Source organism: Pseudomonas sp. PDM14 (assembly GCF_014851905.1).
Taxonomy (GTDB): domain Bacteria; phylum Pseudomonadota; class Gammaproteobacteria; order Pseudomonadales; family Pseudomonadaceae; genus Aquipseudomonas.
The window spans coordinates 2,582,151-2,638,371 of the sequence record NZ_JACVAQ010000001.1 but is presented as its reverse complement, the minus strand read 5'-3'; the positions used below and the strand labels follow the sequence as shown (position 1 = coordinate 2,638,371).

Genomic DNA, 56,221 nt, shown 5'->3' with positions numbered 1-56,221 from the left:
GGCGCTGGAAGGCCAACAAGGCCTGCAGCGCCGCCTCGAACAGGGCGTCGGCGTTGTCGGCGTTCAGCACGTCCAGCCAGGTCTGCCGGCCCAGATCGTCGAGCAGCAGAAAGCCGCGCTCGAGGTCGGCAGCCAGAATCTGCGGCACATGCACGCCTGCGCCGGCGAGGATGCCGGCGATCTTGACGAAGGGCCGGCAGTCTTCCTGGGGTGGCGGTGCATCCATAACGATCAGGCTGCGAGCGGCGCCCTGCCAGCGAAAGTAACGGCGGAAACTGGCATCGCTGCTGGCCGGGCTGAGCGTCCCGGCCGGGACCTCGCCCCATCCACGGGCGGCAAACAATTCGGGCAGACGCTGGTCCAACCAGCCTTGCAGAAGGTCCAGGCGTACATCGTGATCAGGCATTACAAGGGTCTCCGACGGCGCTAGCCGTTGCGCGGGTCATGCTTTATTATCCAGCATCTTTTTCAGCCCATCGAGAGGCGTGCGGCCCCCGCGGGCCGATGGCGCGCAGGAAGCCCGGAAAAACAAGATGGCAGTAAAACTCCCAGTGTTCCGTAAAAAATTCCCGCTGCTGGTAACCGGCAGCCTGCTGGCCATGCAGCCTTTCGCCGCTTCCGTCGTGAGTGCCGCCGAGCAGTTCGACTGCCAGGCGTCTACCTCCGGTGGCTGGGCCTGCAGCCCGAACGCCAAGGCTAACACCCAGCTGCCACGTCCGCAGCACAGCGACTCCAGCGTCAGCTCCGTCGCCGGAACGCCAGCGCAGAGCGCCGACGGCAAGGTCGTTGCCGACAGCTCCGGCGCACCGGCACAAACGCTGGTGAACGAGAGCAAGGGCAAGGGCTTGAGCAGCCGCAGCGCCGACTACAGTCACCTCGACTGGGTACCGCGCGACAAGCTCAGCGCCGCGCAACTGGCCGAAGTCGGCCCGTATTGCGAAGGCTCGTACGTCGAACCCCTGCGCCCCGGCATGAGCGACGACACGCCGATGGACGAGGCGCCGATGTTCGTCTCCGCCAAGGCCTCGCGTTATGCCCAGGAAACCCAGACCGCGACCCTCGCCGGCAACGTGGTCCTACGCCAGTCCGGCATGCAGGTGGAGGCTGACGAAGCCAACCTGCACCAGACCGAGAACCGCGGCGAGCTGATCGGTAACGTACGCCTGCGCGACCAGGGCATGCTGGTCGTCGGTGATCGTGCCGAGATCCAGCTCGACAACGGCGAAGCCAAGGTCGAGAACGCCGAATACGTGCTGCACAAAGGCCACGTGCGCGGCAGCGCGCTGTACGCCAAGCGCGAAGACAGCGCGATCATCCGTCTCAAGGATGGCACCTACACCCGCTGCGAACCCGGCAGCAACGCCTGGCACCTGAAAGGCAACAACGTCAAACTGAACCCGGCCACCGGTTTCGGTACGGCGACCAACGTCACCCTGCGGGTCAAAGATATTCCGGTGTTCTATACCCCGTATATCTACTTCCCGATCGACGACCGTCGCCAGTCCGGCTTCCTCACGCCGAGCATCAGCTCGTCGAGCGACACCGGCTTCCTGCTGGCGACGCCGTACTACTTCAACCTGGCGCCGAACTACGACGCCACGCTCTACCCAACCATGATGACCAAGCGTGGCCTGCTGCTCGAAGGCGAGTTCCGCTACCTGACCAAGAGCAGCGAAGGCCAGGTCGGCGCCGCGTATCTGGACGACCAGGAAGACGAGCGCAAGCTGCAGTCCGCCTATGAAGACCAGCGCTGGATGTACAACTGGCAGCACCGTGGCGGCCTCGACTCGCGCCTGCTGGCCGAAGTCGACTACACCGACATCAGCGACCCGTACTATTTCCAGGATCTGGACACCGACCTCGATGTCGACAAACCGGACTTCCTCAACCAGCGCGGCACGCTCACCTACCGCGGCGACTCCTACACCGCGCGCCTGAACATGCACGCCTATGCGCAAACCAGCGTGATCGACGTGACGCCATATGAGCGCCTGCCTCAGCTGACTCTGGATGGGGAGCTGCCCTTCCAGCCGGCCGGGCTGAACTTCTTCTATGGCACAGAGCTCGTCCGCTTTGATCGCGATCTGCGTAGCGGTAATTTTGTCGACGAGAACGGTAACCCCGACCCCTGGTACGACAATTACGTACGCGGCCTGGCTCGCGCCAACGGTGATCGTATTCATGTCGAGCCCGGCGTGAGCCTGCCACTCGACTGGGCCTGGGGCTACGTCAAACCGACGCTCAAGTACGCCGTAACCCAGTACGACCTGAAACTCGACTCGATCGGCAAGGCTCAGGTCGGCGGCGACTACGACGACTCGCCTGATCGTAACGTACCGATCGCCAGCATCGACAGCGGCCTGTACTTCGATCGCAACACCCAATGGTTCGGCACCCAGTACCGCCAGACCCTTGAGCCGCGACTGTTCTACCTCTATGTTCCCGAGGAAGACCAGGATGAAATCCCGGTCTTCGATACCGGCGAGTACACCTTCAACTATTCGTCGCTGTTCCGCGACAACCGTTTCTCCGGCAAGGACCGCATCGGCGACGAAAATCGACTCTCGCTGGGCGTGACCAGTCGCTGGATCGAGGAAAACGGCTTCGAGCGTCAACGCTTCCGCATCGGTCAGGCAATCTACCTGGCCGACCGCAAGGTGCAGATGCCCGGCATCGACTATCGCACCCGCAGCGACGCGCAGTCGGATGTCTCGCCCTACGCGCTGGAATACATGTACCGCTTCAACCGCGACTGGAACGTCACCTCGGACTTCAACTGGGACCCGGACAGCCACACCACCCGCTCGGGTAGCGTGATGTTCCACTACCAGCCGGAAGACACCCCGAACAAGATCGTCAACGCTGGTTTCCGCTATCGCAACGAGACCATGCGCTACGACCAGGCTACCGGCCAGTGGGCCTACAGCAGCGACTTCGGCCAGGAAGGCAGTCCGAACTACATCAAGGATTACTACAAGGTCGAACAGCATGACATGTCGGTCATCTGGCCGGTGGTACCGCAGTGGAGCGTGATCGCTCGCTGGCAACATGACTACGCACGCAACCGTACGCTGGAGGCCTTCGGTGGCTTCGAGTACGACAGCTGCTGCTGGAAACTCCGCCTGATCAACCGCTACTGGGTCGATTACGACGAAACCAGCCTCAACCCGGATCAGAACGAAGAAGGCGACCGCGGGATCTTCCTGCAGATCGTCCTCAAAGGTCTGGGCGGTGTGGTTGGCAACAAAACGGAAAGTTTCCTCGACCAAGGCATCCAAGGTTATCGTCAACGTGAAGATCAAGCTTTCTGATTGCCTGCGCCCGCTGCTGTTGGGCGCAGTTTTTCTCGGCACTGCAGTACAGGCCGAAGTCCAGACCCTCAATCGTGTCGTCGCCATCGTCGATAACGATGTGCTCATGCAGAGCCAGCTGGATGCTCGCGTCCGTGAAGTGGTGCAGACCATCGCCAAGCGTGGCGCCGAGCTGCCACCGCAGGACGTGCTCAACCAGCAGGTTCTGGAGCGCCTGATCGTCGAAAACCTGCAGCTGCAGATCGGCGATCGCTCCGGCATCCGCATCACCGATGAAGAGCTGAACCAGGCCGTGGCCAGCATTGCCGAGCGCAATCGCCTGACCCCGGAGCAGTTCGGCGCGGCACTGGCCCGCGACGGCCTGTCCATTGACGATGCCCGCGAGCAGATTCGTCGCGAGATGATCATCAGCCGCGTGCGTCAGCGTCGCGTTGCCGAGCGCATTCAGGTTACCGATCAGGAAGTGCAGAACTTCCTGGCCTCCGACATGGGCAAGATGCAGCTCTCCGAGGAATACCACCTGGCCAGCATCCTGATCCCGGTTCCGGAGGGCTCGTCCCCGGAAGCGATCCAGGCCGCAGAGCGCCAGGTCAGCGACGTTTACAGCAAGCTGCAGGCGGGTGCCGACTTTGCCCAACTGGCGATTGCCCGTTCGGCGAGCGAGACCGCGCTGGAAGGTGGCGACATCGGCTGGCGCAAGGCAGCGCAACTGCCACCGCCCTTCGACGCCATGCTCGGCGCACTGTCGGTGGGTGAAACCACCGAGCCGATCCGCACTCCGGGCGGCTTCATGATCCTCAAGCTGCTGGAAAAGCGCGGTGGCGACACCCTGGTGCGTGACGAAGTGCATGTTCGCCACATCCTGATCAAGCCCAGCGAAATCCGCAGCGAAGACGAAACCCGTCGCCTGGCCGAGCGCCTGTACCAGCGCATCGTCGCTGGCGAGGACTTCGCCGAACTGGCGAAGAGCTTCTCCGAAGACCCGGGCTCGGCACTCAATGGTGGCGACCTGAACTGGATCGACCCCAACTCGCTGGTGCCTGAGTTCCGCGAAGTCATGGCCAAGACGCCGAGCGGCGAACTGTCCAAGCCGTTCCAGAGTCCTTACGGCTGGCACGTGCTGGAAGTCCTCGGTCGCCGCGCCACTGACAGCAGCGAACAGTACCGCGAGCAACAGGCCATGACCGTCCTGCGCAACCGCAAGTACGATGAAGAGCTGCAAGCCTGGTTGCGCCAGATCCGCGACGAGGCCTACGTCGAGATCAAGCTTTGATGCGCTAGAGCGCTGCACCCAAGAGCCCGGCCACTGCTGATGCACCGCCGGGCTTTTTTTCGCCAGCCGTATCCTCGGCGTAAACTCTCTTCACGCCCAGCTCCCGCGAGGTTCCCATGCGCACCGCCCCCCTTTTTGCCCTGACTCCCGGTGAGCCGGCAGGCATCGGCCCCGATCTCAGCCTGCTGCTCGCCCGGCATGCGCAGCCACACGCGCTGGTCGCGATCGCCAGCCGTCACTTGCTGGCCGAGCGCGCACAGCAGCTGCAACTGGATGTCACCCTGCTCGAGGTTGCGCCTGGCAGCTGGCCGACGCAGCCAGCGCCCGCCGGCAGCCTGTACGTCTGGGATACCCCGTTGCAGGCCCCGGTCATCGCTGGCCAGCTCGACCAGGCCAACGCCGCCTACGTGCTGCAGACCCTGATGCGTGCCGGCGAAGGCTGCGTCGCCGGTGATTTCGCCGGGATGATCACCGCCCCCGTGCACAAGGGCGTAATCAACGAGGCCGGGATTCCGTTCTCCGGCCACACCGAGTTCCTCGCCGAGCTCACCCACACCCCTCAAGTCGTGATGATGCTCGCCACCCGCGGTCTGCGCGTGGCGCTGGTGACCACCCACCTGCCGCTGAAGGATGTGGCCGCCGCGATAACACCCGATCGCCTGAGCCGCATCGCGCGCATTCTGCATGCGGACCTGCAGGACAAGTTCGGCATCGCCGCGCCACGTATTCTGGTCACGGGCCTCAACCCGCATGCCGGCGAAGGTGGCCACCTGGGTAACGAAGAGATCGACGTGATCGAGCCCACCCTGGAGCAGCTGCGCGGCGAAGGCCTGAACCTGGTCGGCCCGCTGCCGGCCGACACGCTGTTCACGCCCAAATACCTCGAGCATTGCGACGCCGTCCTGGCCATGTACCACGACCAGGGCCTGCCGGTGCTCAAGTACAAGGGCTTCGGCGCCGCGGTCAATGTCACCCTCGGCCTGCCGATCATCCGCACTTCGGTCGACCACGGCACGGCGCTCGATCTGGCCGGTAGCGGCAAGGTCGATACCGGCAGCCTGCAGGTCGCCCTGGAGACCGCCTACGAGATGGCCGCCAGCCGCGGCGCTTAGAGCTTCGGCCGTTCGCTGCTAGACTGCGCGCTCTTTGTATTTGCGCTTCAGGTCCCTCGCCTGAAGCCTGGAGCCTTGCCCTGATGTCCGAGACGTACCAACACCGCGCGCGCAAGCGCTTCGGCCAGAACTTCCTGCATGACGCTGGGGTGATCCACCGCATCCTGCGCGCCATTCATGCGCGCGAAGGCGAACACCTGCTGGAGATCGGTCCGGGCCAGGGCGCCCTGACCGAAGGCCTGCTGAGCAGCGGTGCGCAGCTCGACGTGATCGAGCTCGACCTCGACCTGATCCCGATCCTGCAAAGCAAATTCGGCCAGCAGAGCAACTTCCGCCTGAACCAGGGCGACGCGCTCAAATTCGACTTCAACCGTCTCGAAGCCGCGCCCAACAGCCTGCGCGTGGTCGGCAACCTGCCCTACAACATCTCCACGCCGCTGATCTTCCACCTGCTGGATAACGCCCCGCTGATCCGCGACATGCACTTTATGCTGCAGAAGGAAGTGGTCGAGCGCCTGGCCGCCGAGCCTGGCGGTGGTGACTGGGGCCGGCTGTCGATCATGGTGCAGTACCACTGCCGCGTGGAGCACCTGTTCAACGTTGGCCCCGGCGCTTTCAACCCGCCACCCAAGGTCGACTCGGCCATCGTCCGCCTGGCGCCGCACGACGTGCTGCCGTTCCCGGCCAAGGACCATCGCCTGCTCGAACGCGTGGTGCGCGAGGCCTTCAACCAGCGCCGCAAGACCCTGCGCAACACCCTCAAGGGCTTGCTCAGCGCGGCGGAAATCGAAGCCGCTGGCGTGGATGGCAGCCTGCGCCCCGAACAGCTCGACCTCGCCGCCTTCGTCCGCCTCGCCGATCAGCTGGCCATCCAGCCCAAGGTCGAGCCGCGCGACTAAACTGCACATCCAGCTTGCCGAGCCCACGCCATGTCCGATTCCCGCTATCAGGTCGACGTCAGCGTCGTCACCCGCTTTCTGCCGGAGCAATCCAACCCGGAGCAGAACCGCTATGCCTTCGCCTACACCGTGACCGTGCAGAACAACGGCAGCGTGGCGGCCAAGCTGGTCAGCCGCCACTGGATCATCACCGACGGTGACGGCCGGGTACAGGAAGTGCGCGGCTCCGGCGTGGTTGGCCAGCAGCCCCACCTGCAACCCGGCGAAAGCCACACCTACAGCAGCGGCACGGTGATGGCGACCAAGGTCGGCAACATGCACGGCAGTTACCAGATGCTCGGCGACGACGGCAAACGCTTCGACGCGCCCATCGCACCGTTCCGCCTCGCCGTACCGGGAGCCCTGCACTGATGGCAACGTATGCCGTAGGCGACCTGCAGGGCTGTCTCGAGCCGCTTCGCTGCCTGCTCGACAAGGTCGAGTTCGATCCAGCCCGCGACCGCCTGTGGCTGGTCGGCGACCTGGTCAATCGCGGCCCGCAATCGCTGGAGACGCTGCGCTTCCTGTTCTCGATCCGCGACGCCCTGACCTGCGTGCTGGGCAACCATGACCTGCACCTGCTAGCCGTGGCACACAACATCGAACGCCTGAAAAAGAGCGACACCCTGCAGGAAATCCTCCAGGCGCCGGACCGCAACGACCTGCTCGACTGGCTGCGCCTGCAGAAGCTGCTGCACTACGACGAGCAGCGTGACATCGCCCTGGTGCACGCCGGCATTCCACCGCAGTGGACGCTGGAGAAAGCCCTCAAGCGCGCCGCCGAAGTGGAAACCGTGCTCAAGGACGACGCCCGCCTGCCGCTGTTTCTCGATGGCATGTACGGCAACGAGCCAACCCTGTGGCATCGCGAGCTGCACGGCGTCACGCGCCTGCGGGTGATCACCAACTACTTCACGCGCATGCGCTTCTGCACCGCCGAGGGCGAGCTCGACCTGAAGAGCAAGGAAGGCCTGGACAGCGCGCCGCCCGGCTACGCACCATGGTTCAGCCACCCGCAACGCAAGACCCGTGGGCAGAAGATCATCTTCGGCCACTGGGCCGCCCTCGAAGGGCGCTGCGACGAACCCGGCCTGTTCGCCCTCGACAGCGGCTGCGTCTGGGGCGGCGCCATGACCCTGATGAACATCGACACCCGCGAGCGCCTGCAGTGCGCCTGCCAGGAGCCCACCCCATGAGCGACTTTAAACGCATCCCGCCCCAGCAAGCCCACGCGCTGCGCGAACAGGGCGCGGTGGTGGTCGACATCCGCGACCCACAGAGTTTCAGCAACGGCCACATCAGTGGCTCGCAGCACCTGGACAACCACTCGCTGCCCGACTTCATCGCCAAGGCCGACTTCGACCAGCCGCTGATCGTCACCTGCTATCACGGCAACTCCAGCCAGAACGCCGCGGCCTATCTGGCACACCAGGGCTTCGCCGAGGTGTACAGCCTGGACGGTGGCTTCGAACTCTGGCACCGCGAGTTTCCGCAGGACGTCAGCCGCGGCGACACCGAATAAAAATTCCCCGCGGCGCAATCCCGCGCCGCGCCTGCCCCTCAGCAATCTGCCGACGACCGGCAATATCCAGACACCCTTGCCACGCCCTTGAACTTGCCGAAAGCGGACTACTCTTAGGTTGAGGCCATCCAAAAGGGAGAGCCGGCACACCGGTTCCGGGCCATCGGTAGCGCTTTCAGGTGTTCTTGGGGGGATTCCATCGGCCGCCACGTCGGCTCCCACGCACCCGCCCGAATGACCCGTGCCGGCTCCATGCAGCGAGCGAGGTGCAGTCATGAGTATTTTCAGCCACTTCCAGCAACGCTTCGAAGCGACCCGCCAGGAGGAGTACTCGCTTCAGGAGTACCTCGACCTGTGCAAGGCGGATCGCAGCGCCTATGCCACGGCGGCCGAGCGCCTGCTGATGGCCATCGGCGAGCCGGAGCTCATCGACACGTCGAGCAACTCGCGCCTGTCGCGGATCTTTTCCAATAAAGTTATCCGTCGCTACCCGGCCTTTGCCGACTTCCACGGCATGGAAGAGTGCATCGACCAGATCGTCTCCTACTTCCGCCATGCGGCGCAGGGCCTGGAAGAGAAGAAGCAGATCCTCTACCTTCTCGGCCCGGTGGGCGGCGGCAAGTCCTCGCTGGCGGAGAAACTCAAACAGTTGATGGAGAAGGTGCCCTTCTACGCCATCAAGGGCTCGCCGGTTTTCGAGTCGCCGCTCGGCCTGTTCAATGCCGTCGAGGATGGCGCCATCCTCGAAGAGGACTACGGCATTCCGCTGCGCTACCTCAACAACATCATGTCGCCCTGGGCCAGCAAGCGCCTCAGCGAGTTCGGCGGCGACATCAGTCAGTTCCGCGTGGTCAAGCTCTACCCCTCGATCCTCAACCAGATCGCCGTGGCCAAGACCGAGCCGGGTGACGAGAACAACCAGGACATCTCCGCGCTGGTCGGCAAGGTGGATATCCGCAAGCTGGAAGAATTCCCGCAGAACGACGCCGACGCCTACAGCTACTCCGGCGCCCTGTGCCGCGCCAACCAGGGGCTGATGGAGTTCGTCGAGATGTTCAAGGCACCGATCAAGGTCCTGCACCCCTTGCTCACCGCGACCCAGGAAGGCAACTACAACAGCACCGAAGGCCTCGGCGCGATTCCCTACAGCGGCATCCTGCTCGCCCACTCCAACGAATCGGAATGGCACAGCTTCCGCAACAACAAGAACAACGAGGCGTTCATCGACCGCATCTACATCGTCAAGGTGCCGTACTGCCTGCGCGTGACCGACGAGATCAAGATCTACGACAAGCTGCTGATCAACAGCTCCCTGGCCAATGCCCACTGCGCGCCGGACACCCTGAAGATGCTCGCCCAGTTTTCCACCCTGTCGCGCCTGAAGGAGCCGGAAAACTCCAACATCTACTCGAAGATGCGCGTCTACGACGGCGAGAACCTCAAGGACACCGATCCCAAAGCCAAATCGATTCAGGAGTACCGCGACAGCGCGGGCGTGGACGAGGGCATGACCGGCCTGTCGACCCGCTTCGCCTTCAAGATCCTGTCCAAGGTGTTCAACTTCGACCCGCACGAGATCGCCGCCAACCCGGTGCACCTGCTCTACGTGCTGGAGCAGCAGATCGAACAGGAACAGTTCCCCGCCGAGGTACGTGAGCGCTACCTGCGCTTCATCAAGGAATACCTGGCACCGCGCTACATCGAGTTCATCGGCAAGGAAATCCAGACCGCCTACCTGGAGTCCTACAGCGAGTACGGACAGAACATCTTCGACCGCTACGTGCTGTACGCCGACTTCTGGATCCAGGACCAGGAATACCGCGACCCGGAAACCGGCGAAATCCTCAACCGCGTCGCCCTCAACGAGGAGCTGGAGAAGATCGAGAAGCCAGCCGGGATCAGCAACCCGAAGGATTTTCGCAACGAGATCGTCAACTTCGTCCTGCGTGCCCGCGCCAACAACAACGGCAAGAACCCGACCTGGCTCAGCTACGAGAAGCTGCGCGTGGTGATCGAGAAGAAGATGTTCTCCAATACCGAGGACCTGCTGCCGGTCATCAGCTTCAACGCCAAGGCGAGCAAGGAGGACCAACAGAAACACAACGACTTCGTCACTCGAATGGTCGAGCGTGGCTACACCGAGAAGCAGGTGCGCCTGCTGTCCGAGTGGTACCTGCGGGTTCGCAAGTCGCAGTAACCCGCCGTCGGCGCGCGCCGGCCGCCGCACGTCCGCGGGGACGTGCGTGCCATGAGCCGTCCCCTGGAGCTGCAGCCAGGGGGCGACTCTAAGGAGAAGTCATGAGCTATGTGATCGACCGACGCCTGAACGGCAAGAACAAGAGCACGGTGAACCGCCAGCGCTTCCTGCGGCGTTACCGTGACCACATCAAGAAGGCCGTGGAAGAGGCGGTCAGCCGGCGCTCCATCACCGACATGGAACACGGCGAGCAGATCAGCATTCCCGGCCGGGATATCGACGAACCGGTGCTGCACCACGGCCGTGGCGGCAAGCAGACGGTGGTCCACCCCGGCAACAAGGAATTCACCAGCGGCGAGCACATCCCGCGCCCCCAGGGTGGTAGCGGTGGCAAGGGCAGCGGCAAGGCGAGCAACTCCGGCGAAGGCATGGACGAGTTCGTCTTCCAGATCACCCAGGAGGAATTCCTCGACTTCATGTTCGAGGATCTGGAACTGCCCAACCTGGTGAAACGCCACCTGACCGGCAGCGACACCTTCAAGACCGTGCGCGCCGGCATCAGCAGCGAAGGCAACCCGTCACGCATCAACATCATTCGCACCCTGCGCTCGGCCCACGCGCGGCGTATCGCGCTGTCCGGCAGCAGCCGCGGCAAACTCAAGCTGGCGCTGATCGAACTCGAACGCCTCAAGCGCGAAGAGCCGGACAACTTCGGCGATATCCAGGAGTTGGAAGCGGAAATCAGCAAACTGCGCATCCGCATCAACCGCGTGCCGTTCCTCGACACCTTCGACCTCAAGTACAACCTGCTGACCAAGCAGCCCAATCCCAGCTCCAAGGCAGTGATGTTCTGCCTGATGGACGTGTCCGGCTCGATGACCCAGGCCACCAAGGACATCGCCAAGCGCTTCTTCATCCTCCTGTACCTGTTCCTCAAGCGGAACTACGACAAGATCGAGGTGGTGTTCATCCGCCACCACACCAGCGCCAAGGAGGTCGACGAGGAAGAGTTCTTCTACTCCCGCGAGACCGGCGGCACCATCGTCTCCAGCGCCCTGAAGCTGATGCAGGAAGTGATGGCCGAGCGCTACCCGATCAACGAATGGAACATCTACGCCGCCCAGGCTTCGGACGGTGACAACTGGAACGACGACTCGCCGATCTGCCGCGACATCCTGGTCAACCAGATCATGCCGTTCGTGCAGTACTTCACCTATGTCGAGATCACCCCGCGCGAGCACCAGGCACTCTGGTTCGAGTACGAGCAGGTCGGCGAAGCCTATGCCGACACCTTCGCCCAGCAGCAGCTGGTTTCCGCGGCGGACATCTACCCGGTGTTCCGCGAGCTGTTCCAGCGCCGGCTCGTGAATTGAGGGCATGCAGATGAGCGCCACCGAGAGAAAACGTCAGCCGATTTCCACCGGCTCGGAATGGACCTTCGAGCTGATCCGCAGCTACGACCGCGAGATCGCGCGCATCGCCGAACGCTATGCGCTCGACACCTACCCCAACCAGATCGAGGTGATAACCGCCGAACAGATGATGGATGCCTACGCCTCGGTCGGTATGCCGCTGGGCTATCACCACTGGTCCTATGGCAAACACTTCCTCAGCACCGAGAAGAACTACAGCCGCGGGCAGATGGGGCTGGCCTACGAGATCGTGATCAACTCCGACCCGTGCATCGCCTACCTGATGGAAGAGAACACCATGTGCATGCAGGCACTGGTGATCGCCCACGCCTGCTACGGTCACAACAGCTTCTTCAAGGGCAACTACCTGTTCCGCACCTGGACCGACGCCAGCTCGATCATCGATTACCTGGTGTTCGCCAAGCAGTACATCATGCAGTGCGAGGAGCGCCACGGCATCGACGCGGTGGAGGACCTGCTCGATTCCTGCCACGCCCTGATGAACTACGGCGTCGACCGCTACAAGCGCCCCTACCCGATCTCAGCCGAGGAGGAACGGCGTCGGCAGAAGGACCGCGAGGAGCACCTGCAGAAGCAGATCAACGACCTCTGGCGCACCATCCCGAAGAACGCCAGCAAGGGGGGCGAGCAGGACAACAAGCGCTGGCCCGCCGAGCCTCAGGAAAACATCCTGTATTTTCTCGAGAAGCACGCGCCGCTGCTTGAGCCCTGGCAGCGCGAGATCATCCGCATCGTGCGCAAGATCGCCCAGTACTTCTACCCGCAGCGCCAGACCCAGGTGATGAACGAAGGCTGGGCGACCTTCTGGCACTACACCCTGATGAACGACTTGTACGACGAGGGCCTGATCACCGACGGTTTCATGCTCGAATTCCTCCAGTCGCACACCAGCGTGATCTACCAGCCCGGCTTCGATAGCCCGTACTACAGCGGTATCAACCCCTACACACTGGGCTTCGCCATCTATTGCGACATCCGCCGCATCTGCGAAAAACCCACCGAGGAAGACCGCCACTGGTTCCCCGATATCGTCGGCAGTGATTGGCTGTCGACGCTCAAGTTCGCCATGCAGAACTTCAAGGACGAGAGCTTCATCCTGCAGTTCCTCTCGCCCAAGGTGATCCGCGACCTCAAGTTGTTCAGCGTGCTCGACGACGACCAGCAGGACGATCTGCTGGTCCCGGCGATCCACGACGAGCCCGGTTACCGCATCATCCGTGAGACCCTGGCCGCGCAGTACAACCTCGGCAACCGTGAACCCAACGTGCAGATCTTCAGTGTCGACCGCCGCGGCGACCGCTCGCTGACCCTGCGCCACCAGCAGCACGACCGCAAACCGCTGGGCGACTCCACCGACGAGGTGCTCAAGCACCTGCACCGCCTGTGGGGCTTCGACATCCACCTGGAAGTGCGCCAGGGCGAGCAGACCATCAGCGTGCAGCACGTGCCGCCGCGGGGCGAGCAGGACACGGAAAACGAGTACCCGCGACTGGACCTGGTGATCCCGCCGATCTGATTCGGAACCGTAGGCGCAAGCTAGCTTGCAACGCACTCAACCCACACGCTGCGCCAGCAGCGCTCACGCCTACACAGCCCGCCCACGGGCGTTTTCGCTTATCCTCCGCGACAACGGAGGGTTCATTCATGCAGATCTACAAAGTCGGCGGCGCTGTGCGCGACCGCCTGCTCGGCCTGCCGGTCAGCGACATCGACTGGGTCGTCGTCGGCGCCACCGCCGAAGCCATGCAGGCCAAGGGCTTCCGCCCGGTGGGCGAAGACTTCCCGGTATTCCTACACCCGCAGAGCGGCGAGGAGTACGCCCTTGCCCGCACCGAGCGAAAATCCGGCCAGGGCTATGGCGGTTTCACCTTCTACGCCAGTCCGGACGTGACCCTCGAAGACGACCTGATCCGCCGCGACCTGACCGTCAACGCCATGGCCGAGGACGAGCACGGCCAGGTCATCGACCCCTACGGCGGGCAACAGGACCTCGACGCGCGCCTGCTGCGCCACGTCTCACCCGCCTTCGCCGAAGACCCGTTGCGCGTATTGCGCGTGGCACGCTTCGCGGCGCGCTATGCGCCCCTGGGCTTTCGTGTCGCCGACGAAACCCTGGCCCTGATGCGCCAGCTGGCCGAGTCCGGCGAACTCAAGGCGCTCACCGCCGAACGCAGCTGGAAGGAAATCTCGCGCGCCCTGATGGAGCCGCGACCGGACGTTTTCATCCAGGTGCTGCGCGACTGCGGCGCACTGGCCGAACTGTTGCCGGAAGTGGACGCGCTGTTCGGCGTACCGCAGACCGCCACTCACCACCCCGAAGTCGATACCGGCGTGCACATGCAGATGGTGCTGCAGCAATGCGCGCAAGCGGCACAACCGCTGACGGTGCGCTGGGCTTGCCTGCTGCACGACCTGGGCAAGGGCACCACGCCGGAAGCCGAGTGGCCGCGGCATATTGCCCATGAAGCGCGCGGCCTGAAACTGATCCGCGCAGTCAACGTACGCTGCAAGGCGCCGAAGGATTGTCAGGAGCTGGCGCTGCTGGTCGGCGAGTACCACACCCATGGCCACCGAGCTCTGGAACTGAAAGCCTCGACCCTGCTGGAGCTGCTGCAGAGCTTCGACGTCTATCGCCGCCCGCAGCGCTTCGAGGAGTTCATCGCCGCCTGCGAGATGGACGCCCGCGGCCGCCTCGGCTTCGAGGACCGCGAATACCCGCAGGCGGACTACCTGCGCGGCGCCATGCAGGCCGCGCGCGCGGTGACGGTACAGCCGCTGCTGGAGAAGGGATTGCAGGGCGCGGAGCTGGGCGAAGCGCTCAAGCGCGAGCGACTGAATGCCTTGAAGGCGTACAAGGAAGGCGCGCAATCCACGTAACGAAACCCATGCCTGTTACACGGTAGTGCCGTCAAACGCAGGGCGGATGGCACTCTATTCATCCGCCAAAAGCCCACCCGGTGGATCGGTAAAGCGTGATCAACCCTACGCAGCCCTGCACAGGGTGCATGCACCATGCCTACCAGCACCACCGCGCAAGATGCTCGCCCTAAGGGGCGGGATAGGCCCGAATCAACTCGGCCGGCGTCAGCTCGACACCCCACCACTGAAAGCTGACCGGCCAGAGCTGTTGGTCGATCGTCGTCTCACGCCACAGCTCGGCCATGGACGTGCCTGCCTCCGGGTGTTGCACCTGCGGCGCGAGCAGCGCAAGCGGCCAGAGCACGAAGGCATTCCTGAGGATTTCCGCCCGCGGCAACACCAGGCCATCGAAGTTGCCGGCCAGCTCGCCATACAGCAGCACATCGATATCCAGCGGCAGGCCCTTGCGGTTCGGCGCGTAGCGGCCATTGTCGGCCTCGATGAACTTGAGGCGACGGTCCAGTTCGGTCAGCGGCAGGTCGGTGTACGCGCGCACCACCAGGTTGAAGAACGGCCCGCTCTTGATGCCCACCGGCTGGCTCTCGAAAACCGGCGAGCACTGCAGGTCGTGAAGGAAGCCGGCCAGGGCATCCAGACCGGCCTGCAGGTGCTGCTCGCGGTCGATGTTGCTACCGAGGCCAAGGAATATCGGGATCATGGGCGACTGCGCTCGATTTCCACACCCACGGCACGAGCGGCCGGGTTGGCGCCGGGTTTGGTCGCCTTGAGACGCAGCCAGGGCATGCCGAACTGCTCCAGCAGGCTCTGCGCCAGGCGCTCGGCGAACGTCTCCACCAACTGAAATTGCGCGGCAGCGGCGAAGGCCTGCACGTGGGTGTGCACCGCGGCGTAATCCAGCGCCAGCTGCAGGTCATCTCCCGCGGCGGCGGGCTGGATATCCCAGGCGAATGTCAGGTCCAGGCGCAGGCACTGGCGAATGCCGCGCTCCCAGTCGTACGCGCCGATCAGCGTGTCGACTTCCAGACCCTCGATGAAGACTTTGTCCACACTCGTTTCTCCACAACACGACAAGGAGTGGCTCCCGCCGCTAGAATCGGGGCTCCCTCGCCCCGGAATGGACACCATGTTCTGGCTGCTGGTCCTGCTCGCCTACCTGCTTGGCTCGCTGTCCTTCGCCATCCTGCTCAGTCGCCTGAGCGGCGGACCGGACCCGCGCGCCAGTGGCTCGGGCAATCCCGGCGCCACCAACATGCTGCGGGTGGCCGGCAAGAAGCTCGCCATCCTTACCCTGCTCGGCGACCTGTTCAAGGGCCTGCTGCCGATCCTGATCGCCAGCCTGCTCGGCTTCGGCATTCAGCAGCAGGCCTGGATCGGCCTGGCTGCGGTGATCGGTCACCTGTATCCGCTGTACTTCCGCTTCCAGGGTGGCAAGGGTGTCGCCACCGCCGCCGGCATGTTGCTCGGCGTCTATCCGCCGGCCGCGTTGCTCGCCGTTGCGGCCTGGGCACTGACCTTTCTGCTCACCCGCACCAGCTCGCTCGCCTCGCTGATCGCCACGCCGCTGACCCTGCCACTGCTGGCCTGGCAGCAACCGGAGGCGCTGCTGCCGATGTGCGTGCTCACCGGGCTGATCGTCTGGCGTCATCGGGGCAATTTACGCGACCTGTTCGCCGGGCGCGAACGGCATTTCTGAATGCTCAAGCTGAGCCGACCTCATACGGCCGGCAACTGCTCCATCGGCCAGCGCGCCTGGACTCCGATCGACGGGCCATCATGCTGCCCGGCCAGCAGGCGCTGGCAACCGGCGTAGGCGATCATCGCGCCGTTGTCGGTGCAGAAGCGCGGCCGTGCGTAGAACACCCGGCCCTTGAACTCGCCAAGCATCTTCTCCAGCGACTGGCGCAGCGACTGGTTGGCGCTGACGCCACCGGCGATCACCAGGCTGTTCAGCCCGGTCTGCTTCAACGCACGGCGGCACTTGATGGTCAGCGTCTCGACCACCGCCTGCTGAAACGCCAGCGCGACATCGGCGCGGGTCTGCTCGCTGGCATCGCCGGCGTCGCGGCACTGCGTCCAGGTATTGAGGGTGAAGGTCTTCAGGCCGCTGAAGCTGAAATCCAGCCCGGGGCGATCAGTCATCGGCCGCGGAAAGGTGAAGCGCCCCGGCGTGCCGAGCTCGGCCAGGCGGGCGATCTCGGGGCCGCCGGGATACGGCAGGCCCATCAGCTTGGCGGTCTTGTCGAATGCCTCGCCGGCGGCATCGTCCAGGGACTCGCCGAGCAGCTGATAACGGCCAATGCCATCGACGCGAACCAGCTGGGTATGCCCACCGGAAACCAACAAAGCGACGAACGGGAACGCCGGCGGCTGTTCTTCCAGCATCGGCGCCAGCAGGTGGCCTTCCATATGGTGCACACCGAGCGCCGGAATGCCCCAGGCGAACGCCAGCGCCTGGGCGCAGGAAGCGCCGACCAGCAACGCACCGACCAGGCCAGGACCCGCGGTATAGGCGATGCCCTCGATCTGCGCCGGGGCAACCTGGGCCTGGTCGAGCACCTCGCGAATCAGCGGCAGCATGCGTTTGACGTGGTCTCGCGAGGCCAGCTCCGGCACCACGCCGCCGAACACGCGATGTTGCTCGATCTGACTGAACAGTGCATCGGCCAGCAGGCCGCGCTCGCTGTCGTAGAGCGCGACACCGGTTTCATCGCAGGAGGTTTCCAAGCCCAGCACCAGCATGGGTTCGCGCCTTTAGAACGGGGGAAATTCGAAGGCGCGCATAATAATCGCCACCCCGCGGGCCGACCAGTGCTTTTCGATCAGAGGCTTTGCATTCTGCGGCACTTGGCGTTAATATCCGCAGCCCTTGAAAACCGACGTATTCCCGTGCCCTTGCCGGATCGCGTCGTCCATTCGGTAAAACAGTGAAGGTACGACCTGGATGCCAGCCGTCAAAGTTAAAGAGAACGAACCCTTCGACGTAGCTCTGCGTCGCTTCAAGCGCTCCTGCGAAAAGGCCGGTGTATTGGCCGAAGTGCGCAGCCGCGAGTTCTATGAGAAGCCCACTACCGAGCGCAAGCGCAAAGCAGCAGCCGCTGTTAAGCGTCATGCCAAGAAAGTGCAGCGCGAACAGCGCCGCCGCGAGCGCCTGTACTGAGTTAGTCAGTCACGCCGCAGAGGTTTCCGCTTAGCCCGGCTCACGCCGGGCTTTGCATTTTCAGAGCCTGTAACTCCGCTTTCGCGCACCGCGAATGATCGGAGTTTTTTCGTTTATGCTCCCGCTTCGCTAACCGCACGCTGACGAGTCCATGGCCGGCCTGATTCCGCAATCCTTCATCGACGACCTGCTCAACCGCACCGACATTGTCGAAGTGGTGAGTTCGCGCATCCAGATGAAGAAGGCGGGCAAGAACTACACGGCCTGCTGCCCGTTTCACAACGAGAAGACGCCCTCGTTCAGCGTCAGCCCGGACAAGCAGTTCTACTACTGCTTCGGCTGCGGCGCCGGCGGCAACGCACTTGGCTTCATCATGGACCACGACAACCTGGACTTCCCCCAGGCCGTCGAGGAGCTGGCCAAGCGCGCCGGCATGGACATCCCGCGCGAGGAAGGCGGCCGCGGCAAGCCACGGCAACCGACCGACTCGCCGCTCTATCCGCTGCTCACCGCAGCCAGCGACTACTACCGCCAGGCCCTGAAGAGCCACCCGACACGCAAGGCCGCGGTGGACTACCTCAAGGGCCGCGGCCTGTCCGGCGAGATCGCCCGTGACTTCGGCCTGGGCTTCGCCCCGCCCGGCTGGGACAACCTGTTCAAGCATTTCGGCGGCGACACCCTGCAGCAGAAGGCAATGATCGACGCGGGCCTGCTGATCGAGAACGCCGAGAGCGGCAAGCGCTACGACCGCTTCCGCGACCGCGTGATGTTCCCGATCCGCGACAGCCGCGGCCGGGTCATCGCCTTCGGCGGCCGCGTCCTCGGAGACGACAAGCCGAAGTACCTGAACTCGCCGGAAACACCGGTCTTCCATAAAGGCCAGGAACTCTACGGACTGTACGAAGCACGCAAGAGCAACCGTGATCTCGATGAAATCATGGTGGTCGAAGGCTACATGGACGTCATCGCTCTGGCCCAGCAAGGCCTGCGCAATGCTGTGGCGACCCTCGGCACGGCCACCAGCGAGGAACACCTCAAGCGCCTGTTCCGTCTGGTGCCCAGCGTGCTGTTCTGCTTCGACGGCGACGCCGCCGGGCGCAAGGCCGCCTGGCGTGCACTGGAGTCGACGCTGCCGAGCCTGCAGGATGGCCGCCGCGCGCGCTTCCTGTTCCTGCCCGAGGGCGAGGACCCGGACAGCCTGGTGCGCGCCGAGGGCACCGACGCCTTTCGCGCACGCATCAACCAGCACGCCCAACCGCTGGCCGACTACTTCTTCCAGCAACTCTGCGAAGAGGCCGACCCGCGCTCCCTGGAAGGCAAGGCGCACCTCGCCACCCTGGCCGCACCGCTGATCGACAAGATCCCTGGCGCCAACCTCGGCGCCCTGATGCGCCAGCGCCTCGGCGAGATCACCGGCCTGAACAGCGAAACCCTGGGCAACATGGCGCGCAGCGCACCGACGCCCGCCGCCGAAACCGGCGACTATGGCAACGACAGCTACTACGATGCCCAGCCCGACTACGGCGATGTCGCCGACTACGCCAACCATATCGAGCCGCCCGCCGCCGAGCCCTTCGACAAGAAGCCGTGGAAGAAAGGCGACGGCAAGGGCTGGAGCAAGGACAAGAACGGCAAGCGCGACGGCCAGCCGCGCACACCACGCAAGCCGGTGAGCGTCGAATCCCCCACACTGACCGCGCTGCGCACACTCCTGCACCACCCGACGCTGGCGCAGAAGGTCGAGGACGTCAGCCACTTCGCCGCCGAAGACGACACCTACGCCCAACTGCTGGTCGCCCTGCTTGGCGCCCTGCAGAAGAATCCGGGGATGCGCTCGCTGCAACTGATCGCGCGCTGGCACGGCACCGAGCAGGGCCGCCTGCTCAAGGCCCTGGCGGAAAAGGAATGGCTGATTTCGGCCGACAACCTTGAACAACAGTTTTTCGACACTATAACTAGCCTTGTAGCCCGCCAACGCGAGCGCAGCCTTGAGCAGTTGCTGCGCAAAGCCCGCCAGAGTGAACTCAGCGCAGAGGAAAAAGAGCAGCTGCGAAACCTGCTAAATCGCAATACCTCGCCCGTCTCTCCCACCTCAACTGGCGCCTGAGGCCCGGAACCGGGTATAATCCTCGGCTTGTTTTTTGCCCGCCAAGACCTTCAGTGGATAGGGTGTTATGTCCGGAAAAGCGCAACAGCAGTCTCGTTTGAAAGAGTTGATCGCCCGCGGTCGTGAGCAGGGTTACCTGACTTACGCGGAGGTCAACGACCACCTGCCCGAGGATATTTCAGATCCGGAGCAGGTAGAAGACATCATCCGCATGATCAATGACATGGGGATCAACGTATTCGAGAGTGCTCCGGATGCGGATGCCCTGTTGTTGGCCGAAGCCGACACCGACGAAGCTGCCGCTGAAGAAGCTGCAGCGGCGCTGGCCGCAGTGGAAACCGACATCGGCCGCACCACCGACCCGGTGCGCATGTACATGCGCGAAATGGGGACCGTGGAGCTGCTGACCCGCGAAGGCGAAATCGAAATCGCCAAGCGCATCGAGGAAGGCATCCGTGAAGTCATGGGCGCCATCGCTCACTTCCCGGGCACCGTCGACAGCATTCTCGCCGAGTACCAGCGCGTCACCACCGAAGGTGGTCGCCTGTCCGACGTTCTCAGCGGCTACATCGACCCGGATGACGGCAGCGTGCCGGCCGAAGAAGTACCGGTCGACCTGAAGACCGCCACGCCTGCAGCCGAAGCGGCTGAAGACGAGGAAGAGGCCGACGGCGACAGCGAAGACGAAGAAGAAGGTGACGGCGGACCGGACCCGGAAGAGGCCCTGCGCCGCTTCACCGCGGTTTCCGATCAGCTGGAAAAAGCCCGCAAGGCACTGAAGAAGCATGGCCGCAGCAGCAAACAGGCCATCGCCGAACTGCTCGCCCTGGCCGAGCTGTTCATGCCGATCAAGCTGATTCCGAAGCAGTTCGATGCGCTGGTCGAGCGTGTTCGCGGCTCCCTGGAGCAAGTGCGCGCCCAGGAACGCGCAATCATGCAGCTGTGCGTGCGTGACGCGCGCATGCCGCGTGCCGACTTCCTCAAGCTGTTCCCCGGCAACGAAGTCGACGAAGCCTGGGCCGCCGGCCTGGCCAAGGGCAAGGCCAAGTACGCCGAAGCCCTCAGCGGCGTGCTGCCGGACATCCAGCGTTGCCAGCAGAAGCTCGCCGCCCTGGAAGCCGATACCAGCCTGACCATCGCCGAGATCAAGGACATCAACCGTCGCATGTCGATCGGCGAGGCCAAGGCCCGTCGCGCGAAGAAAGAGATGGTTGAAGCGAACCTGCGCCTGGTGATCTCGATCGCCAAAAAGTACACCAACCGTGGCCTGCAGTTCCTCGACCTGATCCAGGAAGGCAACATCGGCCTGATGAAGGCGGTGGACAAGTTCGAATACCGTCGCGGCTACAAGTTCTCGACCTACGCCACCTGGTGGATTCGCCAGGCGATCACTCGCTCCATTGCCGACCAGGCGCGGACCATCCGTATCCCGGTGCACATGATCGAGACGATCAACAAGCTCAACCGCATCTCCCGTCAGATGCTGCAGGAGATGGGCCGCGAGCCGACTCCGGAAGAGCTGGGCGAGCGCATGGAAATGCCCGAGGACAAGATCCGCAAGGTATTGAAGATCGCCAAAGAGCCGATCTCCATGGAAACCCCCATCGGCGACGACGAAGACTCGCACCTGGGCGACTTCATCGAGGACAGCACCATGCAGTCCCCGATCGACGTAGCCACGGTGGAAAGCCTCAAGGAAGCCACGCGCGAAGTCCTGGCCGGCCTCACTGCCCGTGAAGCCAAGGTCCTGCGCATGCGTTTCGGCATCGACATGAATACCGACCACACCCTCGAGGAAGTCGGCAAGCAGTTCGATGTAACCCGCGAACGTATCCGTCAGATCGAAGCCAAGGCGCTGCGCAAGCTGCGCCACCCGACGCGGAGCGAGCATCTGCGCTCATTCCTCGACGAGTGATCCAACGAACCCCCGGCCGCAAGCCGGGGGTTTTGTTTATAAGGGCTCTTCGCGCAGCTACACTTGCTCACCACAACCCCCAGCTCGGAAGCCGCCCGCATGCTGCGTTTGCTGGCCATTCTCCTGCCGTGCCTGGCGCTCTGGGCAAATCCGGCGCTGGCGCTTCAACTGAGCGCCGACGAACAAGCCTGGCTGGCCGATCATCCGACCATCCGCCTGGGCGTCGACGCCTCCTGGCCACCCTTCGAATTGCGCAACGCCCAGGGCGAGTATCAGGGCCTGAGCGCCAGCTACGCGGCGCTGATCGAGCAACGCCTGAACATCCACCTGGAAATCGTCGAGCCCGCCACCTGGAGCGAAGCACTGGGTGATGCCAAGGCCGGCAAACTCGACCTGTTGCCAGGCGCGATGTCCACCCCGGAACGCCTGAAGAACCTGACCTTCACCCGCCCCTACCTCGACTTCCCCATCGTCATCCTCGCTCACCCGGACGGCCCGCAACCGCGCCAGCTGCAGGAGCTGTACGGCCTGAAAGTCGCGGTGGTGAAGGACTACGCACCGCACGAACTACTGCGCAGCCAGCACCCCGATCTCAACCTGCTGCCCCTGCCCAGCGTCAAGGCGGCCCTGCAGGCCGTCGCCAGCGGCCAGGCCGATGCCCTGGTCGGTGACCTCGCCTCCAGCGCCTGGACCATGCGCGAGCTGAAGATCGAAGGCCTCTACATCAGCGGCGAAACGCCCTACCGCTACCAGCTGGCGATGGCCGCACCGCACAGCAATGCCACGCTGATCCACATCCTCGACAAACTGTTCGCTGAACTCAGCGCGGAAGAAATCAGCGAGCTGCAGGCACCGTGGATCGCTGGCGTGCTGGATCACCGGCAAACCTGGAAGGACATGCTGCTTTACGGCCTGCCCGCCGTGCTGGCGGTGGTCCTGGTGCTGGTCGCGGTGCTGCGCATCAACCGCCGCCTGAGCCAGGAAATCCGCAACCGCAAGGCCCTGGAGCGCCAGCTGCGCAATAGCGCGCAGCACTACCGCGGGCTGATCGAAAGCCTCTCGGCGATCGCCTGGGAAGCCGACGCCGCCGCGTGCCGCTTCACCTATGTCTCACCGCATGCGGAGAAGCTGCTCGGCTACCCGCTGGCGCAGTGGCTCGAACTGGGCTTCTGGGATCGCCTGGTGCACCCGGACGACCTCGCCGCCGAAACCGCGCGCTGTGTCGAGAACTGCAAGGCTCGCCGCGACCACAGCATCGATTACCGCGTGGTCGACAGCCAGGGCCGCGTACTCTGGGTCCGCGACATCGTCACCCTGATCGAACAGGATGACCAACTGATCATGCGCGGCCTGATGATCGACATCAGCGAAACCAAGCAGGCCGAAGAATCCCGCCGCCTCTCCGAACAGAAGTTCGCCTCGGTGTTCCACAACTGCCCGGACATCCTGGTTATCGCCCGGCGCAAGGACGGCATCCTCCTCGCTCTCAACCAGACCTTCGAGCAGCAGCTCGGCATCAGCGCCAGCGAGGCACTGGGCAAGACCGCCAGCGAGCTGGACATCTGGGTCCACCCCGAACAGGCGCCCGAGCTGCTCGAGCGCATGCAGGGCGAGGCGCTGAACAACCTCGAACTGGTGTTCCGCCGGCGCAACGGCGAACGCTTCACCGGGCTGATCTCGGCCCAGCCGGTCACCCTCGAAGGCGTCGCCGCACTGGTCGTCTCGGTGCGCGACATCACCGAACTCAAGCGCACGCAGCACCAGCTGCAACTATCCGAAGAAAAATTCGCCAAGTCGTTCCACGCCTCGCCCGACGGCCTGCTGATCACCCGCCTGGCCGACGGTCGCCTGCTGGAGGCCAACGAGGGCTTCTGCCTGATCACCGGCTACGAACTGCACGAAGTGCTCGGCCGCACCACCAGCGAGATTGGCCTGTGGGCCGAGCTGGCCGATCGCAACCGCATCGTCGAACTGGTTCTGACAGAAGGCATGGCCCGCGACTTCCGCGCCTGGATTCGCACCAAGCAGAACACCCTGCGCCTGGCTGAACTGTCGGCCCAGCCGATCATGATCAACGACGAACCCTGCATGCTCACCATCGCCCGCGACATCACCGAGCGCGACCAGATGCAGGAGCGCCTGCACCAGGCTGCCACCGTCTTCGAGAGCACCGCCGAAGGCGTGATGATCACCGACACCCGCCAACGCATCACCGCGGTCAACCGCGCGTTCAGCGAAATCACCGGCTACAGCGAAGCGGAAGCCATCGGCCAGTCGCCACGCCTGCTCGCCTCCGGCCAGCACGACAGCGCCTTCTACGCCGGCATGTGGCACCAGCTGTCACTCGACGGCCACTGGCAGGGCGAGATCTGGAACCGGCGTAAGAATGGCGAGCTGTACCCCGAATGGCTGACCATCAGCGCCGTGCGCAACCCGGCGGCGACCATCACCCATTTCGTCGGCGTGTTCGCCGACATCAGCACGCTCAAACAGGCCCAGGCGCGTCTCGACCACCAGGCCCACCACGATCCGCTGACCGGCCTGCCCAACCGCCTGCTGTTCGAAAGCCGGCTCAACAGCTGCCTGGCCGACAGCCTCGCCGAGCAGCGTCAGGGCGCCGTGCTGTTCCTCGACCTCGACCGCTTCAAGCACATCAACGACAGCCTCGGTCATCCGGTTGGCGACCTGCTGCTGCAAGCCATCGCCCTGCGCCTGCGCGAGCAGCTGCGCGACATCGACACCGTGGCCCGCCTCGGCGGCGACGAGTTCATCGTCCTACTCCCCGGCCTACACCGCAGCGTCGACGCCGAACGCGTGGCGACCAAGCTGCTGACCTGCTTCGGCGCGCCGTTCCAGGTCGATGGCCACGAGTTCTTCATCAGCTCCAGCATCGGCATCAGCCTGTTCCCCGAGGATGGCAACGACGTCGCCACCCTGGTCAAGAACGCCGACGCGGCGATGTACAGTTCCAAGGCCAAGGGCCGCAACCGCATCGAGTTCTACACCCGCAGCCTGACCTTCCAGGCCACCGAACGCATGACCCTGGAACACGAGCTGCGCCGCGCCCTCGAACGCGGCGAGATGAGCCTCTACTACCAGCCCAAGCAATGCCTCACCAGCAAGGCTCTGGTCGGCGCCGAAGCGCTGCTGCGCTGGCACCACCCAGTGTTCGGCGAGATCCCGCCGGACCGCTTCATTCCGCTGGCTGAAGACAACGGCATGATCATCCAGCTCGGCGACTGGGTGCTGCAGGAAGCCTGCCGGCAGATGCGCGAATGGCAGGATCGCCACGCGCCGTTCGGCCCGCTGTCGATCAACCTGTCTGGCAACCAGCTGCGCCAGCCGCACCTGGCCAAGCGCATCGCCAGCACCCTCGCCGACTTCGGCCTCGACGCAAGTCGCCTGCAGCTGGAGATCACCGAGAACTTCATCATGAGCCAGGCGGAGGAAGCCCTGAGCATCCTCCACGAACTCAAGGCCCTGAACCTGCAACTGGCCATCGACGACTTCGGCACCGGCTACTCCTCGCTCAGCTACCTCAAGCGCCTGCCACTGGACATCCTGAAGATCGACAAATCCTTCATCCTCGGCCTGCCCGCCGATGCCGACGACGCCGCGATCACCCGCGCCATCATCGCCCTGGGCCGCAGCCTGCAACTCACGGTGATCGCCGAAGGCGTGGAAACCAAAGCCCAGGAACTGTTCCTCGCCGCCGAGGGCTGCCAGCAGATCCAGGGCTACGTGGTCAGCCGCCCGCTCTCGGCGGAATCCTTCGCCAGCAACTTCCTCGGCCCATTAGCGATTGGCAGCGCGGAAATCGCGCCGGTATAATCCGCCCGCCTTCTGGGGGCCTATAGCTCAGTTGGTTAGAGCAGAGGACTCATAATCCTTTGGTCCACGGTTCGAGTCCGTGTGGGCCCACCATATGAAACAACGACTTAGGTCAGCCATCGTGCTGGCCTTTTGTCGTTAATGGGCCGAATAAAAAATTTGCGTACCGTTTTGCGTACCGCTTCCTTTCTACAGCGCTAGGCATCGCGAGATCCGCAGCTCGCAGATTGACACTCAGGTAGCTCTCCAATAGGTTTGTGCTCCCCCAAAGGGGAACGGGATTGGCGTCCCGACATCTGAGATGGGGCTAGTTGGTATCTAGCCCCAAGCATGGCTGTGCCGTTATGGGCGGGCCGTGCGGGGCATCTTCGGATGCGCCGGCCCTCAGACCGGTACGCCAACCCGTGCGGCCTGCTCACCCGATTGGCGTCGGGTGGCAGAACATCCGTTCTGAGGATCACATCATGCCCACTCACACTACTTCGCCCACCGAGGTCAGCTCCGACCTCTCAGCTAGCACCAGCGCTCAACAACTCTTTGCGGCACTTGATAGCTCTGATCCCAGCGGCTTGCTCGGCTACCGATGCAACGCCACACCATTTGAGCTGCTCGATGCAGCCACTTACCGGCAGAACGCGATGATCGGGGTATTGCATGCACTCAGTGACTCACCTCGGTTGAACGAGCTGAGCAGCGGCATCATCAACCAATGCATCGAAGCCCTTCTTATCCTCAGTACCGACGCAAGAGCGCTACAAGCCAAAGCCCATGAAACGTTGCTGCGAAGTGCAATGTTGGACCAGTAGCTCGGAAGTAGCCTGCAGCCTCAAAGGGCTGCAGGCTTCGCCGCTGTGAGCTCAGCTTCGTAGCGCTGAACAAAGGTCACGAGGTCCAGGTTCAGCACTTGGCAGATGTCACGCAACTGGATCAGATCAAGCCTGCGCAAACCGCGTTCAATGTCACTAGCGTATGACTGAGGGCGCTCAAGCGCCTGGGCGAACTGAGCCTGGGTTAGCCCTGCCTCAACCCGGCATTGCTTCAGCAGCCTGAGCAATACCAGATTCTCATCTCGATAGACCGATTTTTCCACGCAACAGGTTCCACTGAAGGCTTGACAGTCCAGCAATCTATATCTAACTTACAGATATCTGCATTACCGATATTCAGATTATTGCAAGGACTACCTTATGCAGCACATGCCGACGTCTCCCGCTCTATCCAAGCCTGGCTTCACAATCCAGATCGATCCCAAAACGCTTGAGATGAAAGTGCAGTTGAAATCGCTTCTCGCCTTTTACCGCACACCACCAGCTCACGAGCAGACTGTCCTTGCCACATGGAACAGCGACCGCCAGGCCGCAGGTGCTTCACACCAAACTGCCGATGATTTTCTCACCGTACCGCAGGCTTCCGAGTTCTTTGCTCACCTCATTAGCCTCGTGACGCCAGGAGGACGGTACTGCGATATGCCCCTCACACATGCAGCACACAGTGAGTGACGCTCATATGAGTTCAAACACACCGGGTACTTTGGAAGTGCTACTAGCCATCGCTAACTGCTGCAGCCAGCCACTACCGCTAGAGCATCAAGTAGCATTCATGGCAGAGATCGAGGCACGTCTAGCCTCTGAGATCGGACTGAGATCTTCGACCAGCACAGAACTCACTCCAGAATATCTGCTTGGGCTGATGTGCTCCTGGTTCATCGAACCAACCAAAATCTCAGCTGAGCGAAGGTTTGAAATGCTCTGCGAACGCTACGTGCTAACCATCGGTACTGGTTGTATCGAGGCCACCCCAGCTGATGTGGCGGTTTTGACCAACGCACTAGTACAGACGCGCGCGCAAGGTAAGAGCAGCCAATATGGCCGCCGGGGACCGAGCTCCCGGAAGGAGCATTAGCCCAATGCGACTTCAAGACGTAACCGGCCTGCTGCTGGATCCGGGAGTCCCAATGATGGGTAGCGAACTGAGTGACGACGAGGCGCTCGCATACGCCCGTAAGCGCTTTTCTATGGCGACCTTTTGTCTAGTCCGCGATTGGATATGGATCGAATTCGACGCCCCGGAGGCTCTGAAAGCGGCCCTCGCACAGACTAGGCGACAACCATCGCTGATCTACGCGCATACCGTGATCTTTGATAGTGACCGCCGGTGGGATGTCGGTGACTTCGTACGCACTTCGCTGCTGCATGAGTTCTGCGAAGGTTTTCACTTCAAGACGCTTAATTCTGTGTACCTGCTCCTCGGACCGGGTACACGTAAGCTCGTCCCAGCTGAAGCCGTGACCAGCATCTACTAGTGCCTGAGACCTATGAGCTTGTCCCCTCCCGAGCAGATAGATCCCGAGGCTAGCGTCACTCATGACATGCAGGCTTTGAGCGTAGCCATGGCCATCTGCTTCAGCAGCCCCGTGACCGGCTACCTCACTCAGGCTCAAATTTCGGTAAACCATGGATATGGCTTCGTCTATAAGCATGTGATGTCTGACCCAAGCGTTACCCGCTTTATGGACGGAAACCTCATCCATACATCGCAGATAAAATGGGTCAGGCGTGAGCACGGTTTTTGGGTGCTACGCACCTTCAATGGCTTCTACGTAATCGTCAGCTTTCATAAATACGGGGGTTTCGACTCGCTGGTCGACCACCTGAGTACTCGGGCTTGGATTCGCCGCATCGCCCCTATTACACGGCAATGATGCTCGCACGCAGAGCATCTCTAGATAAGGTGGCGGCTGTAGGCGACTTCGTTTGCACTTCTCCACGGCTCAACCTCAGCCGTGGCCAGCCACTACCAACGCTCGATACCACGCACCTTTGGCTGGCCCCCTCGTATCGCTGAACGCGGCTCAAGGTTGGCGTCCACAATCTGCGACACGGTCGCCGTGTCGTAGGAGACGGTACGACACACGCCGAGTGTCGCACGTAGAAAATGCCATACCCTGGGACTGTCGCAAGCGCATCCTGCGGCACTCAGGTTGTATCGCATGCCTCTTCTGCGACATACCAGGCATGTCGCATAGCGCTCCTGCGACATGCAAAACGTGCCGAAAACGGCACCAGCAGTGCCCAAACGGACATCTCAGGTGCCATTAAAGGCTGTGACCGTGCCAAAAATGGCACTGATTTTTAGCGCCTATGTCGACCATAAAATCATATATTTCAATTACTTACCTTATTTTTGAATAACCAAAGTCCACGGCTCTGGCAAGCATTTTTGAATTCGCTTTTCCTGTGGTGCACGCAGAGCCCAACCCGCACTGCTGCGCTCGCCCCTTCAGCGCCCTAGGCGCTGGCTGCATTTTGATTTTGATGACAAACCGCTTGCGCGCGCTTTTGCTCCACGCGCACGCTGAATGTAGATGAAGTGTGTCGCGTGAGTGAGAGCGCGCTGACCTTACTCGCGGCGCGAGTAAGGGGGCGTTGGGGCAGATCGAACGGAACGAGAAAAAACGGAGCGAAGGCGGAGTGTTTCAGTGCAGTTCGAGCTGACACAACGCCATTCGCGAAGCGGCTTAGCTTTGTCATCAAACAAAAGAAGAGACGAGCTATGCACCCCACTACCCTGCAAAAAACCCAAACACGCACCAGCAACTTCTATCGGACTCGCTGCGGCGAGAACGATCCATCTTCGGCGCAGATCTGCGCGGCTTTGCTCGCATGCGCCCCGGATCTCCGGCCGAATGCGTTCAGCACGTTGAAGAGCCAGATCGTGTCCGACCAGCTAGCCCGCGGCCATATCGAAGCCGCTGCGGACATTCGACAGCTGACCAACCCGGTCACAGCGCCAGGCTCGAAAGTCGCGCGCAAGCCCAAGCCTCGAACGATTAAGAAGGTGCCGAAAGAAGATGCAGAGCTGCTTTTCAAGCACCTGCGCAAGCACGGTCATGATGACGAAGCCGCAGCTCTGGTCCTAGCCTACTTCCTCGCTGTGCGACCTTGTGAAATGCCGACAATCCAGGTTGAGGGAAATGAGGTCCGGATCATCGGAGGCAAGAAGAGCGCGACCCTGCATCGTGGTGCCGACCGAACGCTGGTAATCGGCATTCCAAAAATTCTGAAAGCGATCACCTGGGCAGCGAAAAGGCTGGCTCAAAGTGAACGCACCGGTGCCGCAATCAGGGATCGTTTTCGTAAGGAATGTCGTGCGCTATGGCCCAGACGGAAAAAGCACCCGACGCTAAAGAGCTTCCGCCACAACTTCTGCGCTGCCCAGAAGGCAGCAGGAGTCGGCAGCGAAACAGCCGCCTACGTTATGGGGCATCAGTCGACAGCATCGCAGGAAGTTTACGGTGACCCCAGGTCTGGCGATTCCAGCCAGATTCATGTCAAACCGGCGGCAGGCGCCGATCTGTCGAAGATACGCAAGTCGAAGAGCTCACCCAGGTATGGTGCAGGCCGAGTACTGGAGAGGATCGAGATACCTGCGACACGCAAGTACTGGGGTCAAACTGAGAACCGGGTAGGCAAAGGGCAGGAGACATAACGACACAAGATCGCGGGTTACAGCTCAAGGTTCTGCGTCATGAATGTCACAAGCGCGAGCGGGCTTTTACTCTCTACAACTTTAAAAATCATCTCGCGCTTACTTCGGGGTAGAAGCTTCACGCAGCGCTTGGCTGTGGCTCTCACAGCAGCGTCGGTGCCATGGATCCGAGCAGCCAGGAATAGCGCGAGAGTGGCGTCGATTAAAGTCATCAGTGTGTCTCGGAGAAGGCACACGGCTGCAGCCCTGCCACGGGCTGCACCGGCCTTAGCCTTCATTTAGCGATAGATGCAATCATCGAGGAGCTTGAGGTCAAGACACCTCGGCAATGACGTCCAGTATCCGCTTCTTACCTTTGGCGCTCAGAGCGCTGAACTGGCGGAGCAGTTCAGCCTCCTCATCCTGGACGGCATAGAAGTACGCCGCTGGCAGGCCGAGCACTTCAGCAATCCGCTCGACCAGGTCCAGGTCTGGACTCCGTTTTCCTAGCTCGTAGCGGTTCATTCGCGTGCTTGCAGAAGCAGGTTCAAGCCCGATCTGCAGGCCGAGTTGCTCTTGGGACAAGCCTGCGCGCAACCGCGCTTCTTTGAGTCTCTTCGACAGAGTGGACATGGCCGTTCTTTGGTGTCGTCAAAGAACGAGATCGTCCGGCGTTCGTGCATATCAAATACTACCGTTTCGGTAGTATTTGGATGTAACCTAGATATCGAAGGCATCGCCCTAACGCGCAGCCGCTCAAGAGCTATTCAGCACACCATTAGCAGTAGAGGGATCAATGAAAGCAGCACGGAAAACTCTGACCTTTGGCCTGTTTTCAGCCATCGCCACCCTGGTCGGCTGCGGCGGCAGCGAACCAACCAAGGACGAAGTACAGGCGATGTTCGACAAAGAAGCTCAGTCCATCGCCCAGGCCGCCGGCGCTGCGGGCAGCAAGATGGCGCCCAAAATGAGCGTGAACGAGATCAAAGGTTGCGAGCATGTACGCGACAGCGTGTATCGCTGCACCCTGGATGTCACCACGACCATGCTCGGCCGGGAGATTAATAAGGTGGCTGCGATCCAGATGACTCAGAGTGATGACGGCGACTGGGTCGTCGTGAAGTAGGTCTTGCGCTCAACGCCTGCCCCACCAGTGTGCAGGCGCTCCTCGCCAGCCCCGACCACGACACGATCCCACCATCTGCGAGCGCCCTATGAAGTTTGATAGGAACACCCCGGATCACACGCCAACTGTGGTCATCTACGACGTGGTGCAGGTTAAAGAACACCAGCACGCCTATACCAACGTCCATAGCTCCCGAACGATGGCAGGCAACCCTACCATCCAAAGCTCTCATCATCTGTCCAACACATGCCGACTGTGGCTACGTGATCCGGCAACTGAGCTCGAAACCACTTTTGAGGGAGCTGGCCCTGGCCAGTATCGTGAGGGTCATAAAATTGCCCTAGCGCACTACGCGAACGCAGTGGTCGCCCACCAAAATCTCAACACGGGCGTGTACGTCACCATCCAGAAGCAGGCCCCTCAGAAGCTGAGCCACTATCCGCTCATTCTTTTCATGAGCTGGCTGGCAGCAGCCCTTTCTTTTGTCTTCTTCTTTGTCGGCCTGAGCAATTGGAACAGGGGACGCCAGGGGATCGACGTAGTAACGGCCAACCCTCACCACTTTGTTCCTTGGCCCGGCGGAGCTCATTACACGTCCTTGAATGGCAAGACCCAAATGATGATTTTGGGTCCAATCGCGGTTATCACGTTCTCAGGCGTACCTATCGCGCTAAAAGCCGCAGCCATCTTCTGGGGAGGCATGGCTCTTTCCCTTGTGGCCTACCAGATCATCAAAGCTGCCTACCGCAACCGTATCGACTTCCAAGCCCACGTCCTGGAAACCGTAAAGACCAAAACTGCAGCGTGCATTGCCATTAAAGCGGCCTGACCGGTAGGTGAGCGGCATGCGAAAGCGCAGAACCTCGTCACCGCGGTAAGCCTGCGCTGACGCCGGATCGAGGGACAAGGTGATGGAGCAAAGAGCGGGTGAACGCTGTGACCTCTGTGAATGCTTCGCCAATGACGGGCAGCTTGGTGTGCTGCACGCCAACTGGGAGCATGGCTCACGGCATGCTGGTGAACGCTATCGAGTGCAGTTATGCGAAGGCTGCTTCTTCCAATCCCTGAGCTACATCCGGCAAGAGCGAGAGATACAGCATCTCTTCAGTGATGAGCCGCTCGATGAGCGCGAATTTGGGCTGATAGGCACTGAAGGAAACTTGGGCGCGGATAGATCGATCCAGCTAGATATTCCGAACGCAGATGCGGAAGCCCTACTGCGCTTTGTGAAGCAGGCAAACGCTCGTGAACTGTGCTCGTCTGACCCGTGGGAATCGTCCCGATTGGAATCCGCACTGGAGGCGTTAGCGGAAGCTCTAGAGGCGAGTTTGAAGTGATCCCTCAAGCATTGCTCTAGTCGCCGACAGCTGCTTGCAATCAACGTCTTCTTCCGGCCAAAAGCAGTCGTTGAGAACTATCTTCCGAAGATAAATCCAGCGTCTCACATGCTCGCATTAGTTGATGAAGGCATCACGCAAACAGCGTTTTCAGCGCGCGCTCTTCTGGCGCGATCTGAAGGCAGTTCATACAAACATGATCTTGCGTGATCTTTCATCTGGCGGGAAAAGCAAAGGACGCCTTAGCGGCCTTTGCTTTTTGCCTCGCAGATCAGAAGACGTACTGCGCGCGCATCACAACGCCGTCACCACTGTCATCTCCAGCTTCATTGTTGATGTTGTCGGTGCTCGCTTTGACGTAATTTGCGCTGATCTTCACTGCTTCGTTTGCATACCAGTTGACGCCTATGGTGTGAGACTTGCCCTCGGTATCGCCAACCTGGCGAACGGCAGTGCTGGTGGTGAAGTTACCGTCGTCAACTGTGAAAGAGTCATAGCGGTAAAACACTTCCCATGCACCCAGTTGCTTGTTGGCGGGCTTGATGGTGTCGAATTTTGCGCCTTCCAGTTTGTAGGTACGAGGTTCGCCGGTCAGGGTGTAAGCGACCTGCCCGTAGTAGCCCGTTACGTCGACATCTTCTGCGGCGGCATCAGCGGTGATGGTGCGACGCATATATTCGCCTTGCACCGATAGTGCGTCCATGGCCCAGGCGCCTTCCACGCCCCAGACCGCATCGTCTTCCCATAGTCCTTGGGTGGCCGAGGCACCGCCGAAGACGGAACGCGTGCCATTGGTGCCAGCGCTGTTGCCGCCGGTGGTCTCCACACCACGGATGCCCATTCGCGAGCGAATGCGTGTGTCGACTGCACTGTCCTGAAGGTCGCGGTAGGCATATTGCAGACCGAGGTGCAGCACATTGCCTGGCTCGTTCAGAGGTGCGAATACACCGCGTACGTTGTAGCGCTTAACGCTGTCTCCATCGGTATCGTTGTTGTTTTCGCTGAACAAGCTACCCGAGAGGAATACTGCGTTGCCGACGACGGAGGAAGCCTGAAGACCCATACCCGAGTTGTCATTGACCCACTCGGCGGTATCGTAGGCGAGGTTACGTTCGAACGCGGTTACCCACTTCGAGCTAGTTGCCTTTTCCAAACCGAAATCAGTGTAGAAACGGCCGATTTTCAGGTTGACCGGGCTAAAGCCCGTGTAGGTAATGCTGGCTTCATCGAAGTAGCCCGCGCTATCACTTCCGGTGTTGCGCGACATGTCGTAGTTGATCTGGTACTTCCAGTCTTTGTAGGCGGTGCCGCCCAGTTCCAGGAAAGCTCGACGGATGTACGCAGCGTCCGCCGAGTTGCCATTGCGGGTGTAGTAGCCGTCAAACATGCCGTAGTCGGCTTGCAGGCGACCACCGAGCTTGAAGCTGAACGCCTTGTCAGTAGTGGCTACCTCTAGACCGCCCTTGGTCTTGATCACCAGATCTGCGCCATCTGTGGTAACTGTTCCTGCGTTCGCCGCAACCGCAGCCCCGCTAAGCAGAATGGCTGCAGTGATCTGGTTGAGTCCTTTGAAACTGGAAATCGGGGTGAGCATGAACTTCTCCTCATTGCCGCTTGGTTTTGGTTGGCGTAGGGAGGTTCTAAGTGCCGCGTGACGGTTTTTGTGGATTTACATGACGAATATGTTTCGTCGGCTGTGGGGCGCGCTGCAGGGTACGTAAACAGGGGCTTTAGCCGATTTTTCGGCGTTCTGGGGAGTATTTCAGAAAGATTACGGATTGTCGGGAAGCGATGGCTGCGGTGAAAACTAAGGTGCGCATCGTGGGTCATTCGAACCAGGAATGACGCTCTTCGAAAGCATTCAGGATGGAGGTGGCAAGTGCTTGAACCTCGCTGCGTTGCGCGGCTAGAGGTGTCATTGATAGCCAGGCCATTCTGCGCATGGCCTGATTAAACACTGACCTAAGAGGGATAAATTTCCTGTCGACTCTCGATGTGTATGCGGGAAGAAGCCCTACGCAGGCCGAGTTCTTGATGAGCTCTCTGACCATCTCGTGTTGAGGGGCGATCGTGATTGCATTTTTACGCGTGTTGGCCAGTGCGTTCCATGGTCCAAAAGCTGCCGCCGTGAGGTTGCTACGTTGCTGAACAAGCATGTAGTCCGCCAATAAGTTTCCAGTGGCAGGATGGCGGCTCTCTGCGAAGTACCGGGTTGCGATATGAGGGTAGTAATCGATGGTGGCTAGCAGATGTGGCTTGGTCATGGCGAAGCCGGGGCTCGGCCGAGGACTCTCGGGGTCTGCCAGCCAGATCATGATATCGGCCTGTTCTACGGGCGCTCCCTCAAGCGGCAGCAACTCTAGGCGTGACGCGCCATGCTGGCGAATGAAGGCGATGAGATTGCGGGCCAGGATGTCGTGCAGTAAGGAATCGGGAACAGCAAGGCGGAGCGGCGCTTGGTTTGCTGCTTCGGGGCGTAAATTACCAAAGCGGCGAGAGAGCTCATTATGCAGGCGCTGTCCTGTTCCGGTGAGATGTAGCGCTCGATCCTGATAGTGGAAGAGTTGCTCCCCTATCTCGGTCTCCAGTTTCTTGAGCTGCTTTCTCAGAAGTGCTGCGCGCATGTTCAGGCTTCGTGCGGCCTGCTTGAAGCAGGCGCAGCGTGCCGCGGCAGCAAACCCTTGGGCGAGTTCTAGATCGATGGTTAGGGTGTCGAACATAAAGTGCGGCCGATTAACGGGCGTCACGGCGACGTACTATTTTCGCGCGGACATAGTTATCGGCGAGTGCGGTCGTTGCTCTCGATGTGGGGAGAGTAACTAGTTCAACCTGTCAGGAAGGTCGCGGGAGAATTACTAATTCGTAAGGTTCGGAGGGTGATCTGTCGTCATGCCTCTAGGTATCAAATATGCTGAATACCATCCGGCGAAAATCATGTATGCACCAGTGTTCTTTCGGCAGTGCGCGATACTGGTCTGTAGCAAGTAGCACAACGAGCAGTGCAAGTATTAGCCGAGTTTTCATGATGAGCTGAGCTAAGCGACTCACATCGCTTTCCTAGCAAGTGATGCTTAGTGTGGTCTCTTCTGCTGAAAGTCCAGATGGAAGCATGTGTAGCCATCCTTGCTAGCGACGACCCCAGCTGTGCCCTGATGCAGGCTCATGATGGAGCGAACGATTGCCAAGCCGAGCCCGGTGCCGCCCTCGTTGCGCGCTCGACTCTTGTCCACCCGGTAGAAGCGCTCGAATAGGTGGGGTAGATGTTCAGTAGGGATTCCGCTTCCGGGATTGCCCACGCTCAACCGCACAGCTGATTCCTGATGTTCGACACGCATGGATACCGAACCTTGTACGGGACAGTAGCGAATAGCGTTGGATAGCAGATTGGATATGGCGCGCTGAATCATCAGGCGGTTACCTCTCACAACTCCTTTGCCTGAGATAGAAATCTCAACACCTTTTTCTTCCGCTGTTAGCAAGAACAGGTCTTTGACCCGTTCCAGTTCGTCTTCCAGAACAATCTGCTCGAAATGCACGAGTGCTGCGGGGTGGCTGACCTGTGCGAGAAAGAGCATGTCAGAGACGATGCGGGTCACCCGGTCTAGCTCCTCCGTACAGCACTCCAGTACCTCCCGATACTCCTCTGGCTCTCTTTCACGAGAGAGGGTCACCTGTGCCTTGCCCATGAGGTTTGCAATAGGTGAGCGCAGTTCGTGGGCTAGATCATCGGAGAACTGGGAAAGCTGCTGCACACCGTTGTCCAGGCGGTGAAGCATGAAATTGATGCCGTCGGCGAGCTGGCGCAGCTCTGAGGGCAGCCCCTTGGTTGGCAGACGGTGTTCCAGGTTGTCCGTCGAAATGCTGGAAGCGATCCGCAGAAAACTGGTCAACGGGCGTAGTCCCTGACGCACCGTCATCCATGAAACACTCAGGATGACAAAAAGCAGAAATGGCGTTGCTACCAGGCTCCACTTCAGCAGCTCATTAAGCAGCTCCTGATCAGAAGTACGGTCCACCGTCAGGTACACAGTAAGAGGGCTTCCGTCCTTGAGACGCGTGGTCTGTACAGCTGTCAGCATTGGACTGTTGATGTCTTCCTGCCACTCTTGAAGTCGTAGGTCCTCAGTGGCCGCAAACAGATTCGGACGGAAGCTGGTTGGCTTGGAACCGATGGTCAACAAAGGGGGCGCTGAGGACTCGGCGCTGGAGATGGAAACGTAGAGGTTGGTGTGCCCCATCGCCAGCTCAACTAGCACATGGGATCTTGCCTGCACTTCTTGCAGGCTGGATGACGAGGCAAGACTGTGAGCGAAGCTCGTCATCTTCGACTCGAGCGCCGATCTGGCTATGCGGTCTAACCCCTGAGAGAGCATCAGATAGGCGACAGTAGCGAGCAAGGCCACCAACGCAACGCTCATGAGGCCTACCTTCAAGCCGAGTTGGGTCGCCAGGCTTGGCCTGTTCATGAACGGTCTTCCAGTACGTAACCGACACCACGCAAGGTATGGATCAGCTTGGTTTCGAAGGGGTCATCGATTTTTGCGCGCAGACGTCTGATCGATACATCGATCACGTTCGTGTCGCAGTCGAAGTTCATATCCCAGACGAGGGAGATGATCTGGGAGCGGGTTAGCACCTCTCCGGTTCTACTCATGAGTAAATGCAGCAGGGCGAATTCTTTGGTGGTGAGGTCGATGCGGTGTTCGCCGCGATAGGCGCGATGCCTGCCTGGGTCAAGCTCCAGATTGGCCACCTGTAAAGTAGCACTCTCGACGAGCTCCTCTCCACGTCTGAGCAAAGATCGGACTCTGGCCAAGAATTCCGGAAACTCGAATGGCTTGACCAGATAGTCGTCAGCTCCGGCGTCCAGGCCTTTGATCTTGTCAGTCAAACGGCCGCGACCGGTCAGCATCATGATTCGCACTTGGCTGGTCTTGCGGATGGAGCCCAGGACCCCCCAACCATCTATGCCTGGCAGGTTCACATCCAGAATGACGAGACCGTAGGCGTTGTGATTGAAAAGGTGCAGCGCATCAATGCCGTCACTGGCGCGGTCAACGATATATCCGCTCTCGGAAAGTCCTTGTTGTAAATACTCTGCTGTCTTATTTTCGTCCTCGACGACCAATACGCGCATAGAAGTCTTATTACCTAGATTTGCTTGGCATTGAAGGTTGTTTCGATGGCGCCTATTTTTATTCTTGGTGTGATTGATTTGGCGCGACCATCGAGCGGCGATTCTAACGTGCCGATTTAGTAGGCGGAGAAAACCTACAGATTTGTAATTTTTACGTAACCTGATTGATAGTTGTAGCTCTTGTGGACGCGATAATTTGCCGTTAGGAGGCCGCTTATTTGTGGGCGAAATACTACTAAATAGCATGGCTGCGCTTAGCGAGGTTCAAATTGCTGGGTTCGACAGGAAAATTCCGGCGCAAAAATCTAACAGTTGTTGATGACCGCTGTAAGCCCTTATTGCTTTCTTTCAAAATTGTAATTCTTCGCTCATCTTGCTGTTAGCTCCCGGCAGTAAGGATAGGTTCGCGGTCGCTATTCTTATAATTCCATTTGGCCGCTCTATTAAATAAAAACTGCCGGAATCAATGGAGCTACCATGAACGCAAAGGCTAAGCTTTCGCTTGCTGTATTTTCCGCTATTTGCGGGATGAGTCCTCTGGTTTCTGCTGAAGAGCAGAAAGAGGGCTTTATCGAGGGGAGCAGCTTCGACATCCTCAACCGCACCTTTTACTTCAATCGCGACGACCGCAATGGCGCGGATGCGCCGGGGGGCGCGGGTTATTCTGAAACCCTGGCTCACGCAGTCATCGGTAAGTTCGAGTCCGGTTTTACACAAGGTACTGTAGGTGTAGGTGTTGATGCGTTCGCCATGATCGGCTTGAAGCTGGATACCGGCGGTGGCCGTAACGGCGGTCGCAGCTCGTTCGACATATTGCCGGTGGATCGCAACGGCGAAGCGAGTGACGACTACAGCAAGGTTGGTGGCGCTCTGAAGGCACGAGCATTCGATACCGTGCTCAAGGCGGGTGACGTGTTTCCAGCCACCCCAGTCGTTCACTATGGTGATGCGCGCCTACTTCCAGAGTCTTTCCGAGGCGTCACGCTTGAGAACAACAGTCTGGAAGGGTTGACGTTGCAAGGTGGCCGTCTCCATTCCATGAGCCAGCCCGTATCCAGCGACATGCGCGACACGTTCGCCACCTTTTACGCCGGGCCCGTGGACTCGCCTTGGGTTGGCTACTTCGGGGGCGATTACAACGTCAACGAAAACATCAGCGTCAGTGCCTACGGTGGCCGGCTGAAAGATGCTTGGGATCAATACTACTTCGGCACCTCGTTGACCCAGCCCCTGAGCGAAGACCTCGCCCTGATCGCAGGTTTCAACTATTACAACGTTCAGGACGAAGGTAAGAAGCTCCTGGGTGAGCTGAACAACAACATCTGGAGCGCGAAAGTAGGCCTTCAGTTTGGCGCTCACACTGTCAGCGTGTCGCACCAGCGTAACAACGGCGATGACGACTTCGACTACCTGCGTCAGGCTGACTCGATCTACCTCGACAATGCCATCCAATACACCGATTTCAACTCGCCGAAGGAGCGATCCTGGATGGTGCGCTACGACCTCGACATGGAGTCGTTCGGTGTTCCAGGCCTGTCCTTCATGGCCCGTTACGGCAAGGGCACGGATGCGGACTACTCCAACGCTAACGATGTTTACATGCGCCGAGACGATGCTGGAAATCCGCTGACGGACCAAAAGCGCTGGGAGCGTGACATCGAAGCCAAGTACGTGGTGCAGACGGGCTCGCTCAAGGACATGGCGTTCCGTATTCGTCAGGCCAATACCCGGGCCACGCAGTACGAGTCTGATCTGGATGAGTTCCGCCTGATCGTCGAGTACCCGCTTAGCGTGCTGTAACTGTCGCAGGTTTGGATGCGTGATTACTCTGCATCCAAGCTTTCAAATTTGTCATCGTTTAATCACGTTATTGTTAGTTGCTGGCGGTTATTTTTGATCCTGCAAGTTAATGAGGCTTCGGACGGTTGTCAGTGTGCCGGAGACTTAAGATATTCACCTTTGTAGCATTAGTGCTCCTTGGAAAGAGGTGAATCCTAGGCGCCCAGAAATGGGCGCTTTTTTTATGGGCGACGAGATTTCGTAATCGTAATGGTGGCGCCATCTTTGGGTAATTCAGGGTGCGTTAAATTAATGTGAAATTTTCAGGAGGGCACCCCATGAAATCTATCCGTTCTTTCATTATCTTTTTCACATTCGTTGCATCCCAGGGTGCATATGCCTACTCGACTGATGCGTCAGAGAAGAGCGTGAACGAAATCGAGGCGCGAAGTCTGCAGGCAGTTCAACGTTATGCGGAACAGATGGGTAAAGCAGTTCCGCAACCCATTGATTACAGCTACGGCATGAAACTGGACGTGGCGAAAGTCATATACATGACTCCCGCCGTAAAGCACTGCGGCAACGTGGGTAAACTCATGACCTACGAGGACTCAAATGGCGAGCTGTACACCATTCGGTATCTTGCGCAGGGGTACTGCCAAAACACCAAGTGAGCTCGGCAGAGCTTTTCCATGAAGAGCTTCCCTGAGGGATCAGTCTCGCTCTTCGATCACATATCCAACACCTCGGATGGTGTGGATCAATTTTTTCTCGAACGGATCATCAATCTTAGCGCGAAGCCTGCGCATTGAGACCTCTACCACATTGGTGTCGCAGTCAAAGTTCATGTCCCATACCAGGGAAATGATCTGGGTTCGAGACAAAACTTCGCCAGCGCGCCTCATCAGCAGGTGAAGCAGCGCGAACTCTTTAGAGGTGAGGTTGATCTTTGTGTCACCACGGTAAGCGCGGTGTCGACCGGGGTCGAGTTCGAGCTCTGCAACCTTTAATTTGTCAGAAGCTGCGAGCCGATCGCCCCTGCGCAGTAGGGTTCGTGTTCGTGCGAGCAACTCTGGAAACTCAAACGGTTTTACCAGGTAGTCGTCTGCTCCAAGATCCAGCCCTTTCACCTTGTCGGCCAGACGACCTCGTGCAGTCAACATCATGATTTTGGTTTTAGTATTGTTGTAGCGTATTTCTTCAAGCACGCCCCAGCCGTCAACTTCCGGAAGGTTAACATCCAGCATTATCAAGTCGTAGTCATATTGGCTGGCTAGGTAAATACCGTCGCGCCCGGTCGCGGCGTTGTCAACAATATAACCACTTTCTTTCAATCCTTGATTCAAATATTGGGCAGATTTAATTTCGTCTTCTACAACGAGGATTCGCATTTTTTATTTCCTGAGGGTTCGGCTGTTTTGTTATTAAGCGCCAATAAAAAGGATCGTTACTAACAAGGTGGCAATGGAAAGGCTAAGGCCTGTAGTCACTACAGGGTCAAGGGTTGCAGGTGTGGCGGGGTGTCGCGGATGACCGTAGAGGCCTTGTAGCGTCGGAGCTTTCAGGCGCGCGAGATGTATCTGAATATGTTTTTCGGAGTTTTGTGACCCTATTACATTTCGCTTTTCACTGCAGATTACAAATTTGTAATTTTGTGGTCACCGTGGCGATATGGCCTGTGCACTAGATTCTGTTCGGAAATTTACTTGTCTCCCAGCGGCTATATATCTCGTAAATGAGCTGTATCGGGTCGAGGGTTTTCCGTGGAGGATTTAGTTTGAGGTTGCTTACTAATAAAGTTGCCAGTTTGCACATGCGCTACATGCTGGCAGCCGTTCTCGTATTGATAGGCTCGACTCAGCAAGCTGTATCTGCATCTGCATCTGCAGAAATATCCTTGAGTGACGCGCTGCGCATAGCGATTGAAAATAATCCGAGTCTGGCTGCAGCCAATTGGGGGGTTGGAGTATCTCGGGGGGAAAGAACGCAGGCGGGTCTATTCCAGAATCCGGAGATTTCTTGGGAAATGGAGGACACCCGCAGGGACACACGTACCACCACCGTGCAGTTGACCCAGCCCCTTGAGCTGGGAGGCAAGCGCGGGGCGCGGATTGACCTTGCCGATCGCGGTATTGACGTTGCACAAGTCGAGGTGGAGCAGGCGCGAAACGCGCTGCGTGCCGAGGTCATCCAGGTGTTCTACGCATCGCTGCTCGCGAAGCTACGTGTCGACTTGGCGTCCGAATCATTGGCGTTGGCTGAACGGGGTGTGGCTATCGCCCAGGGGCGTGTGCGCGCTGGAAGCGCCTCACCGATAGAGGAGACCCGCGCGGCAGTCCAGCTTTCCGAAGTGCGTCTGGAGCTTAAGCGGGCCCGTGCCGAACTGGGAAATTCCCACGTCTCGCTCAAGGCGGCCATGGGTACAGGCGCGTCTGCAGAACCTGTTGCCATTAACGGCGATGCTTCCATTCTACCTGATCCACCTGCACTCCAGGCGTTGCTAGAGCGCCTGGACAGCACGCCGGAAATGCGTCTTGCAGAGTTGGCTATCGTTCGCCAGGAAGCCTCTTATGGGGTCGAGAAAGCGCAGCGAATTCCCGACGTAAATATCAGCGTTGGTAGCCAGTACAGCGCTGAAGATCGTGAGCGAATCAATGTCGTTGGCATCTCGATGCCCATCCCGTTGTTCAACCGTAACCAGGGCAACATTTTTGCCGCTGCCCGACGGGCAGATCAGGCGCGTGACTCGCGCAATGCGACCCTGTTGCGCACGCAGGCGACCGTACAGCAGGCAATCGATCTGTGGCGCACTGCCACAGATGAAATTGCGTCCTTTGATAAAGACATTCTGCCTTCTGCTACGCGTGCGGTTGAGAGCACGTCGCGCGGCTTCGAGATGGGCAAGTTTGGCTTTATCGAGGTACTGGATGCCCAGCGCACGCTAATCAGTGCCCGTAATCAGTACGTTGCCGCCCTGAGTAGCGCTACCGAGTCGTGGGTGCAGATTGAGCGCCTGTATGGCGACATCTTGGCTACCTCACAGCCCTAATTCCTTTCGTTGATCGCTCGTTATCGCCTCTGACGGCTACGCGCGTCGGGCTGATGTTCACGCCATTTCAGGAGTTTCTATGAGCAAGAAGTTAACCTTGGCCATTGCGGCTGCCATTGCCGTTGGCCTCGGAGGGGTGGGGCTATACGTGTTTCAGGATCGTGATGGCGCGAGCCATCAGGAAGAAGATGGCCATGGTCATGAACGCGAAGAAGCGGGCCATGGTGAGGAAGGGCACGTCGAGCGCGGAGCCAATGGCGGGGAATTGTTCAGCCAGGGCGATCTCACCGTCGAGCTGGTGGCGCCTGAGAGTGGCGACGGTACCGAGCCGATGTCGCTTTATCTGACGCAAAAAGGTGTAGCCATTAGCCCGTTGGCATCTTCCAGCGTTTCGGTGCAGGTACGCCGCCCAACAGGGGAGGTTTCCACCTATGACTTTAAGCCAGAGGGTAGGGCTTATGTGAGCACGCGGGGTGTCGCTGAACCCCATTTCTTCGATGCGAGCCTGTCGATTCGTACTGTCGAACGCACCTATGAATTCAGCTATGGCAAGCGTGAGGGGCTACTGGAAATTACTGGCGAGCAGATGAGCGCCGCAGGAATTGAACTGGCCGAGGCAGAACCCCGTGAAATGGGGGCAATGATCTCCCTTCCGGGCGAGATCCGCTTCGACGAGGACCACACTGCGCACGTTGTGCCACGCGCAGCGGGTGTGGTTGAGAGCGTTCAAGCCAACTTGGGCGAGCGGGTGAAGAAGGGCCAGGTCTTGGCTGTGATTGCCAGTCAGCAGATCTCAGATCTGCGCAGTGAACTGGCGGGCGCGCAGCGCCGGGCCGAGTTGGCGAAAACTACGTTCGAACGTGAACGTCAGCTTTGGGAGGACAAGATCTCGGCAGAGCAGGATTACTTGGCGGCTAGGCAGGCTCGTCAGGAGGCGGACATCGCGCTGGAAAATGCCAGGCAGAAGATGCAGGCATTGAGCGGTGCAAGTATGACCTCTGGAGGAAACCGCTACGAGCTGATCGCGCCTTTCGATGGAGTGGTAGTGGAGAAGCATCTGGTACGAGGTGAGGTGGTCAGCGAGGCGACAAGTGCATTTACGCTTTCTGATCTGGATCGAGTGTGGGCGACGTTCAATGTTGCTCCCAAGGACCTGGTCAATGTGCAGGTCGGTAAGCCGGTCAACATCGTCGCTACCGATCTGGGTGCAAAGGTGGCAGGCAACGTTTCTTACGTAGGTAGCCTGCTTGGTGAGCAAACACGTACCGCCGCCGCCCGTGCGGTTATTGAAAACCCCGATGGCAGCTGGAGGCCTGGTTTGTTCGTCTCCGTGACATTCGCTTCCGCTACTCGAAAAGCTGGTGTGGTGGTGCCGGCTGCAGCCCTGCAGACCATCGAAGAGGTGCCCACCGTATTCGTGCGCGTCGACGAGGGTTTCGTGGCCCAGCCGGTTGAGATCGGGCTGAGCGGTGATGGCTACGTCGAGGTCACCAAAGGCTTGTCAGCCGGTGCGAGGGTCGCATCCGCAGGAAGTTTCATCCTGAAGTCGGAGCTTGGAAAAGGCTCTGCCGACCACGCCCACTGACGGATATTGACGAGAATCCCCTATGTTTGAGCGCATCATTCAATTCGCCATCGAGCAGCGCGCACTGGTGCTGTTCGCCGTGTTGGCGATGGCAGGCCTGGGCGTATACAGCTACCAGCAGCTGCCTATCGACGCGGTACCTGATATCACCAATGTGCAGGTTCAGATCAATACGGCGGCGGCTGGTTTCTCACCGTTGGAAACTGAGCAGCGCATTACCTATCCGATTGAGACTGCGATGGCAGGTCTGCCTCATCTCAAGCAGACCCGTTCGCTATCGCGCTCCGGCTTTTCCCAGATCACGGTGATCTTCGCCGACGGTACGGACCTCTACTTCGCGCGCCAACTGGTCAATGAAAGGCTGCAGGGGGCTCGCGAACAACTGCCCGACGGCGTGGAGTCCAGCATGGGGCCGATTTCTACCGGCCTGGGCGAGATATTCATGTGGACTGTCGAAGCCGAAACGGATGCGCGCAAGGAAGACGGTAGCGTTTACACCCCCACTGACCTTCGCGTCATCCAGGACTGGATTATCAAACCGCAGTTGCGCAACGTTCCGGGTGTGGCCGAGATCAACACCATCGGTGGCTTCACCAAGGAGTTTCAGATTGCGCCCGATCCAAAGCATCTGGCTGCCTACAGGCTGACACTGGCGGATCTGGTCACTGCACTTGAGCGTAATAACGCCAACGTGGGTGCAGGGTTCATCGAGCGCAGTGGCGAGCAGTTGCTGATCCGTGCTCCGGGCCAGGTGGCGAGTGCCGAAGACATCGCCAATATCATCGTCAGCAATGTCGATGGAGCGCCCATCCGTATCAACCAGCTCGCAGAGGTGCAGATCGGTCGAGAACTGCGTACAGGTGCGGCAACGGAAAATGGGCGCGAAGTAGTGCTTGGCACGGTCTTCATGCTGATTGGTGAGAACAGTCGGGCGGTATCTGCATCCGTTGCCAGCAAGTTGGAGGAGATCAACAGAACGTTGCCCAAGGGTGTAGTAGCGGTCACCGTCTACGACCGCACCAACCTCGTCGACAAGGCCATTGCGACAGTCAAGAAGAACCTGATTGAAGGGGCGATTCTAGTCATCGTCATCCTGTTCCTGTTCCTCGGCAACATCCGGGCAGCGCTTATCACCGCCATGGTCATTCCGCTATCCATGTTGTTCACGTTTACCGGGATGTTCACCAACAATGTCAGCGCCAACCTGATGAGTCTGGGCGCACTGGACTTCGGCATTATCGTGGATGGCGCGGTGGTAATCGTGGAGAACGCGATTCGCCGGCTGGCCCATGCGCAGCAACACCATGGTCGCTTGCTGACGCGCTCCGAGCGTTTGCATGAGGTATTTGCCGCATCGAAGGAGGCGCGTCGTGCGTTGATCTTTGGGCAACTGATTATCATGGTCGTGTATCTGCCGATCTTCGCGCTCACGGGCGTCGAGGGGAAAATGTTTCACCCGATGGCATTCACCGTGGTCATCGCCTTGTTGGGCGCCATGATTCTCTCGGTAACCTTTGTTCCTGCTGCCATTGCACTGTTCATCACTGGCAAGGTGAAGGAGGAAGAGAACGCCTTGATGCGTGCAGCCAAGCGCGGCTATGAGCCGGTACTTGGCTGGGTGATGGGCAACCGTACACTGGTGTTCGCCGGTGCTGCCTGTGTTGTGCTGCTGTCTGGTGTGCTCGGGAGCCGTATGGGCAGTGAGTTCGTGCCGAGCTTGAGTGAAGGCGACTTTGCGTTGCAGTCCCTACGTGTACCGGGCACCAGCCTGACGCAGTCTGTGGAGATGCAGAGCCGCTTGGAACAGTTCATTCTCAAGCAAGTACCGGAGGTTGAGCGGGTATTCGCGAGGACCGGGACTGCCGAAATTGCTGCAGACCCCATGCCGCCAAACATCTCGGATGCCTACGTCATGCTCAAGCCAAAAAGCGAGTGGCCCGATCCAGGTAAGTCTCGGGAAGAGCTTATCGCTGACCTGCAGCGCGCCAGTACTTCGTTGCCAGGAAGCAACTATGAACTGTCACAACCCATCCAGTTGCGCTTCAACGAGCTGATCTCAGGGGTGCGCAGTGACGTAGCAGTAAAAGTATTCGGCGACGATATGGATACGCTCAATGCCACAGCCACTGAAATTTCTGAAGTGCTGGAGAAGGTACCGGGGGCTTCAGAAGTAAAAGTGGAGCAGACCTCGGGCTTGCCAGTGCTGACAATCAATATTGATCGAGATAAAGCTGCTCGTTTTGGTTTGAATGTCGGAGATGTTCAGGACACAGTCGCAGTGGCTGTCGGTGGCCAACGAGCCGGTACGTTGTTCGAGGGAGACCGTCGTTTCGATATGGTGGTGCGCCTTGCGGACAACCTGAGAACCGATATCGATGGCTTGTCGCGGTTACTCATTCCGGTGCCGGCAGCGGCGAGCAGTGGGCAGATCGGCTTCATTGCGCTGTCCGAGGTTGCCAGCCTGGACCTGGTGCTCGGTCCCAACCAAGTGAGTCGTGAGAACGGAAAGCGCCTGGTTGTGGTGAGCGCCAACGTGCGTGGCCGGGATATAGGTTCCTTTGTGTCGGAAGCAACCGAGCGCCTTGCCCAGGACGTGAAGACGCCTGCAGGTTACTGGACGACCTGGGGCGGCCAGTTCGAACAGCTGCAATCTGCAGCGAAGCGTCTGCAGATCGTGGTGCCGGTTGCGTTGCTGCTAGTGCTTACCCTGCTATTCATGATGTTCAATAATCTCAAGGACGGCCTTGTTGTCTTCACTGGGATTCCATTCGCCCTTACCGGTGGCGTTATGGCCCTGTGGCTCCGGGATATTCCATTATCCATTTCGGCAGGCGTGGGCTTCATCGCGTTATCCGGTGTTGCGGTGCTCAATGGATTGGTGATGATTTCATTCATCCGCAATCTGAGAGAAGAGGGACGGCCACTGTCGATAGCCATAACCGAGGGAGCGCTTACCCGCTTGCGGCCTGTGTTGATGACGGCGTTGGTCGCCTCGTTAGGCTTCGTGCCCATGGCCTTGGCCACTGGCACTGGTGCGGAGGTGCAACGTCCCTTGGCCACAGTAGTGATTGGGGGCATCCTGTCTTCGACGGCTCTGACTCTGCTGGTGCTGCCAGCCCTTTATCAATGGGTTCATCGCAGGGAAGAGGACGACGAGGAGGCTTCGGCCACCCCGGTTGCCAGCAGCGGCCACTAATCCGGCCGCAGTCAGTGAATCACCGGAGAAAGCCGATGGCGCATTCCGACAGCGATGACTACAGCCAGCATGATCATGCTGGCCACGGCGACCATGATCATGGCCGCGAGGGGCATGATCACGCCCCGTCTGTGACGGAAGGGAACATTCGGCGCATTCGCTTCGTGTTTGCTCTCACCGCGGGCTATGCAGTGATCCAGGCTATCGGAGGCTGGTGGTCGGGCTCTCTTGCGTTGATCGCCGACTCCGGGCACATGGTCTCGGATGCGGCAGCGCTGCTATTGGCCCTTATCGCTTACCGGGTGGCTGCCCGTGCAGCGGACTCCACCCGTACCTACGGCTTTCACCGGGTACGTGTACTGGCTGCTCTAGCCAATGGGGCTGCGTTGCTTGTGCTGGTTTCGTGGATTTTGTGGGAAGCCATCGAGCGCTTTCGCGAACCTACAGAGGTATTGGCGGGCCCTATGCTGACGGTTGCGGTTGTCGGTTTGCTGGTCAATATCGCCGGCTTTCTTATCCTGCGCATGGGCAGCCAGAATGATGCGAATCTGCGTGGCGCGTTTCTCCATGTCCTAGGGGATCTCTTGGGCTCGGTAGGGGCTATCGCTGCGGCGATCGGCATCATGCTCACCGGATGGAGCATGCTCGACCCCATTCTCTCCGTTCTGGTCGCCCTGCTGGTGGTGCGGTCAGCTTGGGGGCTTGTCTACGAGTCTATCCAAGTGTTGCTGCAGGCAACGCCTCGTGGCATTGAGGCTGGGGAGGTCGTAGACGACTTGCGGAGCTTGCCAGGAATAGCCGAGGTCGGTCACTTCCATGCCTGGACGCTCACGGACGAAACCCGTATCGCTACCGTGCATGTTGTACCGTCGCCAGGCGCTGATCCTTTGAGCTTACCTGCGCTGGTGGCGGAGCGCTTGAAGATACGCCATGCAATCGAGCATGCCACTGTGCAGGTTGACCCGCCCGGTGATATTGAGGTCTGTGCGTAAGGCCACGGGATGGCTTCTTTACAACATGAACGGAAAAAGAAAAGGCGCCTGATGGGCGCCTTTTGGTCTGCGGGAAAATCATTTGTCCTCTGTCTGAGGTTTTGCCCCGACCTTGGGAACTCTGAGCTGAGGTTCCGCTTGCTTCTTACCATGAATTTTCTCCTGACTTTCGCGGAAGCGTTTGTTCGCCTCGTAAGACTTGTTGTAGCCATCACCTTTGGCAAAAACGGCAGAAGAACTCATGACCAGCACGGTAGCGAGGGCAATTGTCGGAAATTTCATTTTGGATACCTGGGTACTCTGAGAAAGGAGGTCACTGCATGGCAGTGATGGACTCAGAGTAAGGAGCCGCCGCTAACAGGAGCATGAGCCCAAAATGACAATGCTGATAGCAAGCAGGTGATGTTGCTCAGGGGCAAAAGAGAGGCTGATTTTGGCCGGTAGCTGCCTGTAACAAACGGCCGCTACCGGCCAGAAGCAGACACTCAACGACAGAGTGCAAAGTATGGGTAATCATGAGTTCCGAAGCCCGGAGAGCATGATGGCTAGCTACGGATCAGTCCAACTCACAACAGTCTCGACAGCCGACCTATCGGCCCTCGCTCAAGTACTCCGAGAGGCGGGTCTACCAAGTGAAGACACTGCACTTCCTGGTAGGAGCTTCTACGCCTTACATCTTGATGGGCAGCACATCGGATATGCAGGATTGGAGGTGTATGGACCAGATGCACTGCTGCGCTCTGTCCTAGTTACTCCATCACATCGAATGCGGGGGCTCGGTAGCCTGGTAGTCAACGAGATGGAGAAACTCGCTTTTCAAGTCGGGATCGAAAGCCTGCACCTTCTGACCACAGACAAAGCGCAGTTCTTTGAGCGAATTGGCTACGTGCTTACTCCGCGCCACTTGGCACCGGCCGATATAGCAGGCACCGTGCAATTCAAATCACTATGCCCATCCTCAGCAAGCTACCTCCGGAAAGACATCGGGCCACACCGGTGAGCGGCTGCCGCTAATCACTATTAGGGGAGATCCATGTCCATTGAAGTTCGAGTGGCTCGCCCGTCCGATGCCGATGCCATCCAAGCCATCTATGCCCCTGTGGTGGTCGACACCGCCATTTCTTTCGAGGAAGTACCACCCTCGGCCGACGAGATACGCCAGCGGATAGCTGCGACGCTTGAGACCTATCCCTATCTGGTGGCGGTACGAGATGACCAGGTGCTCGGCTATGCATATGCCAGCCAGCATCGAGCGCGGGCCGCCTATCGTTGGGCAGTGGATGTCACCGTCTATATCGCCGAGGAAGCTCGACGCAGCGGCGTTGGCCAACGGCTCTACGAGACCCTTCTGCCCCTCCTGGCTCGCCTGGGATACAGCTCGGCCTACGCCGGTATTGCGCAGCCCAATGTCGGCAGTGTGGGATTACATGAACGACTGGGGTTTCAGCACATAGGGACGTTTCCACAGGTCGGCTACAAGCTCGGGAAGTGGCACGACGTGGGGTATTGGCGGCTTCACCTGGGCCAACTATCTTCGCCTCCCGAAGACCCCATCCGCTTTGCGGATCTTGAGCACTGACCTGCCCTGAGGCACGCGGCCATGGCAGCAAACCACCTCCTGATCGGCCGAGCCTGCTTCATCGTCAGGGCCGGCTCGATGCCTAACGGCGTTAATCAGCGACCCGGGATAACCCTGCTGCTCGCGGACGGCGAACCACTTGAACTGGAGATCAATGGTCGGTCCGTTGTAGCTGCAGATGCGTGGCTGCTGGCCCCAGAGATTCGGCGAAGATTCATACGTCCACAACCGCACATCAGCATTACGGTTGAGCCAAGCCACTTCGCCTATGCCCGGCTGCTGCATTGGTCGCGCCTTAGCCCTGGAGCAGCTCATCGCTTCGAAGTGGCTGCTGTAGATCGAGCCAGGCTCGCCGAAGTGGCAACGCAGCAGGCATTCGACGCCTGGTTGGATGGCCTGCTTACTCAACACCATCAGCCACCAGCCGCACCCAACTCTCGCCTGGAGTACCTGCTTGCCCTGGTGAAGAACTCCACCATCGAGACTACGGCAGAACAGATCTGGCACTCCTTTCGCCAGAGTTATCCAAGCACCCAGGCCCATTGCTCGCATTGGCTGCAGGACAGCATTGGTATTCCGCTTCGGAAGCTACTGCTCTGGCAGAAGCTGCGGCGGGCCCTGGAGGCAATGAGTAGTGCCCACGGTGCTACCGAGGTGGCCCATGCCGCCGGCTTCGCCGATTCGGCCCACCTGTCTCGTATCTGTCTGCGCACTTTCGGGCTGCGGCCGTCTCAGGCTAACGACCACAAAATCCTTCAAGTAAACCACTTCCCGGATTACTGACACTGCAGTCCTCGCATTTTGAGGAAAGTGTTATGCCACATCTCGATACCTGGGTTGTCAGCAGCCTGCTGATTGGGCTGGGAAGCATGGAGCTTCTTGCCGGGCGCATGCTGAATAGACGGCAAACTGATGAGCTCGCGGTTGATGTTGTCAGCCTTGCTCAGTTCGCCTTGCTGATCAAACCCATGATCATTGCCATTGCCGCGCTGGCTCTAACGCAATGGGCCTCTGGCTGGGCAGGTAGCCTTGCTTCCATGCCGCTTTGGCAGGCTGTCCTGTTGATAGTCATCCCGGCAGACTTTCTCCACTACTGGTATCACCGCCTGGGCCATACGCTGCCTGTCATGTGGCGCATGCACCGCACCCATCACACGGCGACGGCCATGAGCATTACTGTGGCTTATCGGGAGAACTGGCGATGGTTCTTGTTCATGCCGGACATCTGGTATGCCGGTGTAATGGTCTACCTAGGACTGGGCGAGGCAGTGCTGATTAGCCATCTGATCTTTGGTTGCGCCAATGTGCTGGTACATAGCGGCTTCGCCTGGGATAGAGGTCTGTATCGACTACGGTGGCTGGCCCCGCTGACTTGGCTATTGGAGCGCCTGATCCAACTTCCCAGTACGCATCGCGCGCACCATGCCGAGCTGGATGAGCACGGCAATCCGCCTCACCACAACTTCGCCCAGCTGCTGTTCATCTGGGACACCCTGTTTGGCACTGCCAACTTCACTCGCGATCGCTACCCACAGCGCTATGGCATCCCTAAAGACCCGGGTGACCCCTGGTATGTGCAGCTGTGGTGGCCGTTATTTAGATCGAAGAAGTCCGACAGCGAGTACAGCTGAATGTGATCAGAAGTGTCTGCTGTTGGCCAAGAGGGTTTCCTAGCGTTTAGCAACGCGAGTCATGGACAACCTCAGGCTTGGCCCTTACCGTGGCCGCTTCCAGCTCTCGCTGCTACTGAAAAGCTACCGATGACTACCGGCAAGAGAACTCACAAGCTGACCGTATTTGGCAGCGGTACCATCATCGGTGCGCTGGGAGGGCTGATAGGCCTAGGGGGCGCTGAATTCAGACTGCCGCTGCTGATTGGCCTATTCGGCTTCGGCGCGCTGGAAGCAGTAATACTCAACAAGGCGATGAGCTTGGTGGTGGTGGCGACAGCGCTCCCGTTCCGCGCATCTAGCGTTCCCTACGCTGCTGTTTTTGAGCGTTGGGACATCATCGTCACGCTGCTTGCCGGAAGTCTGGCTGGCGCTTGGTTTGGTGCTGGATGGGCCACCAAGCTAAAAAGCCAGACCTTGTACCGTGTGCTGGCGGTGCTGCTGATAGGGATCGCATTCGCACTGCTGTTTGGGCATGAGGCCAGTGCAACAGGCGTCCCTCTGTTTCATGGCGTCACGCTAGCTGCCGTGGGAGTCATTGTAGGTTTCGGTATAGGCGTGGTTGCTGCTCTCATGGGAGTTGCCGGTGGAGAGCTGCTAATACCCACCATCGTTCTGCTGTTTGGTGCAGACATTAAGCTCGCTGGCAGCCTTTCGCTTGCGGTGAGCTTGCCAACCATGATCGTGGGATTCACGCGCTACAGCCGTGACCAAAGCTTCTCGATCATCCGCGCTCAGATGCCCTTCATACTGATCATGGCAGCGGGCTCGATTGCCGGAACATTCATTGGGGGCCAATTACTTGGCTTGATCCCCACGAACTATCTGCTGCCTTTGTTGGCAGGCATCCTGCTGATCTCTTCAGTGAAGGTCTGGCGCCACAGTTAGCGCCACTTAAGAGGTCGACGTCTGGTGTCGAGGTAAGGCGATAGAAATCAGAGCCGCCAGCAGCACGAATCCACTGGAAACCCACAGGCAAGCTTCCAGTCCGTACTGCTGGAACACCCAGCCAGAAAGCAGCGTGCCGAGCAGGCGGCCCAGGGCGTTGGACATGTAGTAGAAGCCCACGTCCAGAGATACCCCGTCCTCCTTGGCGTAGCTGACGATCAGGTAGCTGTGCAGCGACGAGTTCACCGCGAACAGCACACCGAACAGCATCAGCCCGCCCAGCAATACCACCTGTGCCGACCAGCCGGTGCTCAGCCCCAGTGCGATCAGCGCCGGCAAACCGGCCAGGGCCAGAGCCCAGGAGAAAGCAGCGCGGCCATCCGGCACGTGCCCGCTCTTCTTGCCGGTGATACTGGGAGCGAAGGACTGCACGATGCCGTAGCCAATGATCCAGGCGGCAAGGAAGCCACCCACCAGCCAGAAATCCCAGCCGAATACAGTGCTCAGGTACACTGGCAACGCCACCACGAACCACACGTCGCGAGCGCCGAAGAGGAACAGGCGCGCGGCCGAGAGAATGTTGATCGCCCGGCTCTTGGACAGCATGTCGCGGAACTTCGGTTTGGCCTTGGCCTTGCCCAAGTCTTTTTTCAGCATCACCAGGCTGCCCAGCCAGATCAGAGCCAGTACCGCCGCCATGGCCAGCACTGCACCCGTGAAGCCGAGCAAGGCCAGCAGCGCACCACCGAGGAAGAAGCCCACGCCCTTGAGCGCGTTCTTCGAGCCGGTGAGGATGGCCACCCACTTGTACAGCGTGCCCTGCTGGTTGTCCGGCACCAGGAGCTTGATCGAACTCTTGGCGGACATCTTGTTGAGATCCTTGGCGATACCAGACAGCGCCTGGGCGCCCATTACCCAGGGCACGGTCAGCCAGGCGGCCGGCACCGTCAGCATCAGCAAGGCAAGCACCTGCATGCCCAGGCCAATGTTCATGGTGCGGTTCAGGCCGAGGCGTGCACCGAGATAGCCGCCCACCAGGTTGGTGATGACGCCGAAGATCTCGTAGAACAGGAACAGCGCAGCAATCTGCAGCGGCGTGTAGCCCAGGGCATGGAAGTGCAACACCACCAACATGCGCAGCGCGCCGTCGGTAAGGGTGAAGGCCCAGTAGTTACCGGTGACCAATAGGTACTGACGCACTTCCGCGGATAGGGCTGACAACGCCTTCATGATCGCTGCTTACTCCGCCGCGCCGACCAGCCGGGCCAGCTCCACCGCGCGGTTGGCATAGCCCCACTCGTTGTCGTACCAGGCGTAGATTTTCACCTGGGTGCCAGCCACCACCAGGGTCGACAGCGAGTCGATGATCGAGGAGCGCGGATCGGTGCGGTAGTCGATGGACACCAGCGGGCGCTCTTCATAGCCCAGGATGTTCTTCAGCGGGCCTTCGGCGGCCGCCTTGAGCAGCGCGTTGACCTCTTCGGCGGTGGTCTCACGCGCTACCTCGAACACGCAGTCGGTTAGCGAGGCGTTGGCCAGCGGTACGCGCACGGCATGGCCGTTCAGCTTGCCGCGCAGCTCGGGGAAGATCTCGGCAATGGCCGTGGCCGAACCGGTAGTGGTCGGGATCAGGCTCATGCCGGAGGCACGCGCACGGCGCAGATCTTTGTGCGGGGTGTCGAGGATGCTCTGGGTGTTGGTCAGGTCGTGGATGGTGGTGATCGAGCCGTGGCGGATACCCAGGTTCTCGTGGATCACCTTGACCACCGGTGCCAGGCAGTTGGTGGTGCACGACGCCGCGGTGACGATGCGGTGCTGGGCCGGGTCGAACAGGTGCTGGTTGACCCCCATCACCACGTTCAGCGCGCCTTTCTCCTTGACCGGTGCGCAGACCACGACGCGCTTCACGCCCTGATCCAGGTAAGCCTGGAGTACGGCAACGGTCTTCATCTTGCCGCTGGCTTCGATCACCAGGTCGCAGCCGCTCCAATCGGTGTCGGCAATGGCCTTGTTGGCGGTGACGCGAATGCGCTTGCCGTCGATCACCACGTTCTCGCCATCGCTACCCGCTTCGTGCTGCCAGCGGCCATGTACCGAGTCGAAGTTCAGCAGGTGGGCGTGGGTGGCGGCATCGCCAGCCGGGTCGTTGATCTGCACGAACTCCAGCTCGGGCCAGTTCCAGGCAGCGCGCAGGGCCAGGCGGCCGATGCGGCCGAATCCATTGATACCGACTTTGATCGTCATGTTCTGGTTCTCTCAAATAGAACTTAGTTTCTTGGTGCAAGCATGATGATGGCCATGCCAGCCATGGCGACTGCAGAACCCACGAAATCCCAGCTTGTCGGCTTGATGCCATCCACAACCCATAGCCAAAGAATGGCTACACCGATGTAGATGCCGCCGTATGCGGCGTAGACGCGCCCTGCGGCGGTTGGGTGTAAGGAGAGAAGCCACGCAAACAGCGCGAGGGATATGGCCGCCGGCACAAGCAGCCACACGCTTTTCCCCTGCTTAAGCCAGAGATAGGGGAGATAGCACCCCACGATTTCTGCTACTGCGGTGATGGCGAACAGCGCAAATGTTTTGATCACGCTCGATTCCTTTTAGCCGAACTGGTTGATCCAGTTGAGGTGCGCGGGATGCTGAATGGCTTTGGGGCGCAGGGCCTGTACCAAGGCGATGGCATCGGCACGCGGGATACCAGCCTCGATCAGAATGCGCGCGGCGATCAGACCGGTACGACCGGAGCCACCCTTACAGTGGATGGCCAGTGATTGCCCTGCACGCAGCTGGTCGAGGATCGCCTGGCGGGACTCTCGCCAACCCTGGCCGAAATCTTCGAGCGGTACCTGCTCATCGGACACCGGCAGGTGATACCAGCCGAGGTCGAGGGCCTGGCAGTGCTTGGCAATCTGCTCAGCGCCATTGGCGGCCAGCTCGCTCTGCGGCATCAGGGTGATGACCGCCGAAGCGCCGGCTTGCTTGAGCGCAGCCAGCGCCTCCTCAAGCGAGGTGTCCTTGGTGCCTGGGCAGGGCGTGAAGATCAGCTTGCCAGGAGTACCGGGGATGCTGAGCAGGTCGTACGGGTGACTCATCTAAGGTGTTCCTTCGATCAGATGGCGCGCTGATTGACGCGCTTGGAGAGTTCTTCCGCCGATTCCTTGCGCTCGGAGTAGCGGTCAACCAGGTAGTCGGAGCGGTCGCGCAGCAGCAGGGTGAACTTGACCAGTTCTTCCATCACATCCACCACTCGGTCATAGAACGAGGACTGCTTCATCCGGCCGTCCGCGTCGAACTCCAGATAGGCCTTGGGCACCGAGGACTGGTTGGGGATGGTGAACATGCGCATCCAACGGCCGAGCACACGCAGCTGGTTGACCACGTTGAACGACTGCGAGCCACCGCAGACCTGCATCACCGCAAGGGTCTTGCCCTGGGTGGGACGAACCGCGCCCATGGCCAGCGGCACCCAGTCGATCTGCGCCTTGAACACGGCAGTCATCGAGCCGTGACGCTCGGGTGAGCACCACACCTGGCCCTCCGACCACAGCATCAGCTCACGCAGCTCCTGCACCTTGGGATGGCTATCCGGAGCATCATCCGGCAGCGGCAGGCCACTCGGATCGAAGATGCGGGTCTCGGCGCCGAAGCGTTGTAGCAGACGTGCGGCCTCTTCGGTCAGAAGGCGGCTGAAGGAGCGCTCGCGGGTAGATCCATACAACAGCAGGATGCGCGGCGGA

The 56,221-nt window shown here is 60.1% G+C and carries 53 protein-coding genes and 1 tRNA gene (2 of these 54 only partly in view); 36 read left to right on the top strand and 18 right to left on the bottom strand.

Going from position 1 to position 56,221, the window contains the following annotated elements:
- Positions 1-406 carry the 5' portion of an aminoglycoside phosphotransferase family protein gene (locus IB229_RS12415; RefSeq protein ID WP_192329072.1) on the bottom strand. It extends 620 nt beyond the left edge of the window, so the window shows 406 of its 1,026 coding nt (coding positions 1-406); its start codon is at positions 404-406; its stop codon lies off the left edge, out of view.
- A 127-nt stretch (positions 407-533) separates the two neighbouring features.
- Between IB229_RS12415 and IB229_RS12410 the strand changes: the two genes are divergently transcribed.
- From IB229_RS12410 to IB229_RS12360, 11 genes are all read left to right on the top strand, one after another.
- Positions 534-3,311, top strand: coding sequence for an LPS-assembly protein LptD (locus IB229_RS12410; RefSeq protein ID WP_192329069.1), 2,778 nt, complete (start codon positions 534-536; stop codon positions 3,309-3,311).
- Positions 3,292-4,584 (top strand): peptidylprolyl isomerase, encoded by a 1,293-nt coding sequence (locus IB229_RS12405; protein ID WP_192329067.1) that lies wholly within the window; start codon positions 3,292-3,294, stop codon positions 4,582-4,584. Before IB229_RS12410 ends, IB229_RS12405 begins: the two co-directional genes overlap by 20 nt.
- Positions 4,585-4,700: 116 nt before the next feature.
- The gene (gene pdxA / locus IB229_RS12400) at positions 4,701-5,696 is read left to right on the top strand and encodes a 4-hydroxythreonine-4-phosphate dehydrogenase PdxA (protein WP_192329065.1); all 996 of its coding nucleotides are present in this window, start codon (positions 4,701-4,703) and stop codon (positions 5,694-5,696) included.
- An 83-nt stretch (positions 5,697-5,779) separates the two neighbouring features.
- Positions 5,780-6,595 (top strand): 16S rRNA (adenine(1518)-N(6)/adenine(1519)-N(6))-dimethyltransferase RsmA, encoded by an 816-nt coding sequence (gene rsmA / locus IB229_RS12395; protein WP_192329063.1) that lies wholly within the window; start codon positions 5,780-5,782, stop codon positions 6,593-6,595.
- 30 nt (positions 6,596-6,625) lie between these two features.
- Positions 6,626-7,006, top strand: a complete 381-nt coding sequence (gene apaG / locus IB229_RS12390; RefSeq protein WP_192329061.1) for a Co2+/Mg2+ efflux protein ApaG — start codon at positions 6,626-6,628, stop codon at positions 7,004-7,006.
- Positions 7,006-7,830, top strand: coding sequence for a symmetrical bis(5'-nucleosyl)-tetraphosphatase (locus IB229_RS12385; protein WP_192329059.1), 825 nt, complete (start codon positions 7,006-7,008; stop codon positions 7,828-7,830). The genes apaG and IB229_RS12385 overlap by 1 nt, the downstream gene beginning before the upstream one ends.
- On the top strand, positions 7,827-8,156 hold the full coding sequence (glpE, locus tag IB229_RS12380; protein ID WP_192329057.1) for a thiosulfate sulfurtransferase GlpE: 330 nt from the start codon (positions 7,827-7,829) through the stop codon (positions 8,154-8,156). Before IB229_RS12385 ends, glpE begins: the two co-directional genes overlap by 4 nt.
- Positions 8,157-8,430: 274 nt before the next feature.
- Entirely contained in the window at positions 8,431-10,353 is a 1,923-nt protein-coding gene (locus tag IB229_RS12375) for a PrkA family serine protein kinase (RefSeq protein ID WP_192329055.1), read from the top strand.
- A 101-nt stretch (positions 10,354-10,454) separates the two neighbouring features.
- The gene (locus tag IB229_RS12370; RefSeq protein WP_192329053.1) at positions 10,455-11,726 is read left to right on the top strand and encodes a YeaH/YhbH family protein; all 1,272 of its coding nucleotides are present in this window, start codon (positions 10,455-10,457) and stop codon (positions 11,724-11,726) included.
- A gap of 10 nt (positions 11,727-11,736) precedes the next feature.
- Positions 11,737-13,302: a SpoVR family protein gene (locus IB229_RS12365; RefSeq protein ID WP_192329051.1), complete on the top strand. Its 1,566-nt coding sequence runs from the start codon at positions 11,737-11,739 to the stop codon at positions 13,300-13,302.
- Positions 13,303-13,430: 128 nt separating this feature from the next.
- Positions 13,431-14,663 carry a multifunctional CCA addition/repair protein gene (locus IB229_RS12360; protein WP_192329049.1) on the top strand — a complete coding sequence of 411 codons (1,233 nt, stop codon included), beginning with the start codon at positions 13,431-13,433 and terminating at the stop codon, positions 14,661-14,663.
- A gap of 169 nt (positions 14,664-14,832) precedes the next feature.
- On the opposite strand, the gene folK is transcribed toward IB229_RS12360, so the two are convergent.
- Together folK and folB are read right to left on the bottom strand one after the other, a co-directional pair.
- Positions 14,833-15,363 (bottom strand): 2-amino-4-hydroxy-6-hydroxymethyldihydropteridine diphosphokinase, encoded by a 531-nt coding sequence (gene folK, locus IB229_RS12355; protein ID WP_192329047.1) that lies wholly within the window; start codon positions 15,361-15,363, stop codon positions 14,833-14,835.
- Complete coding sequence (folB, locus tag IB229_RS12350; RefSeq protein ID WP_192329044.1) at positions 15,360-15,713, bottom strand: dihydroneopterin aldolase; 354 nt, start codon at positions 15,711-15,713, stop codon at positions 15,360-15,362. Before folB ends, folK begins: the two co-directional genes overlap by 4 nt.
- A gap of 76 nt (positions 15,714-15,789) precedes the next feature.
- Here folB and plsY point away from each other — a divergent pair, with 76 nt between their 5' ends.
- On the top strand, positions 15,790-16,359 hold the full coding sequence (gene plsY, locus IB229_RS12345) for a glycerol-3-phosphate 1-O-acyltransferase PlsY (RefSeq protein WP_192329043.1): 570 nt from the start codon (positions 15,790-15,792) through the stop codon (positions 16,357-16,359).
- A gap of 20 nt (positions 16,360-16,379) precedes the next feature.
- On the opposite strand, the gene tsaD is transcribed toward plsY, so the two are convergent.
- On the bottom strand, positions 16,380-17,405 hold the full coding sequence (gene tsaD, locus IB229_RS12340) for a tRNA (adenosine(37)-N6)-threonylcarbamoyltransferase complex transferase subunit TsaD (RefSeq protein WP_192329041.1): 1,026 nt from the start codon (positions 17,403-17,405) through the stop codon (positions 16,380-16,382).
- 202 nt (positions 17,406-17,607) lie between these two features.
- Here tsaD and rpsU point away from each other — a divergent pair, with 202 nt between their 5' ends.
- The 6 genes from rpsU (at position 17,608) to IB229_RS12310 (ending at position 26,482) form a co-directional block, all read left to right on the top strand.
- Complete coding sequence (gene rpsU, locus IB229_RS12335; protein WP_021702507.1) at positions 17,608-17,823, top strand: 30S ribosomal protein S21; 216 nt, start codon at positions 17,608-17,610, stop codon at positions 17,821-17,823.
- Between the two features lie 151 nt (positions 17,824-17,974).
- Positions 17,975-19,930, top strand: a complete 1,956-nt coding sequence (gene dnaG / locus IB229_RS12330; RefSeq protein ID WP_192329039.1) for a DNA primase — start codon at positions 17,975-17,977, stop codon at positions 19,928-19,930.
- Positions 19,931-19,997: 67 nt separating this feature from the next.
- Complete coding sequence (gene rpoD / locus IB229_RS12325) at positions 19,998-21,845, top strand: RNA polymerase sigma factor RpoD (protein ID WP_192329037.1); 1,848 nt, start codon at positions 19,998-20,000, stop codon at positions 21,843-21,845.
- A 99-nt stretch (positions 21,846-21,944) separates the two neighbouring features.
- Positions 21,945-25,676: a bifunctional diguanylate cyclase/phosphodiesterase gene (locus IB229_RS12320; protein ID WP_192329029.1), complete on the top strand. Its 3,732-nt coding sequence runs from the start codon at positions 21,945-21,947 to the stop codon at positions 25,674-25,676.
- 16 nt (positions 25,677-25,692) lie between these two features.
- Positions 25,693-25,769, top strand: a tRNA-Ile gene (locus tag IB229_RS12315).
- Between the two features lie 371 nt (positions 25,770-26,140).
- Positions 26,141-26,482 (top strand): hypothetical protein, encoded by a 342-nt coding sequence (locus tag IB229_RS12310; RefSeq protein WP_192329027.1) that lies wholly within the window; start codon positions 26,141-26,143, stop codon positions 26,480-26,482.
- Between the two features lie 20 nt (positions 26,483-26,502).
- On the opposite strand, the gene IB229_RS12305 is transcribed toward IB229_RS12310, so the two are convergent.
- Positions 26,503-26,766 (bottom strand): helix-turn-helix domain-containing protein, encoded by a 264-nt coding sequence (locus tag IB229_RS12305; RefSeq protein WP_192329025.1) that lies wholly within the window; start codon positions 26,764-26,766, stop codon positions 26,503-26,505.
- Positions 26,767-26,863: 97 nt separating this feature from the next.
- Between IB229_RS12305 and IB229_RS12300 the strand changes: the two genes are divergently transcribed.
- The 4 genes from IB229_RS12300 to IB229_RS12285 all read left to right on the top strand — a co-directional run bounded on the left by IB229_RS12300 (position 26,864) and on the right by IB229_RS12285 (position 30,164).
- Positions 26,864-27,175, top strand: a complete 312-nt coding sequence (locus IB229_RS12300) for a hypothetical protein (protein ID WP_192329023.1) — start codon at positions 26,864-26,866, stop codon at positions 27,173-27,175.
- A gap of 407 nt (positions 27,176-27,582) precedes the next feature.
- Complete coding sequence (locus IB229_RS12295; protein ID WP_225578958.1) at positions 27,583-27,978, top strand: DUF6957 family protein; 396 nt, start codon at positions 27,583-27,585, stop codon at positions 27,976-27,978.
- Between the two features lie 87 nt (positions 27,979-28,065).
- A complete protein-coding gene (locus IB229_RS12290) occupies positions 28,066-28,377 on the top strand; it encodes a hypothetical protein (RefSeq protein WP_192329021.1) in 312 nt (103 codons plus the stop codon).
- Between the two features lie 851 nt (positions 28,378-29,228).
- Complete coding sequence (locus tag IB229_RS12285; protein ID WP_192329020.1) at positions 29,229-30,164, top strand: site-specific integrase; 936 nt, start codon at positions 29,229-29,231, stop codon at positions 30,162-30,164.
- 17 nt (positions 30,165-30,181) lie between these two features.
- Here IB229_RS12285 and IB229_RS21910 read toward each other — a convergent pair whose 3' ends face one another.
- The gene (locus IB229_RS21910; RefSeq protein ID WP_225578957.1) at positions 30,182-30,376 is read right to left on the bottom strand and encodes a hypothetical protein; all 195 of its coding nucleotides are present in this window, start codon (positions 30,374-30,376) and stop codon (positions 30,182-30,184) included.
- 100 nt (positions 30,377-30,476) lie between these two features.
- Positions 30,477-30,776, bottom strand: coding sequence for a helix-turn-helix domain-containing protein (locus IB229_RS12280; RefSeq protein ID WP_192329018.1), 300 nt, complete (start codon positions 30,774-30,776; stop codon positions 30,477-30,479).
- Positions 30,777-30,939: 163 nt separating this feature from the next.
- Here IB229_RS12280 and IB229_RS12275 point away from each other — a divergent pair, with 163 nt between their 5' ends.
- The 3 genes from IB229_RS12275 to IB229_RS12265 all read left to right on the top strand — a co-directional run bounded on the left by IB229_RS12275 (position 30,940) and on the right by IB229_RS12265 (position 32,606).
- Positions 30,940-31,269, top strand: a complete 330-nt coding sequence (locus IB229_RS12275; RefSeq protein ID WP_192329016.1) for a hypothetical protein — start codon at positions 30,940-30,942, stop codon at positions 31,267-31,269.
- 88 nt (positions 31,270-31,357) lie between these two features.
- The gene (locus IB229_RS12270) at positions 31,358-32,098 is read left to right on the top strand and encodes a hypothetical protein (protein ID WP_192329014.1); all 741 of its coding nucleotides are present in this window, start codon (positions 31,358-31,360) and stop codon (positions 32,096-32,098) included.
- A gap of 82 nt (positions 32,099-32,180) precedes the next feature.
- Positions 32,181-32,606 carry a hypothetical protein gene (locus IB229_RS12265; RefSeq protein WP_192329011.1) on the top strand — a complete coding sequence of 142 codons (426 nt, stop codon included), beginning with the start codon at positions 32,181-32,183 and terminating at the stop codon, positions 32,604-32,606.
- A 271-nt stretch (positions 32,607-32,877) separates the two neighbouring features.
- Here the strand turns inward: IB229_RS12265 and IB229_RS12260 are convergent, their stop codons facing one another.
- The 4 genes from IB229_RS12260 to IB229_RS12245 form a co-directional block, all read right to left on the bottom strand.
- The gene (locus IB229_RS12260) at positions 32,878-34,200 is read right to left on the bottom strand and encodes an OprO/OprP family phosphate-selective porin (RefSeq protein WP_192329009.1); all 1,323 of its coding nucleotides are present in this window, start codon (positions 34,198-34,200) and stop codon (positions 32,878-32,880) included.
- Between the two features lie 232 nt (positions 34,201-34,432).
- Complete coding sequence (locus IB229_RS12255) at positions 34,433-35,326, bottom strand: LysR family transcriptional regulator (RefSeq protein WP_192329007.1); 894 nt, start codon at positions 35,324-35,326, stop codon at positions 34,433-34,435.
- Between the two features lie 351 nt (positions 35,327-35,677).
- Positions 35,678-37,072 (bottom strand): heavy metal sensor histidine kinase, encoded by a 1,395-nt coding sequence (locus tag IB229_RS12250; protein ID WP_192329005.1) that lies wholly within the window; start codon positions 37,070-37,072, stop codon positions 35,678-35,680.
- A complete protein-coding gene (locus IB229_RS12245; protein WP_192329003.1) occupies positions 37,069-37,743 on the bottom strand; it encodes a heavy metal response regulator transcription factor in 675 nt (224 codons plus the stop codon). Before IB229_RS12245 ends, IB229_RS12250 begins: the two co-directional genes overlap by 4 nt.
- A 477-nt stretch (positions 37,744-38,220) precedes the next feature.
- Between IB229_RS12245 and IB229_RS12240 the strand changes: the two genes are divergently transcribed.
- Both IB229_RS12240 and IB229_RS12235 read left to right on the top strand, forming a co-directional pair.
- On the top strand, positions 38,221-39,543 hold the full coding sequence (locus IB229_RS12240; RefSeq protein WP_192329001.1) for an OprD family porin: 1,323 nt from the start codon (positions 38,221-38,223) through the stop codon (positions 39,541-39,543).
- A gap of 317 nt (positions 39,544-39,860) precedes the next feature.
- Complete coding sequence (locus tag IB229_RS12235; RefSeq protein ID WP_192328999.1) at positions 39,861-40,196, top strand: DUF2790 domain-containing protein; 336 nt, start codon at positions 39,861-39,863, stop codon at positions 40,194-40,196.
- Positions 40,197-40,235: 39 nt separating this feature from the next.
- On the opposite strand, the gene IB229_RS12230 is transcribed toward IB229_RS12235, so the two are convergent.
- On the bottom strand, positions 40,236-40,913 hold the full coding sequence (locus IB229_RS12230) for a heavy metal response regulator transcription factor (RefSeq protein ID WP_192328997.1): 678 nt from the start codon (positions 40,911-40,913) through the stop codon (positions 40,236-40,238).
- A gap of 422 nt (positions 40,914-41,335) precedes the next feature.
- Here IB229_RS12230 and IB229_RS12225 point away from each other — a divergent pair, with 422 nt between their 5' ends.
- The 4 genes from IB229_RS12225 (at position 41,336) to IB229_RS12210 (ending at position 48,344) form a co-directional block, all read left to right on the top strand.
- On the top strand, positions 41,336-42,571 hold the full coding sequence (locus tag IB229_RS12225) for a TolC family protein (protein ID WP_192328995.1): 1,236 nt from the start codon (positions 41,336-41,338) through the stop codon (positions 42,569-42,571).
- A 79-nt stretch (positions 42,572-42,650) separates the two neighbouring features.
- A complete protein-coding gene (locus IB229_RS12220) occupies positions 42,651-44,156 on the top strand; it encodes an efflux RND transporter periplasmic adaptor subunit (RefSeq protein WP_192328993.1) in 1,506 nt (501 codons plus the stop codon).
- Between the two features lie 22 nt (positions 44,157-44,178).
- Entirely contained in the window at positions 44,179-47,352 is a 3,174-nt protein-coding gene (locus IB229_RS12215; protein WP_192328991.1) for a CusA/CzcA family heavy metal efflux RND transporter, read from the top strand.
- A gap of 35 nt (positions 47,353-47,387) precedes the next feature.
- Complete coding sequence (locus tag IB229_RS12210) at positions 47,388-48,344, top strand: cation diffusion facilitator family transporter (protein ID WP_192328989.1); 957 nt, start codon at positions 47,388-47,390, stop codon at positions 48,342-48,344.
- Positions 48,345-48,422: 78 nt separating this feature from the next.
- On the opposite strand, the gene IB229_RS12205 is transcribed toward IB229_RS12210, so the two are convergent.
- Positions 48,423-48,626: a hypothetical protein gene (locus IB229_RS12205; RefSeq protein ID WP_192328987.1), complete on the bottom strand. Its 204-nt coding sequence runs from the start codon at positions 48,624-48,626 to the stop codon at positions 48,423-48,425.
- 223 nt (positions 48,627-48,849) lie between these two features.
- Here IB229_RS12205 and arsN2 point away from each other — a divergent pair, with 223 nt between their 5' ends.
- From arsN2 to IB229_RS12180, 5 genes are all read left to right on the top strand, one after another.
- A complete protein-coding gene (gene arsN2, locus IB229_RS22285; RefSeq protein WP_412547778.1) occupies positions 48,850-49,344 on the top strand; it encodes an arsenic resistance N-acetyltransferase ArsN2 in 495 nt (164 codons plus the stop codon).
- A gap of 33 nt (positions 49,345-49,377) precedes the next feature.
- Positions 49,378-49,923 carry an arsinothricin resistance N-acetyltransferase ArsN1 family B gene (locus tag IB229_RS12195; RefSeq protein ID WP_192328983.1) on the top strand — a complete coding sequence of 182 codons (546 nt, stop codon included), beginning with the start codon at positions 49,378-49,380 and terminating at the stop codon, positions 49,921-49,923.
- Between the two features lie 21 nt (positions 49,924-49,944).
- Positions 49,945-50,706: a helix-turn-helix transcriptional regulator gene (locus IB229_RS12190; protein WP_192328981.1), complete on the top strand. Its 762-nt coding sequence runs from the start codon at positions 49,945-49,947 to the stop codon at positions 50,704-50,706.
- A gap of 32 nt (positions 50,707-50,738) precedes the next feature.
- Positions 50,739-51,554 carry a sterol desaturase family protein gene (locus tag IB229_RS12185; RefSeq protein WP_192328979.1) on the top strand — a complete coding sequence of 272 codons (816 nt, stop codon included), beginning with the start codon at positions 50,739-50,741 and terminating at the stop codon, positions 51,552-51,554.
- A gap of 129 nt (positions 51,555-51,683) precedes the next feature.
- A complete protein-coding gene (locus tag IB229_RS12180; protein WP_192328977.1) occupies positions 51,684-52,481 on the top strand; it encodes a sulfite exporter TauE/SafE family protein in 798 nt (265 codons plus the stop codon).
- Positions 52,482-52,487: 6 nt separating this feature from the next.
- On the opposite strand, the gene arsJ is transcribed toward IB229_RS12180, so the two are convergent.
- The 5 genes in view from arsJ to arsH are tightly spaced (at most 23 nt apart) and all read right to left on the bottom strand, a layout consistent with a single transcriptional unit that may run on beyond the window.
- The gene (gene arsJ / locus IB229_RS12175; protein ID WP_192328975.1) at positions 52,488-53,711 is read right to left on the bottom strand and encodes an organoarsenical effux MFS transporter ArsJ; all 1,224 of its coding nucleotides are present in this window, start codon (positions 53,709-53,711) and stop codon (positions 52,488-52,490) included.
- 9 nt (positions 53,712-53,720) lie between these two features.
- Positions 53,721-54,725, bottom strand: a complete 1,005-nt coding sequence (locus tag IB229_RS12170) for an ArsJ-associated glyceraldehyde-3-phosphate dehydrogenase (RefSeq protein ID WP_192328973.1) — start codon at positions 54,723-54,725, stop codon at positions 53,721-53,723.
- Positions 54,726-54,748: 23 nt separating this feature from the next.
- A complete protein-coding gene (locus IB229_RS12165; RefSeq protein WP_192328970.1) occupies positions 54,749-55,072 on the bottom strand; it encodes a YnfA family protein in 324 nt (107 codons plus the stop codon).
- A 12-nt stretch (positions 55,073-55,084) separates the two neighbouring features.
- Complete coding sequence (locus tag IB229_RS12160; RefSeq protein WP_192328968.1) at positions 55,085-55,576, bottom strand: cyclin-dependent kinase inhibitor 3 family protein; 492 nt, start codon at positions 55,574-55,576, stop codon at positions 55,085-55,087.
- Between the two features lie 17 nt (positions 55,577-55,593).
- Positions 55,594-56,221 carry the 3' portion of an arsenical resistance protein ArsH gene (gene arsH, locus IB229_RS12155; RefSeq protein ID WP_061337727.1) on the bottom strand. The gene runs 89 nt beyond the window's last position, so 628 of the gene's 717 nt are visible here — the last part of the coding sequence; its start codon lies off the right edge, out of view; it ends in the stop codon at positions 55,594-55,596.

Excerpts from the sequence above, each read along its gene's own strand:
- IB229_RS12410 (WP_192329069.1), top strand. The coding sequence starts at position 534 with ATGGCAGTAAAACTCCCAGTGTTCCGTAAAAAATTCCCGCTGCTGGTA.
- pdxA (WP_192329065.1), top strand. The coding sequence starts at position 4,701 with ATGCGCACCGCCCCCCTTTTTGCCCTGACTCCCGGTGAGCCGGCAGGC.
- rsmA (WP_192329063.1), top strand. The coding sequence starts at position 5,780 with ATGTCCGAGACGTACCAACACCGCGCGCGCAAGCGCTTCGGCCAGAAC.
- apaG (WP_192329061.1), top strand. The coding sequence starts at position 6,626 with ATGTCCGATTCCCGCTATCAGGTCGACGTCAGCGTCGTCACCCGCTTT.
- IB229_RS12385 (WP_192329059.1), top strand. The coding sequence starts at position 7,006 with ATGGCAACGTATGCCGTAGGCGACCTGCAGGGCTGTCTCGAGCCGCTT.
- glpE (WP_192329057.1), top strand. The coding sequence starts at position 7,827 with ATGAGCGACTTTAAACGCATCCCGCCCCAGCAAGCCCACGCGCTGCGC.
- IB229_RS12375 (WP_192329055.1), top strand. The coding sequence starts at position 8,431 with ATGAGTATTTTCAGCCACTTCCAGCAACGCTTCGAAGCGACCCGCCAG.
- IB229_RS12370 (WP_192329053.1), top strand. The coding sequence starts at position 10,455 with ATGAGCTATGTGATCGACCGACGCCTGAACGGCAAGAACAAGAGCACG.
- IB229_RS12365 (WP_192329051.1), top strand. The coding sequence starts at position 11,737 with ATGAGCGCCACCGAGAGAAAACGTCAGCCGATTTCCACCGGCTCGGAA.
- IB229_RS12360 (WP_192329049.1), top strand. The coding sequence starts at position 13,431 with ATGCAGATCTACAAAGTCGGCGGCGCTGTGCGCGACCGCCTGCTCGGC.
- folK (WP_192329047.1), bottom strand. The coding sequence starts at position 15,363 with ATGATCCCGATATTCCTTGGCCTCGGTAGCAACATCGACCGCGAGCAG.
- plsY (WP_192329043.1), top strand. The coding sequence starts at position 15,790 with ATGTTCTGGCTGCTGGTCCTGCTCGCCTACCTGCTTGGCTCGCTGTCC.
- tsaD (WP_192329041.1), bottom strand. The coding sequence starts at position 17,405 with ATGCTGGTGCTGGGCTTGGAAACCTCCTGCGATGAAACCGGTGTCGCG.
- rpsU (WP_021702507.1), top strand. The coding sequence starts at position 17,608 with ATGCCAGCCGTCAAAGTTAAAGAGAACGAACCCTTCGACGTAGCTCTG.
- dnaG (WP_192329039.1), top strand. The coding sequence starts at position 17,975 with ATGGCCGGCCTGATTCCGCAATCCTTCATCGACGACCTGCTCAACCGC.
- rpoD (WP_192329037.1), top strand. The coding sequence starts at position 19,998 with ATGTCCGGAAAAGCGCAACAGCAGTCTCGTTTGAAAGAGTTGATCGCC.
- IB229_RS12320 (WP_192329029.1), top strand. The coding sequence starts at position 21,945 with ATGCTGCGTTTGCTGGCCATTCTCCTGCCGTGCCTGGCGCTCTGGGCA.
- IB229_RS12310 (WP_192329027.1), top strand. The coding sequence starts at position 26,141 with ATGCCCACTCACACTACTTCGCCCACCGAGGTCAGCTCCGACCTCTCA.
- IB229_RS12300 (WP_192329023.1), top strand. The coding sequence starts at position 26,864 with ATGCAGCACATGCCGACGTCTCCCGCTCTATCCAAGCCTGGCTTCACA.
- IB229_RS12295 (WP_225578958.1), top strand. The coding sequence starts at position 27,583 with ATGCGACTTCAAGACGTAACCGGCCTGCTGCTGGATCCGGGAGTCCCA.
- IB229_RS12290 (WP_192329021.1), top strand. The coding sequence starts at position 28,066 with ATGGCCATCTGCTTCAGCAGCCCCGTGACCGGCTACCTCACTCAGGCT.
- IB229_RS12285 (WP_192329020.1), top strand. The coding sequence starts at position 29,229 with ATGCACCCCACTACCCTGCAAAAAACCCAAACACGCACCAGCAACTTC.
- IB229_RS21910 (WP_225578957.1), bottom strand. The coding sequence starts at position 30,376 with ATGACTTTAATCGACGCCACTCTCGCGCTATTCCTGGCTGCTCGGATC.
- IB229_RS12280 (WP_192329018.1), bottom strand. The coding sequence starts at position 30,776 with ATGTCCACTCTGTCGAAGAGACTCAAAGAAGCGCGGTTGCGCGCAGGC.
- IB229_RS12275 (WP_192329016.1), top strand. The coding sequence starts at position 30,940 with ATGAAAGCAGCACGGAAAACTCTGACCTTTGGCCTGTTTTCAGCCATC.
- IB229_RS12270 (WP_192329014.1), top strand. The coding sequence starts at position 31,358 with ATGAAGTTTGATAGGAACACCCCGGATCACACGCCAACTGTGGTCATC.
- IB229_RS12265 (WP_192329011.1), top strand. The coding sequence starts at position 32,181 with ATGGAGCAAAGAGCGGGTGAACGCTGTGACCTCTGTGAATGCTTCGCC.
- IB229_RS12260 (WP_192329009.1), bottom strand. The coding sequence starts at position 34,200 with ATGCTCACCCCGATTTCCAGTTTCAAAGGACTCAACCAGATCACTGCA.
- IB229_RS12255 (WP_192329007.1), bottom strand. The coding sequence starts at position 35,326 with ATGTTCGACACCCTAACCATCGATCTAGAACTCGCCCAAGGGTTTGCT.
- IB229_RS12250 (WP_192329005.1), bottom strand. The coding sequence starts at position 37,072 with ATGAACAGGCCAAGCCTGGCGACCCAACTCGGCTTGAAGGTAGGCCTC.
- IB229_RS12245 (WP_192329003.1), bottom strand. The coding sequence starts at position 37,743 with ATGCGCGTATTGGTCGTCGAGGACGAAAATAAGACAGCAGAGTATTTA.
- IB229_RS12240 (WP_192329001.1), top strand. The coding sequence starts at position 38,221 with ATGAACGCAAAGGCTAAGCTTTCGCTTGCTGTATTTTCCGCTATTTGC.
- IB229_RS12235 (WP_192328999.1), top strand. The coding sequence starts at position 39,861 with ATGAAATCTATCCGTTCTTTCATTATCTTTTTCACATTCGTTGCATCC.
- IB229_RS12230 (WP_192328997.1), bottom strand. The coding sequence starts at position 40,913 with ATGCGAATCCTCGTTGTAGAAGACGAAATTAAATCTGCCCAATATTTG.
- IB229_RS12225 (WP_192328995.1), top strand. The coding sequence starts at position 41,336 with ATGCGCTACATGCTGGCAGCCGTTCTCGTATTGATAGGCTCGACTCAG.
- IB229_RS12220 (WP_192328993.1), top strand. The coding sequence starts at position 42,651 with ATGAGCAAGAAGTTAACCTTGGCCATTGCGGCTGCCATTGCCGTTGGC.
- IB229_RS12215 (WP_192328991.1), top strand. The coding sequence starts at position 44,179 with ATGTTTGAGCGCATCATTCAATTCGCCATCGAGCAGCGCGCACTGGTG.
- IB229_RS12210 (WP_192328989.1), top strand. The coding sequence starts at position 47,388 with ATGGCGCATTCCGACAGCGATGACTACAGCCAGCATGATCATGCTGGC.
- IB229_RS12205 (WP_192328987.1), bottom strand. The coding sequence starts at position 48,626 with ATGAAATTTCCGACAATTGCCCTCGCTACCGTGCTGGTCATGAGTTCT.
- arsN2 (WP_412547778.1), top strand. The coding sequence starts at position 48,850 with ATGGGTAATCATGAGTTCCGAAGCCCGGAGAGCATGATGGCTAGCTAC.
- IB229_RS12195 (WP_192328983.1), top strand. The coding sequence starts at position 49,378 with ATGTCCATTGAAGTTCGAGTGGCTCGCCCGTCCGATGCCGATGCCATC.
- IB229_RS12190 (WP_192328981.1), top strand. The coding sequence starts at position 49,945 with ATGGCAGCAAACCACCTCCTGATCGGCCGAGCCTGCTTCATCGTCAGG.
- IB229_RS12185 (WP_192328979.1), top strand. The coding sequence starts at position 50,739 with ATGCCACATCTCGATACCTGGGTTGTCAGCAGCCTGCTGATTGGGCTG.
- IB229_RS12180 (WP_192328977.1), top strand. The coding sequence starts at position 51,684 with ATGACTACCGGCAAGAGAACTCACAAGCTGACCGTATTTGGCAGCGGT.
- arsJ (WP_192328975.1), bottom strand. The coding sequence starts at position 53,711 with ATGAAGGCGTTGTCAGCCCTATCCGCGGAAGTGCGTCAGTACCTATTG.
- IB229_RS12170 (WP_192328973.1), bottom strand. The coding sequence starts at position 54,725 with ATGACGATCAAAGTCGGTATCAATGGATTCGGCCGCATCGGCCGCCTG.
- IB229_RS12160 (WP_192328968.1), bottom strand. The coding sequence starts at position 55,576 with ATGAGTCACCCGTACGACCTGCTCAGCATCCCCGGTACTCCTGGCAAG.